Origin of the sequence: Providencia sp. NPDC089933, assembly GCF_049545585.1 — a bacterium.
Lineage (GTDB): Bacteria > Pseudomonadota > Gammaproteobacteria > Enterobacterales > Enterobacteriaceae > Providencia > Providencia huashanensis.
Map to the genome: position 1 here is coordinate 115,344 of NZ_JBMWDT010000009.1, position 57,671 is coordinate 173,014.

At 39.5% G+C, this 57,671-nt stretch carries 51 protein-coding genes and 1 other annotated feature (2 of these 52 cut by a window edge); of the genes, 24 read left to right on the top strand and 27 right to left on the bottom strand.

Annotated elements, in window-relative coordinates; all coding sequences use genetic code 11:
* The 3 genes in view from oppC to oppF are tightly spaced (at most 10 nt apart) and all read left to right on the top strand, a layout consistent with a single transcriptional unit that may run on beyond the window.
* Positions 1–395, top strand: the 3' portion of a protein-coding gene (gene oppC, locus ACPEH5_RS14000; RefSeq protein WP_042843645.1) for an oligopeptide ABC transporter permease OppC. It extends 514 nt beyond the left edge of the window; 395 of the gene's 909 nt are visible here — the last part of the coding sequence; its start codon lies off the left edge, out of view; its stop codon occupies positions 393–395.
* A gap of 10 nt (positions 396–405) precedes the next feature.
* Positions 406–1,395 (top strand): ABC transporter ATP-binding protein, encoded by a 990-nt coding sequence (locus tag ACPEH5_RS14005; protein WP_187550279.1) that lies wholly within the window; start codon positions 406–408, stop codon positions 1,393–1,395.
* Positions 1,392–2,393 carry a murein tripeptide/oligopeptide ABC transporter ATP binding protein OppF gene (oppF, locus tag ACPEH5_RS14010; protein ID WP_042843647.1) on the top strand — a complete coding sequence of 334 codons (1,002 nt, stop codon included), beginning with the start codon at positions 1,392–1,394 and terminating at the stop codon, positions 2,391–2,393. Before ACPEH5_RS14005 ends, oppF begins: the two co-directional genes overlap by 4 nt.
* A gap of 77 nt (positions 2,394–2,470) precedes the next feature.
* Here the strand turns inward: oppF and ACPEH5_RS14015 are convergent, their stop codons facing one another.
* Both ACPEH5_RS14015 and cls read right to left on the bottom strand, forming a co-directional pair.
* Positions 2,471–2,803 (bottom strand): HI1450 family dsDNA-mimic protein, encoded by a 333-nt coding sequence (locus ACPEH5_RS14015; protein WP_129465959.1) that lies wholly within the window; start codon positions 2,801–2,803, stop codon positions 2,471–2,473.
* 22 nt (positions 2,804–2,825) lie between these two features.
* On the bottom strand, positions 2,826–4,286 hold the full coding sequence (gene cls, locus ACPEH5_RS14020) for a cardiolipin synthase (RefSeq protein WP_048607274.1): 1,461 nt from the start codon (positions 4,284–4,286) through the stop codon (positions 2,826–2,828).
* Positions 4,287–4,573: 287 nt separating this feature from the next.
* On the opposite strand from cls, the gene ACPEH5_RS14025 reads away from it, so the two are divergent.
* The gene (locus ACPEH5_RS14025) at positions 4,574–4,747 is read left to right on the top strand and encodes a YciY family protein (protein ID WP_129465958.1); all 174 of its coding nucleotides are present in this window, start codon (positions 4,574–4,576) and stop codon (positions 4,745–4,747) included.
* 125 nt (positions 4,748–4,872) lie between these two features.
* On the top strand, positions 4,873–5,601 hold the full coding sequence (locus ACPEH5_RS14030; protein WP_129465957.1) for a TonB family protein: 729 nt from the start codon (positions 4,873–4,875) through the stop codon (positions 5,599–5,601).
* 71 nt (positions 5,602–5,672) lie between these two features.
* Here ACPEH5_RS14030 and yciA read toward each other — a convergent pair whose 3' ends face one another.
* Positions 5,673–6,101, bottom strand: coding sequence for an acyl-CoA thioester hydrolase YciA (gene yciA / locus ACPEH5_RS14035; RefSeq protein ID WP_042843651.1), 429 nt, complete (start codon positions 6,099–6,101; stop codon positions 5,673–5,675).
* Positions 6,102–6,380: 279 nt separating this feature from the next.
* Here yciA and ACPEH5_RS14040 point away from each other — a divergent pair, with 279 nt between their 5' ends.
* Positions 6,381–6,578 carry a YqaE/Pmp3 family membrane protein gene (locus tag ACPEH5_RS14040; RefSeq protein ID WP_042843652.1) on the top strand — a complete coding sequence of 66 codons (198 nt, stop codon included), beginning with the start codon at positions 6,381–6,383 and terminating at the stop codon, positions 6,576–6,578.
* Between the two features lie 68 nt (positions 6,579–6,646).
* On the opposite strand, the gene ACPEH5_RS14045 is transcribed toward ACPEH5_RS14040, so the two are convergent.
* Positions 6,647–7,204 carry a septation protein A gene (locus tag ACPEH5_RS14045; RefSeq protein WP_042843653.1) on the bottom strand — a complete coding sequence of 186 codons (558 nt, stop codon included), beginning with the start codon at positions 7,202–7,204 and terminating at the stop codon, positions 6,647–6,649.
* A gap of 225 nt (positions 7,205–7,429) precedes the next feature.
* Between ACPEH5_RS14045 and ACPEH5_RS14050 the strand changes: the two genes are divergently transcribed.
* Positions 7,430–9,244 (top strand): SulP family inorganic anion transporter, encoded by a 1,815-nt coding sequence (locus tag ACPEH5_RS14050; RefSeq protein WP_080750848.1) that lies wholly within the window; start codon positions 7,430–7,432, stop codon positions 9,242–9,244.
* 109 nt (positions 9,245–9,353) lie between these two features.
* On the opposite strand, the gene ACPEH5_RS14055 is transcribed toward ACPEH5_RS14050, so the two are convergent.
* The gene (locus tag ACPEH5_RS14055; RefSeq protein ID WP_281111171.1) at positions 9,354–10,106 is read right to left on the bottom strand and encodes a YciC family protein; all 753 of its coding nucleotides are present in this window, start codon (positions 10,104–10,106) and stop codon (positions 9,354–9,356) included.
* A gap of 416 nt (positions 10,107–10,522) precedes the next feature.
* Here ACPEH5_RS14055 and ompW point away from each other — a divergent pair, with 416 nt between their 5' ends.
* Positions 10,523–11,173 (top strand): outer membrane protein OmpW, encoded by a 651-nt coding sequence (gene ompW, locus ACPEH5_RS14060; RefSeq protein WP_042843655.1) that lies wholly within the window; start codon positions 10,523–10,525, stop codon positions 11,171–11,173.
* Positions 11,174–11,529: 356 nt separating this feature from the next.
* Here ompW and ACPEH5_RS14065 read toward each other — a convergent pair whose 3' ends face one another.
* The 8 genes from ACPEH5_RS14065 to ACPEH5_RS14100 all read right to left on the bottom strand — a co-directional run bounded on the left by ACPEH5_RS14065 (position 11,530) and on the right by ACPEH5_RS14100 (position 23,085).
* Positions 11,530–13,212, bottom strand: coding sequence for a ShlB/FhaC/HecB family hemolysin secretion/activation protein (locus tag ACPEH5_RS14065; RefSeq protein ID WP_272656473.1), 1,683 nt, complete (start codon positions 13,210–13,212; stop codon positions 11,530–11,532).
* A gap of 563 nt (positions 13,213–13,775) precedes the next feature.
* The gene (locus ACPEH5_RS14070) at positions 13,776–15,935 is read right to left on the bottom strand and encodes a filamentous hemagglutinin N-terminal domain-containing protein (protein WP_423727048.1); all 2,160 of its coding nucleotides are present in this window, start codon (positions 15,933–15,935) and stop codon (positions 13,776–13,778) included.
* Positions 15,936–16,425: 490 nt separating this feature from the next.
* Complete coding sequence (gene trpA, locus ACPEH5_RS14075; protein ID WP_042843658.1) at positions 16,426–17,232, bottom strand: tryptophan synthase subunit alpha; 807 nt, start codon at positions 17,230–17,232, stop codon at positions 16,426–16,428.
* Complete coding sequence (trpB, locus tag ACPEH5_RS14080) at positions 17,232–18,422, bottom strand: tryptophan synthase subunit beta (protein WP_042843659.1); 1,191 nt, start codon at positions 18,420–18,422, stop codon at positions 17,232–17,234. The genes trpA and trpB overlap by 1 nt, the downstream gene beginning before the upstream one ends.
* 76 nt (positions 18,423–18,498) lie before the next feature.
* Entirely contained in the window at positions 18,499–19,875 is a 1,377-nt protein-coding gene (gene trpCF, locus ACPEH5_RS14085; RefSeq protein WP_048607264.1) for a bifunctional indole-3-glycerol-phosphate synthase TrpC/phosphoribosylanthranilate isomerase TrpF, read from the bottom strand.
* Between the two features lies 1 nt (position 19,876).
* Entirely contained in the window at positions 19,877–20,878 is a 1,002-nt protein-coding gene (trpD, locus tag ACPEH5_RS14090) for an anthranilate phosphoribosyltransferase (RefSeq protein ID WP_042843661.1), read from the bottom strand.
* Between the two features lie 21 nt (positions 20,879–20,899).
* Positions 20,900–21,511, bottom strand: coding sequence for a glutamine amidotransferase-related protein (locus ACPEH5_RS14095; protein ID WP_042843662.1), 612 nt, complete (start codon positions 21,509–21,511; stop codon positions 20,900–20,902).
* Positions 21,511–23,085 (bottom strand): anthranilate synthase component 1, encoded by a 1,575-nt coding sequence (locus ACPEH5_RS14100; protein ID WP_131680775.1) that lies wholly within the window; start codon positions 23,083–23,085, stop codon positions 21,511–21,513. Before ACPEH5_RS14100 ends, ACPEH5_RS14095 begins: the two co-directional genes overlap by 1 nt.
* Before the next feature lie 26 nt (positions 23,086–23,111).
* Positions 23,112–23,213 (bottom strand) — a sequence feature (Trp leader region).
* Between the two features lie 164 nt (positions 23,214–23,377).
* Between ACPEH5_RS14100 and rnm the strand changes: the two genes are divergently transcribed.
* The 4 genes from rnm (at position 23,378) to aphA (ending at position 27,290) form a co-directional block, all read left to right on the top strand.
* Positions 23,378–24,250 carry an RNase RNM gene (gene rnm, locus ACPEH5_RS14105; protein ID WP_048607286.1) on the top strand — a complete coding sequence of 291 codons (873 nt, stop codon included), beginning with the start codon at positions 23,378–23,380 and terminating at the stop codon, positions 24,248–24,250.
* Between the two features lie 149 nt (positions 24,251–24,399).
* Entirely contained in the window at positions 24,400–25,020 is a 621-nt protein-coding gene (locus ACPEH5_RS14110; protein ID WP_042843664.1) for an L-threonylcarbamoyladenylate synthase, read from the top strand.
* A 201-nt stretch (positions 25,021–25,221) separates the two neighbouring features.
* Positions 25,222–26,139 carry a 23S rRNA pseudouridine(2605) synthase RluB gene (rluB, locus tag ACPEH5_RS14115; RefSeq protein WP_042843665.1) on the top strand — a complete coding sequence of 306 codons (918 nt, stop codon included), beginning with the start codon at positions 25,222–25,224 and terminating at the stop codon, positions 26,137–26,139.
* A gap of 437 nt (positions 26,140–26,576) precedes the next feature.
* On the top strand, positions 26,577–27,290 hold the full coding sequence (gene aphA, locus ACPEH5_RS14120; RefSeq protein ID WP_042843666.1) for an acid phosphatase AphA: 714 nt from the start codon (positions 26,577–26,579) through the stop codon (positions 27,288–27,290).
* Between the two features lie 63 nt (positions 27,291–27,353).
* Here aphA and ACPEH5_RS14125 read toward each other — a convergent pair whose 3' ends face one another.
* The 3 genes from ACPEH5_RS14125 to ACPEH5_RS14135 all read right to left on the bottom strand — a co-directional run bounded on the left by ACPEH5_RS14125 (position 27,354) and on the right by ACPEH5_RS14135 (position 31,388).
* Complete coding sequence (locus ACPEH5_RS14125; RefSeq protein ID WP_423727049.1) at positions 27,354–29,504, bottom strand: filamentous hemagglutinin N-terminal domain-containing protein; 2,151 nt, start codon at positions 29,502–29,504, stop codon at positions 27,354–27,356.
* 522 nt (positions 29,505–30,026) lie between these two features.
* A complete protein-coding gene (gene cobO, locus ACPEH5_RS14130; RefSeq protein WP_042843668.1) occupies positions 30,027–30,617 on the bottom strand; it encodes a cob(I)yrinic acid a,c-diamide adenosyltransferase in 591 nt (196 codons plus the stop codon).
* A 6-nt stretch (positions 30,618–30,623) separates the two neighbouring features.
* On the bottom strand, positions 30,624–31,388 hold the full coding sequence (locus ACPEH5_RS14135) for a YciK family oxidoreductase (protein WP_042843669.1): 765 nt from the start codon (positions 31,386–31,388) through the stop codon (positions 30,624–30,626).
* Positions 31,389–31,567: 179 nt separating this feature from the next.
* On the opposite strand from ACPEH5_RS14135, the gene sohB reads away from it, so the two are divergent.
* The gene (sohB, locus tag ACPEH5_RS14140) at positions 31,568–32,614 is read left to right on the top strand and encodes a protease SohB (RefSeq protein ID WP_042843670.1); all 1,047 of its coding nucleotides are present in this window, start codon (positions 31,568–31,570) and stop codon (positions 32,612–32,614) included.
* Between the two features lie 95 nt (positions 32,615–32,709).
* Here the strand turns inward: sohB and ACPEH5_RS14145 are convergent, their stop codons facing one another.
* The gene (locus ACPEH5_RS14145; protein WP_042843671.1) at positions 32,710–32,967 is read right to left on the bottom strand and encodes a DUF2498 family protein; all 258 of its coding nucleotides are present in this window, start codon (positions 32,965–32,967) and stop codon (positions 32,710–32,712) included.
* A gap of 289 nt (positions 32,968–33,256) precedes the next feature.
* On the opposite strand from ACPEH5_RS14145, the gene topA reads away from it, so the two are divergent.
* Both topA and sodC read left to right on the top strand, forming a co-directional pair.
* Positions 33,257–35,863 (top strand): type I DNA topoisomerase, encoded by a 2,607-nt coding sequence (gene topA, locus ACPEH5_RS14150; protein WP_042843673.1) that lies wholly within the window; start codon positions 33,257–33,259, stop codon positions 35,861–35,863.
* 277 nt (positions 35,864–36,140) lie between these two features.
* Positions 36,141–36,665: a superoxide dismutase family protein gene (gene sodC, locus ACPEH5_RS14155; RefSeq protein ID WP_042843675.1), complete on the top strand. Its 525-nt coding sequence runs from the start codon at positions 36,141–36,143 to the stop codon at positions 36,663–36,665.
* A 213-nt stretch (positions 36,666–36,878) separates the two neighbouring features.
* On the opposite strand, the gene ACPEH5_RS14160 is transcribed toward sodC, so the two are convergent.
* On the bottom strand, positions 36,879–38,912 hold the full coding sequence (locus tag ACPEH5_RS14160) for a M13 family metallopeptidase (protein ID WP_281111244.1): 2,034 nt from the start codon (positions 38,910–38,912) through the stop codon (positions 36,879–36,881).
* A 314-nt stretch (positions 38,913–39,226) separates the two neighbouring features.
* Here ACPEH5_RS14160 and cysB point away from each other — a divergent pair, with 314 nt between their 5' ends.
* From cysB to ACPEH5_RS14180, 4 genes are all read left to right on the top strand, one after another.
* Complete coding sequence (gene cysB, locus ACPEH5_RS14165) at positions 39,227–40,201, top strand: HTH-type transcriptional regulator CysB (RefSeq protein WP_042843677.1); 975 nt, start codon at positions 39,227–39,229, stop codon at positions 40,199–40,201.
* A 298-nt stretch (positions 40,202–40,499) separates the two neighbouring features.
* Entirely contained in the window at positions 40,500–43,172 is a 2,673-nt protein-coding gene (gene acnA / locus ACPEH5_RS14170; RefSeq protein ID WP_129465951.1) for an aconitate hydratase AcnA, read from the top strand.
* 284 nt (positions 43,173–43,456) lie between these two features.
* Entirely contained in the window at positions 43,457–43,900 is a 444-nt protein-coding gene (locus ACPEH5_RS14175) for a hypothetical protein (protein ID WP_129465950.1), read from the top strand.
* A gap of 253 nt (positions 43,901–44,153) precedes the next feature.
* Positions 44,154–45,248 carry a hypothetical protein gene (locus ACPEH5_RS14180; protein WP_206227124.1) on the top strand — a complete coding sequence of 365 codons (1,095 nt, stop codon included), beginning with the start codon at positions 44,154–44,156 and terminating at the stop codon, positions 45,246–45,248.
* Between the two features lie 118 nt (positions 45,249–45,366).
* Here the strand turns inward: ACPEH5_RS14180 and hemB are convergent, their stop codons facing one another.
* Positions 45,367–46,344: a porphobilinogen synthase gene (gene hemB, locus ACPEH5_RS14185; protein WP_129465948.1), complete on the bottom strand. Its 978-nt coding sequence runs from the start codon at positions 46,342–46,344 to the stop codon at positions 45,367–45,369.
* A gap of 198 nt (positions 46,345–46,542) precedes the next feature.
* Positions 46,543–47,139, bottom strand: coding sequence for a GTP cyclohydrolase II (gene ribA, locus ACPEH5_RS14190; protein ID WP_042844326.1), 597 nt, complete (start codon positions 47,137–47,139; stop codon positions 46,543–46,545).
* 216 nt (positions 47,140–47,355) lie between these two features.
* Here ribA and ACPEH5_RS14195 point away from each other — a divergent pair, with 216 nt between their 5' ends.
* The 5 genes from ACPEH5_RS14195 to yciH all read left to right on the top strand — a co-directional run bounded on the left by ACPEH5_RS14195 (position 47,356) and on the right by yciH (position 50,816).
* Positions 47,356–48,078 (top strand): phosphatase PAP2 family protein, encoded by a 723-nt coding sequence (locus ACPEH5_RS14195; RefSeq protein ID WP_131680779.1) that lies wholly within the window; start codon positions 47,356–47,358, stop codon positions 48,076–48,078.
* Between the two features lie 145 nt (positions 48,079–48,223).
* Positions 48,224–48,541: a LapA family protein gene (locus ACPEH5_RS14200; protein ID WP_042843684.1), complete on the top strand. Its 318-nt coding sequence runs from the start codon at positions 48,224–48,226 to the stop codon at positions 48,539–48,541.
* 6 nt (positions 48,542–48,547) lie between these two features.
* Positions 48,548–49,720, top strand: a complete 1,173-nt coding sequence (gene lapB / locus ACPEH5_RS14205; protein ID WP_042843685.1) for a lipopolysaccharide assembly protein LapB — start codon at positions 48,548–48,550, stop codon at positions 49,718–49,720.
* Positions 49,721–49,767: 47 nt separating this feature from the next.
* Entirely contained in the window at positions 49,768–50,493 is a 726-nt protein-coding gene (gene pyrF, locus ACPEH5_RS14210) for an orotidine-5'-phosphate decarboxylase (RefSeq protein WP_048607244.1), read from the top strand.
* Positions 50,490–50,816 carry a stress response translation initiation inhibitor YciH gene (gene yciH / locus ACPEH5_RS14215; RefSeq protein ID WP_042843687.1) on the top strand — a complete coding sequence of 109 codons (327 nt, stop codon included), beginning with the start codon at positions 50,490–50,492 and terminating at the stop codon, positions 50,814–50,816. Before pyrF ends, yciH begins: the two co-directional genes overlap by 4 nt.
* An 86-nt stretch (positions 50,817–50,902) precedes the next feature.
* On the opposite strand, the gene osmB is transcribed toward yciH, so the two are convergent.
* The 7 genes from osmB to rsxC all read right to left on the bottom strand — a co-directional run.
* Positions 50,903–51,121: an osmotically-inducible lipoprotein OsmB gene (osmB, locus tag ACPEH5_RS14220; protein ID WP_042843689.1), complete on the bottom strand. Its 219-nt coding sequence runs from the start codon at positions 51,119–51,121 to the stop codon at positions 50,903–50,905.
* Positions 51,122–51,322: 201 nt separating this feature from the next.
* A complete protein-coding gene (locus ACPEH5_RS14225; RefSeq protein WP_071548123.1) occupies positions 51,323–53,266 on the bottom strand; it encodes an exoribonuclease II in 1,944 nt (647 codons plus the stop codon).
* A 138-nt stretch (positions 53,267–53,404) separates the two neighbouring features.
* Positions 53,405–54,046 carry an endonuclease III gene (nth, locus tag ACPEH5_RS14230; protein ID WP_042843692.1) on the bottom strand — a complete coding sequence of 214 codons (642 nt, stop codon included), beginning with the start codon at positions 54,044–54,046 and terminating at the stop codon, positions 53,405–53,407.
* A 20-nt stretch (positions 54,047–54,066) separates the two neighbouring features.
* Positions 54,067–54,780, bottom strand: a complete 714-nt coding sequence (locus ACPEH5_RS14235) for an electron transport complex subunit E (protein ID WP_048607238.1) — start codon at positions 54,778–54,780, stop codon at positions 54,067–54,069.
* A complete protein-coding gene (rsxG, locus tag ACPEH5_RS14240; protein WP_042843694.1) occupies positions 54,780–55,409 on the bottom strand; it encodes an electron transport complex subunit RsxG in 630 nt (209 codons plus the stop codon). Before rsxG ends, ACPEH5_RS14235 begins: the two co-directional genes overlap by 1 nt.
* A gap of 9 nt (positions 55,410–55,418) precedes the next feature.
* Entirely contained in the window at positions 55,419–56,504 is a 1,086-nt protein-coding gene (gene rsxD, locus ACPEH5_RS14245; protein WP_042843695.1) for an electron transport complex subunit RsxD, read from the bottom strand.
* An 11-nt stretch (positions 56,505–56,515) separates the two neighbouring features.
* A protein-coding gene (rsxC, locus tag ACPEH5_RS14250; protein ID WP_423727050.1) for an electron transport complex subunit RsxC crosses the window boundary here: on the bottom strand, positions 56,516–57,671 show its 3' end. It continues 1,190 nt past the right edge of the window; only the last 1,156 of its 2,346 coding nucleotides appear in the window; its start codon lies off the right edge, out of view; it ends in the stop codon at positions 56,516–56,518.

The following is a 57,671-nucleotide window of genomic DNA, read 5'->3' on the forward strand; positions in this document are numbered from 1 at the left end:
GTATGGTCTCATGGCTCGATATGGCACGTATTGTGCGTGGGCAAACACTGGGATTAAAACGTAAAGAGTTTATCGAGGCAGCCCTTGTTTGTGGTGTCAGTACGCGGCAGATTATTTTACGCCATATTGTCCCTAATGTTTTGGGGGTTGTTGTGGTATATGCCTCATTATTAGTACCAAGTATGATTTTATTTGAATCTTTCTTAAGCTTTTTGGGGTTAGGAACGCAAGAACCACTAAGTAGTTGGGGGGCTTTGCTCAGTGATGGGGCTAATTCTATGGAGGTTACTCCATGGTTATTGCTGATCCCAGCGGGTTTCTTGGTCATTACACTATTTTGTTTTAACTTTATCGGGGATGGGCTGCGCGATGCTCTTGACCCGAAAGATCGCTAGAGGGAAACACATGTCAAATAATGTAATAAAAACCCCTCTGTTATCAGTAAAAGATCTCAGCGTTAATTTTGCCACTCAAGATGGCAGTGTAACGGCGGTTAATAAATTAAATTTTGAGTTAAGTGCAGGGGAAACACTCGGCATTGTCGGTGAATCGGGTTCTGGTAAATCACAAACTGCTTTTGCATTAATGGGTCTATTAGCTAAAAATGGCCGGATCAATGGGTCAGCGGTATTTAATGGACGTGAAATACTGAATTTAAGGGAGAAAGAATTAAACCGGATGCGGGCCGAAGAAATTTCAATGATATTTCAAGACCCAATGACATCGCTCAATCCTTATTTAAAAATTGGCACTCAATTATCTGAAGTTTTAATGCTTCACAAGGGTATGAGTAAAAATGAGGCTTTTGAAGAGTCTATTAGGATGCTTGATGCAGTTAAAATGCCTGAAGCGCGTAAACGGATGAATATGTATCCTCATGAATTTTCAGGGGGAATGCGCCAGCGAGTGATGATTGCTATGGCATTATTATGTCAGCCTAAGTTGTTAATAGCAGATGAGCCTACAACGGCGCTTGATGTTACTGTGCAAGCACAAATCATGACGTTGCTTAATGAATTAAAACAAGAATTTGATACTGCGATTATTCTGATCACGCATGACCTTGGGGTAGTAGCTGGCGTTTGCGATAAAGTTCTTGTGATGTATGCTGGGCGAACGATGGAATATGGTACCGCTCGAGATATATTTTATCATCCTTCTCATCCGTATTCTCTTGGTTTATTAGCTGCGGTTCCCCGTCTTGACGGTGATGATGAGAGCCTAGCAACAATACCGGGTAATCCACCAAACTTATTAAGGTTACCCAAGGGTTGCCCATTTTCACCGCGTTGCCAATATGCCACACAGCAGTGTGTGGATAATGAACCCGTATTAACAACCTTTGAACAAACACGTTTACGCGCCTGCTTTAAGCCTATGGAGGAACTTGTATGAGCACTCATGAGAATAGGCCGGTCTTATTAGAGGTGAACGACTTAAAAGTCCATTTTGAGATTAGGGATAAAAAACAATGGTTTTGGCAACCTAATAAAAGTTTAAAGGCCGTTGATGGGGTAACATTGCGGCTGTATGAAGGCGAAACCTTAGGTGTTGTGGGTGAGTCGGGATGTGGTAAATCGACATTTGCTCGGGCATTGATTGGCTTAGTCAAAGCCACAGATGGCACGGTGAGTTGGCTAGGGCAAAACTTATTAGGTAAAAGCGATAAAGAATGGCGGCGTGTACGCAGTGATATCCAAATGATTTTTCAAGATCCATTAGCGTCGTTAAACCCGCGTATGACGATTGGGGATATTATTGCTGAGCCGTTGAAAACGTATCATCCTAAAATGTCACAGCTTGAAGTCACCGAAAAAGTGAAAAAAATGATGATGCGTGTAGGGCTGTTGCCAAATTTGATTAACCGCTATCCTCATGAATTTTCAGGTGGGCAATGTCAACGAATAGGTATTGCTAGGGCACTGATCTTAGAGCCTAAATTAGTGATTTGTGATGAACCCGTATCTGCATTGGATGTTTCCATTCAAGCACAAGTGGTTAATTTGTTGCAAGAATTACAACGGGAAATGAAGTTATCATTAATATTCATTGCTCACGATTTAGCTGTCGTTAAGCATATTTCTGACCGTGTATTGGTTATGTATCTGGGGCACGCGGTAGAGCTTGGTACATATGATGAGGTGTATAATAACCCCTTGCATCCTTATACTCGGGCTCTCATGTCTGCGGTGCCAGTTCCTGACCCCGATAAAGAAAAAAACAAAGAAATTGAGCTACTTGAAGGGGAGTTGCCATCCCCCATAAACCCACCTTCCGGGTGTGTGTTTAGAACCCGTTGCCCATTAGCAGATGAAGAGTGCGCAAAAACACGACCCTTGCTAGAAGGGAGCTTTAAACATGCGGTATCTTGTTTGAAAATTGACCCGCTTTAAGGGATAACATTAATTTTGTTGTAAATAAAACAGAGCGTTTTGCTCTGTTTTATTTGTTAGCCATAGCGGTTATTGCGCTATTTTTTCCATAAAATGTGATGAAATGGTTTAGAAGGGTGACGGCTAATTAAAATACGGGCAAAAATATCATTCAGTTCTGCATCAGGGGTTTCAGCCAGCCCAATAACCACTTCACTTAATGCATTTAAATCAACTTGTTCCGTGATGATATTTTGCCAATTATCACTCAAAGGGGCTATTTCTGCCGCCCCTAATTCTTCAAACTGTAACGCAAAAATGAGTTGATCTGCGGGTTCTAAATGGGTCATTGCACCTTCAAGAAACAGGTCATAAGCAATTTCAATGATGTCATCCTCATCGATTAACTGGGTAAATTGTTTTTCTGTCATGACCTTTCCTAATTAATTCAATTTATAACAATGGACTAAAGAAGTAACAAATACGTTCAACGACACGATTCCAGAAAGGGCGCTGTTCCCATTCTTCAATTTCTAACCGTGTTGAACGAGCGATGTAATCATACTGTACTAGTGTCAGATCGCTACCAAAACTTTTATCATCAATGACCACGGTAATTTCGAAGTTTAACCATAAACTACGCATATCTAAGTTAACCGAACCAACTAGACTGAGCTCCCCATCCACAAGGACGCTTTTAGTGTGCAGCAAACCATCTTCAAACTGGTAAATTTTAACACCTGCTTCTAATAATTCACTATAAAATGAACGGCTTGCCCAGCGTACAAGAAAAGAATCATTTTGACGCGGCATAATGATACTAACATCTACACCGCGCATTGCTGCAGTGCAAATCGCGTGGAGTAAATCATCACTTGGCACAAAATAAGGGGTCGTCATGATCAGTTGTTTCCGAGCGGAAAACATTGCTGTCATTAAGGACTGTTGGATCAGTTCATCGGGGAAACCAGGGCCTGATGCGATAATTTGGGTAGTATGACCGTTTGCTTGCTCAAATGGCATTATATTGCTGTCTGGTGGCGGTGGGAGAACACGTTGGCCTGTTTCCATTTCCCAGTCAAAGGCATAGACAATGCCGAGGGTTGTACTGACAGGACCTTCCATGCGAACGAGAATATCAACCCACTCACCGACGCCCGAATCTTGTTTAAAATAACGAGGATCAACCATATTCATACTTCCAGTATATGAAATATAGTTATCAATAACGATTATTTTACGATGCTGACGTAAGTCCATGCGGCGTAAGAAAAAACGCATTAAATTGACTTTAAGAGATTCAACAAACTCAATGCCAGCAGCTCGCATTTTTGCTGGGTAGTCGCTCCGGAAAAAATGCCAACTTCCTGCTGAGTCGACCATAATACGGCATTTAACGCCACGCTTTGCCGCATTCAATAAAGCTTCGGTAACACCATCGACTAAGCCACCCGGCTGCCAAATATAAAACACCATTTCGATAGAGTGCTGGGCGTTGTTGATATCATTGACAATCGCTTTCAGTGAATCTTCGCATGTAGTTAATAACTGGATTCGGTTGCCTTTAACACCAGCAACTCCTTGACGTTTTTCCACTAATTGAAAAAGTGGCTCAGCGACACGGCTATTTTCGGTTGCAAAGATGTGTTTTGAACTGCGTAAATTTTCCAGCCATGTAGCAACAGAAGGCCACATATGATGCGCTTTATCAACACGGCGTTTTCCGAGGTGGAGTTCACCAAAAGCCACATAAGCAATGATACCGACTAAAGGGAGAATATAGATAATCAGAAGCCATGTCATGGCAGAGGTGACAGGCCTTCTTTTGACTAAAATGCGGACAGTGACTGCTGCAATGATTAGCCAATAAAGGAAAAATAAAAGCCAACTCATAAGTGTATAGACGGTTGCCATAGTGGATCACATGCCTCACTGATAAGGGAATCGGGTTAAAGAAAGACGACCTAGTTAAAAAAACCGTTAGTAAAATATCAACTTAATAGAATTTAGCAAAATTTTGCAGTAAAAGCTTTGTGAAATAGGCAAAATCATTAGGAAATAATGATTGCATATATTGATAATATCAATGAGATATTAAATTGTAAGAGAAACTGTCTCAAAAAGTTCCCCTTGGTTCTTTTTTACAAAAGAATATAATATTTTTTTGACGTTATTTTTTGATGATAAAAGGACAAAATAAAATGAGACGTAGTAGGCATGAAGTGGGGCGCTGGCGGATGTTAAGGCAGACCCTTCGTCGCCGTAGACGCTGGCTGGAAGGGCATTCTAGACGGAATATGCACATTTATACAATGCGCAAAATCGATGTGTACCGTCGTCGCCATTCGCTACTTTTTACTCAATGGATTGAATAAGGTTATTAAAGCGCACATTCACATTTTTCACTTTGTATGACAAAGCTTATTGAATATGATTGCTATTTGCATTTAAACTATTGGGCATATTATTATAGTTAGACTGGTGTAGGTAGAAATTGCATATGCGTTGGATCCGTTGGACTTTAATTATCGTCATTTCATTATCTATTCATGCAGGCCTTGCGATGGCATGGATTTTTAATCAACCTAATTTGGCCAGAGATCCTGAACCAATGACGATAGCAATGATTAGTTTTGCTGCCCCTGAACCTGCATCTGAGCCTGCTCAACCTGTTGAGACGCCAGTAGAGCCAGAGCCGGTTGTTGAACCAGAACCTGTTGTTGAGCCCGAACCGGAGCCTGTTGTTGAGCCAGTCATTGCATTACCAAAGAAAAAACCTGAGGTGAAAAAGAAACCTAAACCTAAACAGGAAGAAAAGAAAAAAATTAAAGAAGAGGTCAAGCCAGTAGAAAAACAACTGGCGATGAGCAACTTAAAGTCTGATGCAGATGCGCCTAAAACTAATAATAATGCGGTTACTACAGCAAAAAATGCAGGAACAAGCAGCAAAACCTCGAATAAAAGTGGGCCAAAAGCATTACATAAACAGCCACCAATGTATCCGGACCGCGCCCGTCGTTTAGGTAAAGAAGGGTATGTTAAAGTACGTTATGATATCGACGACTCAGGCCGGGTTACCAATATTGAGTTTGTTGAAGTTTCACCGAAAGGTTTATTTGAACGCGAAGTTAAACGTGCCATGAACCGCTGGGCTTATGAAAAACAACCTGCTAAAGGGTATGTAACGGAGATTTACTTCAAATTGGATGGAACTGTGAGCCAAGTTTAGGCACTCGTTTTTCATAAAAAAAGCACCTTATGCCATTACTGCACAAGGTGCTTTTTTATAAATAATATCAATTAATCAAACTGTTGTTCTGAACTTGCTAACTGAAAATGTTGTTTTTCTATGGGGAGTGCCCTAGTTGTATTGTCGTCATTGACAGCAACATAGGTGAATACCGCATCAGTGGCTTGATATCGTTGACCAACAGGTGCTGTAGCCACTTTTTTTACCCACACTTCGATATTAATAGTGATTGAGCTTTTGCCTGTTTTTAAGCAACGGGCGTAACAGCAAACGACATCCCCTACCGCAACAGGCTTTTGGAATTTAATACCATTTACAGCGACGGTGACCACACGGCCAAGTGCAATTTCTTTAGCTAAAATAGCACCACCAATATCCATTTGCGACATTAACCAGCCACCAAAAATATCACCATTTGCGTTAGTGTCTGCGGGCATGGCTAACGTTCGTAAAACCAATTCACCGTTTGGTAATTGCATATTTGACTCTTATTAAAAAGGATAAACATATTGATTTGGCATTTATAGCAAATTACATATGTGGTCGTAAACAATAACCATTAAGTTATCCATTGTTTACGCACCTATAATTGATTTAATGTAAAAATAAGGGGGGAAACCCGCCATGTTGCTTCTAAATTCACCAAAAAGATATAGTTATGCAAAGAATAAACAAGAAGTGTGTTTTACGTTTAGTCAACTGATTAGATTGTTTATACTATAATAAATTAATATTGGTAACTCACTGTGGGAGATAACATGAGACTGTTATTAGCAATATTATTACCTTGGTTACAGTTTTTCACGATAGGCCGTCCTTTTGCTGGCATTATTTGCTTGGTTCTTCAAATAACACTTATTGGCTGGCTACCGGCTGCAATTTGGTCAGTATATGCGTTATCGCAATACAATACAGATAAAAAAATTGAAAAAGCATTTGGTGAGAAGCGATATTAATATTTAACGAGTAAAAAAAAACCTGCGAAATAATATTTGCAGGTTTTTTTTGTGTTTTATCACCAGTATTACTCTTCGTGTTTTTCTATCGGCTCTTTAGTCATATTTTTAAAAATATAGACAACGCTCAGTACAGTAAATATCAACGTACCAGCAGTAAGACCAAACACTTTAAAGTTTACCCAAATATCTTGTGCCATCCAAAATGCAACATAGATATTGAGAAGAGCACAGAAAATAAAGAAAATAGCCCAAGCGCTATTTAGTTTAGTCCAATAGCTGTCAGCAAGTTTAATTTCTTGATTACTACCTAACATTCTTTGAATTAATGGTTTTTCAGTAAACCATTGGCTAAACAATAATGCCCCTGCAAAGGCTGCATAAATGATGGTGACTTTCCACTTAATAAAGGCATCACTATGAAATATAAGGGTTAAAGCTGCAAACCCCATTACGATTGCACAGGTGATTTTCGCCACCTTTTCAACTTTTTTATAAATAAGGTATGTCGCTAACAAAGCAAGAGGTGTTGCTACCATTAGTGCGCCACTTGCGTAGAAAATGTCATATCTTTTATAGACGATGAAAAATATGATTAAAGGGATAAAATCAATAAGTTGTTTCATAACAGTGAATAAAGCGCCTCAACGTAAAGATAATGGAGTAGTTTAACTGATTTTGACCATAATTGTTAAAAGTTTGCACCTTTTTACCAATAAATACGCTTTGTTACCAAAGATATTTGCACTATTTTACTATTATTTGACTTACTTCTAGATAAACTTTATTAGTTCAGCTATATATAGTGTTAAAGCTAATTTAACTTACTAATTTATAGGTATTTTTCATCAATGATAAAGGCGAAGCTGTTTGCTTGGATGCCAGGGTTAGAAACGCTGTTTAATTACCAACTTTCAGATCTTGGCCCTGATGTAAAAGCAGGCTTGTCTGTTGCTGCTGTTGCTTTGCCTGTCGCAATTGCTTATGCCGAATTAATGGGGATGAATGCAATCGTTGGGCTTTACTCCTGTATTTTACCCATGTTTTTTTATGCATTATTTGGGACATCCAAACAATTGATTATCGGCCCCGATGCAGCAACCTGTGCGGTGATTGCAGCAGCAGTTGCACCACTTGCGATGGGGGATGATGATGTCCGTTGGCAATTGGTCATGGTAATGAGCTTCATGACAGGGATTTGGTGTTTGATTGCAGCTAAATTTCGCTTGGGAACATTCGCTGACTTTTTGTCTCGCCCCATATTGCAAGGGTTATTAAATGGGGTTGCATTAACTATTATCGTTAGTCAAATTAGCAAGGTTTTTGGTATCAGTACATTACCAGCCGGTTTTATTGAACGTTTAGTCGCTTTACCTTTAGCATTAAAAGAGACACATATTCCGACATTATTAGTTGCGGTGACGACGTTAGCGATTACGCTTGCGATTAAGCGTGTTCGCAGTAAATGGCCTTCTTTACTCATTGCAATGATTTTAGCCACCGCGGCTAGTGTTGCATTTAATCTTGAGCAATATGGCGTGAGTACTGTTGGTGATTTAGGTGATGGGCTTCCGTATGTTCCGCTGCCTGATTTCCCTCCGGGGCTAATTCGTGATTTGGTTATCCCATCTTTAAACTTAGCGGTGATTAGCTTTGTGAGTTTTATGATGACTGCCCGCAGTTTTGCCAGTAAAAATGGCTACACGGTTGATGCAGACCAAGAACTTAGGGCATTAGGCGTAGCGAATATTGCATCCGCTTTGGCCCAAGGCTTTGCGGTAAGCGCAGCAAGCAGCCGTACTGCAGTGAATGATATGATGGGGGGGAAAACTCAGTTAGTCTCTATTGTCGCGGCTTTAACTATTTTAGCTGTCTTACTTTTTTCAATAAACTTATTAGAATATATTCCGATGCCTGCATTGGGTATGGTACTGATTATTTCGACATTTTCCTTATTGAGCTTCCGTAGTATTTTTTCGATGCGTAAACGCAATCGACAGGCATTTTTCTTATGCGTGTTTACGCTGTGCGCTGTACTTGTTGTCGGGTTAATTAGTGGTGTGGGGTTGGCGGTATTATTGGGGTTGTTGCAGTTTATTCGGATAATATTTAGGCCTACAGACCAGTTATTAGGTGTCGATGAACAGGGAATGCTGCATTCTATGGCGCCTGAGAATGGTATTCAACAAATTGATGGGGTTTTAATTTATCGGTTTAATTCACCATTAACTTATTTTAACGTGAATTATTTTAAAGAACGATTAAACAAGCATATAGATAATCAATTAAAAAGGCCTGCTTGGGTAATTGTGGATGCGGCAGTTAGCTTCACGCATAATGATGTGAGCGTATTTTCAGCGCTAAATGATATTGTTACCTCATTGAAAGCAAAAGGGGTAACTCTTGTACTTGCAGGTCGTAGGACTTCGGTAAAACGGTGGTTGGAACAAAATAAAATCAGTCGCTCTGATGATGATTTATTGGTTGTGCCTGATATTTATTTTGCTATTCGACTTATTCAGAGTAAACAGCAAGTACAAATAAAAACAGTTGAAGATAGAAAGTCTGAAGCAGACAGAAAATCGTTAGAGACATTCGATGGTGAAAAAACTGAACCACTGAATTCAAAAATTGACCTAGAGCCAGAACAGCCCAAAGAAGTATGATTAATGTGTTGGTAGGGTGTTTTTAGGAATAAAATACTTGATGGGCCTTATTCGGTGTTTAATAACGCGAAGATAAATGGGGGATTAGATCCCCCATTTACCCTTTAGATCAATTCTTAGCGACTAACATGTATAGGCGATAAAAATAAATTAAAGCAAAGGCTGCAACGAAATTATTAAGTAAGAAGGAAACCCCGTTAACAGCAATATGATTCATATTTAAGCTACCCAAGAGAACGCTAACCAGCATTTGTGCAGCCATCCAAATTAATACCATTGGCAATGCAATGCGCCAGTTTGCATAAGCCATTTTCCAACTTTTACCCATAGCACTAAACGGGTTTGTACGCTCACTCATTAAGATAGCAGGGGCTAAAGAGAAGCCAATAGCTAATACAATTCCAGGTAGCACCATGATGGTGATACCTAATTGGATAAGTAAAGAGCAAACAACTAATAGAAGAAACATTGATGGTGCTTTGTTTAAAGATGCGGTGAGCGCCTGAATACCCGATAGGTGTTCACCACGAGACAGACCAGCAATATAAGATAGAGTGCCGCAAATAAGGACTAAACTGCCCAGAGTAACCGAGAGAATTAACCCAAAAGAAACGCGTAAGATACTACTTTTATCTTCTTCTGAAAGGCCTAGTATCCAGTTTTGTAAGCCGGAGTTACCAGACTCAATCATTTTAGTCTGTGCTTGCGCTAGCACGCCTATCATTTGCTCGCTAGGGATCATCATTGCGTAAATCGCAAGGCTTACTACGGTTGCTGACAACACAATAGTAAACAGGCCACTCAATTGGTTTTTAAAAAAATTGACGCTATCACTGATGAGTGAGTTGGCCGAAATGGACATTTAACTGCTCCTATCTACAAACGGGTCAAGAGTTTCAGCCAATTGTAACCGAGTATCAGGGCTAGAGGTAGAGAAAGATAAGAAAATTCGGAATGTTAACAACTCTAATCAGTAAGATATTTGGAGCAATATAAGTAAGTTAATGCGCGAAATCTAAAGATAATTACTTATGTTGTATATTTAATGCATGTTTAAAATGCAGGATTAATATAAATAAATTATAATCAATTTTATATTTTATTGGTTATTTCCTAAAAATTGATTTAAATCAAAATTAAAAAAAATATAAATGAAATAATAAACTCATATTTATCGGGTTGCCTATAAATAAGCAAAAGATGTGATCTTGATTTGAACATCAATTTAAATAATACGGTATATTTTCCTAAAATAAAAACACAGGAATGGGATTGATAATGAAAAAACTCACTGCGCTTGTATTAGCAGCTGCAACTTTAGCTCCAGCAGTTTCTATTGCACATGAAGCTGGCGATTTTCTTTTCCGCGCTGGTACTGCAACAGTCAGACCAAATGTTGGAGGAGATGATGTAAAAATTAATGGTCTAGGTAACCTAGGTACATTTGGTGCTAATAATAATACTCAATTAGGTTTAACTTTTGGGTATATGATCACCGATAATATTGGTGTGGAATTATTAGCTGCAACTCCATTTGAACATAAAGTAGGAACCGGCCCAACGGGTAATATTGCAACAGTAAAACATTTACCACCAACTTTAATGGCTCAATATTATTTTGGTAGTAAAGAAGATAAATTACGTCCTTATTTAGGTGCAGGTGTTAACTATACCTTTTTCTTTGATGAGAAATTCAATTCTACCGGAAAAAATGCAGGTTTATCTGATCTAGACATGTCAAGCTCTTGGGGCTTTGCAGCACAAGCTGGTATGGATTATATGCTGACTGACAACTGGATGTTAAACGCATCACTGTGGTGGATGAATATTGAATCAGACGTGAAATTTAAAGCGGGTGGTGAGAAGTATAAAGTTGACACTCGTTTAGACCCATTTGTATTTATGTTCGGAGCAGGTTATCGCTTCTAAGTTTTTGATAGGATGCAATGCAGGGTAGTACCTGAATTCTAATGGATTAGATTGCAGTAGGAAATCCGAGAATATTTATATTCTCGGATTTTTTGTTTTTAATGACGTCTTATATTTAATAAAATTACATGAAAGCAAAAATAAAAAATAATTAACACGTAGATGAAGGAGGCTAAGTTATAATCAGTATAATATTTTTAGTGATAGCAAAGGGGGACTTTTTCGATATGTGATTATTTTGGTGCTGTTGAATTTTTTAAAATACAAGATGAAAACGAATAAATTAAATAGTAGGGCATAAAATAAAAAAGGCTGAAAGTAGTGATTTACAGTCAACCTTAAATATTAAATTAATTTTACCAGAACCATTGAACATTTAAACCAGCATTGACACTATTGGTTTCATATTCATCAGGTTTATACAGTGGGACGCCTAAAAATAGGTCATAACTGAATATCTTGATATTTCCTCTAACCCCTAAAGCCGTCCCTAATAGTTGGTCATCAGAGTATAAGCCTAAAGGATAAACACCGCCCAATATACGGCCATAATCAATCGCATAATAAGGGTAGAAAGAAAAACCAGGTACGTAGAAATTAAACTCATTACGCAAATAGAAGCCTTTATCACCAATTAATGAGAATTCTTCATCAAACCCACGTACAGTCCAGCGGTTACCTAATGAAAACTGGTCTTGAATAGTTAGGCGATCCGGTGAATATTGTACAAATAATTGCGGGTTATAGCTCATAATGAAATCATCAAAAACAATAGGGATCATACCTGAAATATCAGCGGATAAGACACGTCCCATTGTACTTACATCACCATAACGCATATCCCAGCTTTCTTCCGCACCAAACCAAGGAACATTGCGTTGATAATATATTGAAGCATCAACAGTCGCATTATCAATATTTTGTCTATGGTTAACACCGAGTTTAATACTAGTTAGATCCCGTTGTTGTGAGAGTAGGCTAACATCTTCTAATTTATATTTAGACTTACGCTTTATAAGCTGAAGTGATGCGGTATCTTTAAAAGTTTGCCCCCTAAGAAATACATTACTTGCTGTAGCATTAAAGTATTTGCTATCACCATAATATTTATAGCTGGCCATAGTATCATTAATTGTCTGTTTATACTCACTTTTACTTGCATAAAGTGAGTATAGCCAATAATTGTAAGGGATAGCATAATAGATAGCCGCGTTACTTGTGCTATTGCGAGCTTGGTTTTTTAGGTTTTTACCCGCGCTGACATAGAGGGTATCGTTTAAACTGGTTAAGTTATTGCCATATACCGTTACACCAACCTGATCTTTACCAGTTTGGCGGCTTCCTGAGTTATTATAATAACCACCGACATTGATGTGGGGTGATTTTTCTCGTTGGATAACAATATCCGTTGTGGAAAACTCTTTGCCTGGTCTTAGTTCAATATTAGCTTTGGCGCCAGGGATCCGCTCAAGGTTTTCTAGTCCTTGTTCTATATCGCGAATATTGAGAAGGTCACCTTCTTTTGCGGGCATAATAGCACCTAAGGTAATATAGCTATCACTGTCTTTCGCCAGTTGTACGTTTGAGACTTTACCCGGAATTATTTGTAAGGTTAAAGTCCCATTACTAATATTTTGTTCAGGAATAGTCACACGGGTAGTGACATAACCTGATCTTATAATCTTATCTTGTAAGCCTTTAGCTAAGGTTTCGACACCATTGATACCTAGACAAATTCCTACCACTTGATTAGCATAAGTTTCTAAAGGTCGCATGGAAGGGAGTTTAGGTTCAGAAAGCAAAATGACCTGCTTCATGTCAAAGCAATCTTTTTCATCGTCAAAAACTAGAATATTATTATCTCGTTCTCTTGTTTTGCTTAATGCGTCTTTTGTTTCTAGTTGAACTTGTTGTTGCCGAGACCTATCTTGGCTATTTTGATTATTGATTTGTTGGTCTAACACCTGAGAGGCATTTCCTGATGCGTATAAAGGAAAAGACAACAAGGTTGCCGATAAAAAAAGAAATCGAAAATTCATGAGCACCACATTTTTTAAATTGAAACAATAAAATTGTTCTTATGATTAAATATTGTTAATTAGAAAGGTATGAAAAGTATTTCATTATTTCATATCGGAGTAATCTTGTATTTTTTTATTTTTAATATTATTTCCATATATATATCCCTATAATAAATTTATTGTTGAGTATTAATCGAATTTACGTATGGTTTCATTTGCTATAAATTATGCGATAAAATTTTAATAATTAATAATTAATTATACTAACTGAGAACGGAGGAAATAAAAAAGTAGTTAGTTCCGATATTTCACTCAATATGCAATAAATCTATTGTGAAACTCATTAATTTTAAATGAATCAATCGGTTGCATTTACACTAAATCAGCTTAAATAAGTTTTTTTACTTAATGTAAGAGAGGGGGGTATTTAGTTGGAATAATATTAATTATCAGATTGCCTTAAGATTATTGTGTTGGTATAAGAAATAATGACTAGATGGTCAACTAGGTATTTTTAATTTAAACTACACTCTAATTTGGAGTTAATATTAGGGGGGCTTATGCCCCCCTTGTTAATTTAATTAATAATAGTTATAAGTGTTTAAAACAACCATTGAACCTAAGATTGTTCCATTAGAGCTATTACTAATAACTGGACTAGTGATAGTCGTTGTACCCAATGAAGTTAAACGACCACCGGAGTAATTATCAACACGAGAAAATGCATCAATAGTAAGGTCTTTACCCGCTTGAACTAGACCTGAATTAGAATTGTCTAATTTATTCACGTCTAATTTAATAGTATTTGCACCTTGAATTGTACCATAACGGTTATCAAGATCGTTTCTTAAGGTAATATTAACATCACCACCATTTGATAGAGCATCTTTATTGTGAGCTACGATAATACCGCTATAGTTATTTGCGCTATTAGCTTTGATAGTGACAGAGCCATCTTTAGCATAGATTCCGCCAGAATGTCCTGCTACTCCAAACTTGCTTGCATAACTATTAAATCCGGTAGATCTAGAGTTATTTAAGCTAGTAGTATTAATAACAACATTAGAGTCCGCAGCAATTAATCCTTCATTATTTGATAAGTTTGTAGTTTTAATATCTAAATTATTTCCTTTAATATATCCATTTTGGTTATTTAGGGGATAAGCATTAAATTTAGATTTTCCAGCACTAGCAGATAGAGAACCTTTGTTATTAATGATATTAGCATCAATATTTAAAGCTCTACCACTCGAAATTGCAGCATAGCTATCATTTGTCAAAGTGTCAGAAAGGTTAATATTAGTTAGACCATTCGTTGATTTGATCAGAGAATTGTAATTTTGCAGCGAAGCTGCATCAAGGGTAACTTTTCTTTTAGCAATGATCTGGCTATCACTAGAATTATAGATAGAATCGCGAGCATTAATGGTGACATCGCGACCAGATACAGTAGAGTTATTATTATAGAGTTTCGAGGTGTTTATTGTTAAATCATTACCTGCTCTAATTCCACGCTCATCAACATTTATGACGTTGTTGCGTAGATTATAGATATTATCTATTGTACCAGAAGCCTTAATATTAAGATCGCCGCTATTCGTTCTAATTGAACCATTACTATTGTTGATATTACCTGATGTTACAATACTCATTGCTTGTCGTGCGTTGATAATACCACTTCTATTATCTACTCTTGAAGCAGTTAATTTAATATTTCCTGCATTTGATTTGATTTGGCCATTAACATTATTCAGATCTGAATTATTAGTAATAATGTCAATATCCCCATTAGCAAGGATAGTCGATGAGTTAGACAAACCATTTGCTTTAATATTAATACCACCAGATGAATTCATTCTAGAACTTTGGTTGTATACTAAACCAGTAGAATCAATATTAACTCCGCCAGCGCCTGCAACTAAACTACCTTTATTAGAAACACCTGTACCACTTTCAGTTGAAACTAAGGTAATTTTATTTGCGTACATACCACCCATAGCGGCAATATCAACACCTACGCTAGTTGGGTAACCAACACCTTGTACTTTAGTGACTTGTTTGCCACTCGCATCTACAAAGTTATTACCAGCAACAACATTAACTTCTTCAGCGTGGATATCTCCACGGATTACTGCTGAACGGGCAATAATGTCAGTTGGTGAATCAGATTGTAGACGGCTATTAATAATGATTTGGCCTTTTTCTACGTTATAACCGAGGAGATCACCACCTGCAACGATTGGCTTACCTGTTGTTAAAGTCACACGGTCAGTATTAATAAAGCCGCAATTATCACATGTGATACCTGATGCATTAGCAACGATGACTTGTGCTTTATTAGTTCCAGCCACTTCAATTACACCGCCAAGTACACTGGCTTTATTTGAATTGACTTCATTTAAGATAACTTTAGCAGGTCCATTACCATTATTTAAGTTTAGGTTACCATTGATTTGACCACCTAGAGTGGTATTTGTATTGGCAGCACTGTTATTTAGAATTACACCTTTTTGGTCAACATCGAATTGACTATAAATGTTATGGGAAACGCCTTTATCACTTGCTCCTTTAATATGAACAATTGTTGGGCCGTTAACTTGGTTTAATACACCTGCGCCATTAGTATTTACAACAGCAGCTTGAGCAACGGAAATAGAGCCTAAAATAACAGATACACTTAAAAAGAGTGGTTTGATTTTTAGTATCGGATGTCCGATTGATTTATCAGAATGTTTTTTCATAAAATATTCCTAAATATAGACTATAGATAAAATAAAATAGCTAAAATTATTGCTATTAAAGCGTGAAAATTATGCGTTATATTGGTTTTTATTAAAATTTAATTGTGCTTAAGTCTAATTGTTCAGGAGGTGGGAGATTTAAATGCCATAATGAAAGAAAGTGTAGTCTTTTATAACAAATAAAACATAATAACAAATAAAAACAACAAATAACGTTTACTCTGCTACAGATTATTAAGTGAATATACTAAAGTGGTAATACCTAGCTTTAAATTTCCGTAACTAATTGATTGGTGAAAGTTATTTATGCGTATTAAAACGAGGTTAATATTTAATCTAATCATTCCTAATTTTAAAGAAATATATTTTTAATTGGGGTGGGGGGATTTATAAATAGTAGATATGTATTATAAGTATCATTAAAGTTAATTTTCATTTTTAAATAAGAGACCGTTATTTTTAATAACGGTCTCTTAAAAGATAGTTAAAGTTATTTCTGTGTTGCCGATTTCATTTTAAATACAAATTCTGTTAATGTTTTTAGAAGAACATCAGGTTTATTTAGGTTATTTTCAATGATTTTTACTATAGCTGAGCCAGAAATAGCGCCGGCCGCACCATTTTTAATCGCTTCTCTAACTTGTTCCGGTTCTGAAATACCGAAGCCTTGTAATGCAGGCGCTGCTTGATACTGATTTAACTTATCAATCAAGTGAGTTAACGGCATTTCCGCACGTTTCTCTGTACCTGTTACACCTGCACGAGATAATAAATAAGTGTATCCACGGCTATATTGCCCAATTTGTTGTAACAATGCATCATCACCATTTGGCGGGCAAATAAAAATTGGGGCGATATTGTGCGCTAAAGCTGCTTCACGGAAAGCCTTTGACTCATTCATTGGAACATCTGCAACTAATACGGAATCAACACCTGCTTTCTCACAACGGATATAAAAGTTTTCAATCCCATTAGTAAACACCAAATTCGCATATACCAATAAGCCGATTGGTATAGTAGGGTGCTTTTCCCTTATACGGCCCAATAACTCAAAACAGATAGTCGGAGTAATTTCGCTTTTAAATGCGCGTAAATTTGCATTTTGGATCGTAGGGCCATCAGCGAGAGGATCAGAAAAAGGAATACCTATTTCTAAAGCATCTGCGCCACCTGAAATTAATGCATCGATAATTTTTAACGATAACTCAGCATCAGGGTCGCCTAATGTAACAAATGGAACAAATGCACCTTGATTGTTATGGCTTAAACGCTCAAAAAGTTGGGTATAACGTTCCATTAAATTTCTCCTTTGCTGGCCAGAATATCATGCACTGTAAAAATGTCCTTATCTCCACGGCCTGATAAATTTACGATGAGTAATTGTTCTTTATTTGGTTGTTGCTCTGCCATTTTTAATGCATAAGCGAGTGCATGTGATGATTCTAATGCAGGAATAATACCTTCTTTACGAGATAATAACTTGAAGGCATTAAGTGCTTCATCATCGGTAATGGAAACATACTCTGCTCGACCAATACTATTTAAGTGTGCGTGTTGAGGGCCAACAGAAGGAAAGTCTAACCCCGCCGAAATGGAGTAGGACTCTTCAATCTGCCCTTCGTTGGTTTGCATCATTGGGGACTTCATACCAAAATATATACCTACACGACCGTGTTTTAATGGTGCCCCGTGTTGGCCTGATTCAATTCCCAACCCTGCGGGTTCCACACCAATTAATTTGACGTTTTCTTCTGGTATAAATGAGGCAAATAAACCAATCGCATTGGAGCCACCACCAATACAGGCAATAACGGCATCAGGTAAACGACCTTCTTTTTCAAGAACTTGTTGTTTTGCTTCGTCGCCTATCATGCGTTGAAATTCACGTACAATGGTTGGGTAAGGGTGAGGCCCTGCGGCTGTCCCTAATAGATAATGGGCATTATCATAGCTACCAGACCAGTCCCTCAATGCTTCATTACATGCATCTTTGAGTGTGGCGGAACCACTGTACACAGGGATAACTTCAGCTCCCATTAATTTCATACGAAATACGTTAGGCGATTGGCGTTCAACGTCTTTAGCCCCCATATAAATACGGCATTTCATATTTAATAATGCGCAAGCTAAAGCAGTTGCCACGCCGTGCTGTCCTGCGCCTGTTTCCGCAATAATTTCAGTTTTGCCCATTCGTTTGGCGAGTAAAGCTTGGCCTAATACTTGGTTGGTTTTGTGGGCACCACCATGTAATAAGTCCTCACGCTTTAAGTATAATTTGGTCTTTGTACCAGCGGTTAAGTTTTGACAAAGTGTCAGGGCCGTAGGGCGACCTGCGTAGTTTTTAAGAAGGTCGTGAAACTCTTGCAAAAAACTAGCATCATTTTGCGCTTCAATAAAAGCATCTTCTAATTGGTTTAAAGCGGGAATAAGAATTTCTGGGACATATTGTCCACCAAACTCGCCGAAATACGGATCTAATTTGCTCATTGTTTGTTATCCATCTCGTCAATTAAATTGGGTCTAAATATTGTTTATTACTAATAAGGCTATCGTTATCTAGTGGTTAGCTATGTGTTGATTCCGCGAATAAAGTTGATAGCACTAAGTTTATTTTTTGTTCACTTTTAATTCCGGGCTCAATTTCCACCCCTGAATTAAAATCAAGTCCATTACAAAGTAATTTCGACGCTTCAAGGCAATTTTGGGCATTTAGCCCGCCTGCGATCATAAAACGTTGATTAACAGATTGCGGGATGGTGCTCCAGTCGAAAGTTTTCCCTGTACCGCCATGGCCATTATCTAGCAACAAAACATCGACACCTTGGGTGTCATAGTGAGACAAATCCACTTGTGACATATCGACTGCTTTCCAGATTTCACAATAACTGGGGAGCAGGTTTCTCAGCGTTGCTATATACTCTTGATTTTCTTGTCCATGTAATTGAACCGCGGATAACGCAAGGCGCTGAGCAATATGAGCAACAAAATCAGCTGACTGATTGCGAAAAACCCCAACGTATTTTAAGGGGGCAGCATGAATAATGTTTTGTGCTTGTGACAGTGTCACTTTACGTGGGGAACCTTCAGCAAAAATTAATCCCCCAAAGCAAGCTCCCGCATCTAATACTGCTTTTGCGTCTTGTTCACGAGTTAAACCACAAACTTTATGTTCACCAACTAATAAACGTTGTAGCGCTTTATCAAGATCAGTTTGTTCCATCAACGCACTGCCAATTAAAAAACCATTAGCAAATTGGTTAAGCGATTGAATATGTTGGTGTTGATGAATGCCTGATTCGCTGATAACAATTGTGCCTTGCGCTAATCGAGGGGCAAGCTCACGTGTCCGGTTTAAATCAATGGAAAGGTCACGTAAATCACGGTTATTGATACCCACGACTTTAGATTTTAAAGCAATCGCTCTTTCTAATTCTTCTTCATTACTGACTTCTGTTAACACGCCCATATTGAGTTGATGAGCAACTTGAGCTAAAGCGATATATTCATCATCACTTAGGACTGATAACATCAATAAGATAGCGTCTGCTTGGTAATATCTAGCTAGATAAATTTGATATGAATCAATGATAAAGTCTTTACATAATACAGGTTGCTTTACTGCCTGACTAACAATAGTCAGGTAATCCATATTACCTTGAAAATATTTTTCATCAGTAAGTACGGAAATCGCAGATGCATAAGGTGCATAGGTTTTGGCGATCACTTCTGGGTCAAAATCTTCTCTGATTAGGCCTTTAGATGGAGACGCTTTTTTGCACTCCAAGATAAAAACAGGGCGTTTTGCACTGAGCGCATTATAGAAGCTACGTTGACTAGGCTGAACTTCATCGATAAAGGCACTTAAAGGTTGTTTCGCTTTACGTTCAATGAGGTAGCTGGCTTTATCATCAACAATTTTTTGTAATACGGTTGCTTTCATGTTATTGGTTCCTTGCCGCTAGTGCAGTGACGCGGTCAAATGCTTTACCGCTACGGATAATTGCGAGTGCATGTTCACTATTTTGTTTTAGATTTTCATGGCCATTAATGCGCATTAACATCGCGACATTAGCCGCAACAGCGGCTTCATGAGCAGCTTTACCGTGCCCCTGAAGCAAGTTGCTTAGCAATACGCGGTTCTCATCTGGGGTTCCCCCTTCTAAATCAGTTAACGCATAGGGCGTTAAGCCAAAATCCTCAGCGGTTAACTGATAATAGTGTAAAGCACCATCTTTTAATTCAGCCACTTGTGTGGGCGCGTGTAGTGATACTTCATCCATCCCTCCACTGTGTACCACAGCTGCGCGTGTAAAACCAAGCATCTGTAATGTTTCAGCAACAGGTTTGACTAGTGTTTCTTGATAGACGCCAATAAGTGCGATTGGTGGGCGAGCTGGGTTAATCAACGGACCGAGTACATTAAATAAAGTGCGTGTTTTAAGTTGTGTACGTACCGGGGCCGCATGGCGAAAACCGCTGTGATATTGTGGTGCAAATAAAAAACAGACGCCAAGCTCATCTAGTGCATCGCGCGCACTTTGAGCACTTAGATCAAGAGCAATACCAAATGCGGCGAGTAGGTCAGAAGAACCGGAGCGGCTTGATACGCTACGATTACCATGCTTAGCGACTTTAATACCACATTCTGCGGCGACAAAGGCACTGGCCGTCGAAATATTGATACTATTAGCCCCATCACCACCAGTACCAACAATATCACTGAATGTATAATTAGGGCGAGGGAATGGCTGTGCATTTTCTAAGCAAGCCAGTGCAGCACCTGCAATTTCTTGGGGCTGCTCACCACGCATTTTCATACTGATCAACACCGCAGCTAATTGGGGCTCAGTTAACTCACCTTGGATAATAGCGTTAAATAAAAACTGGCTTTCTTGTTGAGTCAGTGGTTGTGCTTTAAATAATTTGTCATAAATATTTTGCATAATTGGCTCTTTAGTATCCCGTTAGTGCGAATGAGTGGTGGTATTTTCATTGGGTGTAGAAAGAGCCCATGCCACGGTATTTTCTAACAACTGTTTGCCTGTAGTTGTTAAAATAGATTCAGGGTGGAATTGGAACCCACAGACTCGGTCACTATCATTGCGGACTGCCATAACCATGCCATTTGATTGCGCACAAATTGTCAGGCTGCTAGGGATTTGGCTACCAACTAATGAATGGTAACGGGCTACAGAAATTGGGTTTTCAAGATTAGCAAACATGGCGAGTTCATCGTGAGTTGCGATAGAGGATTTACCATGTAATATTTCACCAGCAGCAGAAACAGTCCCACCATAAGCTTCAACAATAGCTTGGTGTCCTAAACAAATACCAATAACTGGAATTTTGCCTTTTACCTGCTGTAAGACTTCTGGCATTGAGCCCGCCGCGCTTGGTTTCCCAGGCCCAGGAGACAGAACTAAAATAGGGGAATCCATATTGTTTAATACTGACAGAATATGCGATGCGCTGACGGTATTACGGTAAATAACCACTTGATGTCCGCCAGAGCGTAGCTGGTCTACCAAGTTATAAGTAAAGGAATCTACATTATCGAGCAGTAAAATATTCGCCATTAAAATAACTCCTTTACTTGGTGTGCTTGGGCAATTGCGCGGATCACCGCTCGTGCTTTATTACGGGTTTCATCTGCTTCAGCTTGTGGTGAAGAATCCAATACGACGCCTCCGCCAGCTTGTACCGTTGCAATTCCATTTTCGACATAGGCGGAGCGAATAACAATGCAAGTATCAAAATCCCCATTTCCTTGGAAATAACCAACGGCACCGCCGTATGAGCCGCGTCGTTCCTGTTCATTTTGGGCAATTAACTGCATGGCTTTTACTTTTGGTGCCCCAGTAAGGGTGCCCATATTCATACAAGCTTGATAAGCATGAAAAATATCTAAGTCTTGGCGTAATGTTCCTACAACGTGAGAAACCAAATGCATAACAAAGGAATAGCGGTCAACTTTAGTTAAATTAGCTACATAACGGCTGCCAGCTTCACAAATACGCGCTAAATCGTTACGAGCAAGGTCTACTAGCATGATGTGCTCTGCTAATTCTTTTTCATCTGAGCGCATTGAGAGTTCAATACGGCTATCTAAATCGAGGTCTAAATCTCCCTGCGCATTACGCCCACGAGGACGCGTTCCAGCGATTGGGTAAATTTCCACTTTGCGGGTTTGGGTGGCATATTTCAGTGCGCTTTCTGGTGAAGCACCAAATAGGGTGAAATCTTGATCTTGCATGTAAAACATATATGGGCTTGGGTTTTGCAACTTCAGTTTTTGATATGAAATCAATGGGTGTGCACAAGGCATGGTAAATTTACGTGAGGGGACAACCTGGAAAATATCACCACGGTAAATAGCTTCTTTTAAAGACGTAACGATTGCACCATACTCTTGGTCGCTTTTATTTACTGTCACGGTAAAATTGGGCGCCGACTCAAGGGGAAGCTCAGGTAAAAAAGGGCGGCATGAAACGATAATTTGTTCATGTCTTTGTTTTACGGTTTCTATATTCTGTTGATTATCAGAAAAAATACAGCTTTTGATCCGTGCAGCCTGATTTTGATGGTCGATCACTAAATAATGTTCGGCGACAAAAAAACAATAGTCGGGGCATTGATTAACGCTCTTAACCTCAGGTAAATCTTCAAATCCTGCAACTAAATCGTATGCGAACAGACCACCAACAAATAGTGTTTCAGGTTTAGTCGAATAAGTTTGAGCAATTGTCGGTAGCGCTCTTAAAACATCCAAGCTAGAAGGGGCTTTAAGGCGATTATCTTCATCCAGATCTTGTTTCGGTTGGTTAAATGATACCGTTAATAGATTGTCACTAAGGTCGTGATGAGCTATTCGTCCATTAAGCTCAGTTAATAGCTTTGGTAATAGGGATTGACCATTAGGAGTTAAAGCTTCTATTTCAACACGCTGAGCAAATGCGCGTATACGTAGCGCACTATTAACAATCAGCAAACTTTGTAAATTCGCTTTGTTATTAACCTCGGCAGATTCCAATAACATCGTGGATGGAACCTGCTGACACAGGTGATTAAATAATAATGTTGGGTCTGGCTGATAGTTAATTGGGCTATCCAGATACTTAAAATGTGCTAATGTGGTGTTTTGTTTGTTCATTTTGTTGCCTTACGCTAATTTTAGACATTAAAAAACCCGCCGTAGAAAGGCGGGTTCGGCACTGAGACATACAATAACTATGCGCGTGCGGCTTCCGCCCAATTTGGGAAGTCACGCCACCAACGATTTGTTAGGTTAAATAAAGTCATGATATGCCTCACTGGATAAACTGATTAATTATTGGCGCCAAGCCATCTTGCGTACTAGTTAACTGGATCGTGTCTTTAGTGTCAAGCACTTTGTTAATTTATTAGGAAAATAGTTGTTAATGGAAATTGGAGAAGATACCACCATGCCGCAAGCAGCAACGTCATTATTGACTCGTTATGATTTACATAGTCATACGATTGCTTCGGATGGGGAGCTGACCCCTGAAGCGTTAATTGAACGTGCGATAACCATGGGCGTAAATATTTTGGCTATCACAGACCATGATACTTGCGATGGTGTATTGCAAGCGAGACGTTATTTGGCTGAAAATGATCGGCCAATTGAACTTATCAACGGCGTAGAAATATCCACTCTTTGGGAAAATATAGAAATACATATTGTGGGGCTAAACTTTTCTACGGAGCATCCCGCAATGATTAAATTGCTGGAAGAACAATCAGCTCGTCGATTAGAACGTGGAATAGAGATGGGGCGTCGTTTGCAAAAAGCTGGCATTGACGATGCATGGGAAAATGCACGAAATATTTCTGCCGGTGGGCAAGTGACTCGTGCGCATTTTGCACAATATATTGTTAAAATTGGTAAAGAAAAAACGATTAACAATGTATTTAAACGTTATTTATCAAAAGGCAAAACAGGGTATGTTCCTGCAAAGTGGTGCTCTATTCACGAATCTATCGAAGCCATTCACGCCGCAGGTGGGGTCGCTGTTTTAGCGCACCCATCTAAATATCAACTATCAAATAAGTGGTTGAAACGCCTTATTGCTTATTTTAAGCAATGTAATGGTGATGCTATGGAAGTTTCCCATTGCCAACAACCTCCAAATGAAAAGCAGTATTTAGCTGAGCTTGCAAAAGTTGCTGAGCTACGAACCTCAGTTGGTTCCGATTTTCATCGACCATGTTCTTGGATAGAACTGGGGCGCAATTTATGGTTACCTGATGATGAACAGGCCGTTTGGGCGCAGTGGGCTGAAGTAAAAAACACCTAATACTTTGATGTATTAACAATGCGGTGTAAAATAACCAGTATGGATAATGATTTATTTCACATAAATCATTTAATTGAATAAATAGATAGTACCATTTATAGGTATTTTGCCGGGTGATGCTGTCGATACTACGAAAAGTAGAGGTATGTATGAGCCAGTTTTTTTATATCCATCCGGACAACCCTCAGACGCGGTTAATTAGCCAAAGCGTTGAAATCCTAAATAAAGGTGGTGTTGTTGTTTATCCGACAGACTCAGGTTATGCAATAGGTTGTCGTTTAGAAGAAAAAGATGCATTGCAACGCATTTGCCGTATCCGCCAACTCGATACCAATCATAATTTCACACTAATGTGCCGTGACCTTTCTGAATTATCCAATTATGCCCATGTTGATAATACGGTATTTCGTTTAATTAAAAATAATACACCCGGTAATTATACGTTTATTTTACGTGCAACCAAAGAAGTCCCGCGCCGTTTAATGAATGAAAAACGTAAAACAATTGGTTTACGAGTGCCTTCTAATCCTATTGCAAGGGATCTACTTGAAGCGGTGGGAGAGCCGTTAATGTCGACCAGTTTAATCATGCCTGGTGATGATTTTACTCAATCTGATCCTGAGGAAATTAGGGATTTATTGGATAAACAGGTCGATTTAGTGATCCACGGTGGTTACATCGGGCAAAAACCAACAACAGTCATTGATTTTACGGATGACACGCCAGTAGTTGCTCGGGTCGGTACTGGAGACCCATCGCCTTTTGAGTAATGTTTAGCTAATAAAACACTGTGTTTATATAGCTAATTATATGAAAATGTATTGAAAGTGCGATATTCTGATAAGTAATAGGGCTTCAAGATAAACCTGTGTATAATACGCGGGTTTACAAATTCAATACTTTTTGGAGAGGGTAAACATATCACTCCCAAAAGTCATTTGACGCCTGTGAAGGCGACAGTAGAGGGTTACATGAGCGCTAAACCGCAAAAAACTGAAAAATTACAAAAAATCCTTGCCCGTTCTGGGCATGGTTCCCGTCGTGAAATCGAAACATTCCTGCAGGCAGGTCGTATTAGTGTTGATGGTAAAATTGCAACATTAGGTGACCGAGTAGAAGTTACAGCAGCAACAAAAATCCGTTTAGATGGCCGTTTATTAGCGATTAAAGAGCCTGAGAAAGAGATTTGCCGTGTTATGGCGTATTATAAGCCAGAAGGTGAATTATGTACTCGCCATGATCCTGAAGGCCGTCCTACTGTTTTTAATCGTTTACCGAAGTTAACAGGGGCTAGGTGGATTGCCGTTGGCCGTTTGGACGTCAATACGAGTGGGTTATTATTGTTTACGACAGATGGTGAATTAGCGAATCGGTTAATGCACCCAAGCCGTGAAGTCGAACGTGAGTACGCGGTACGTGTTTTTGGTGAAATTAACGATGCTAAAATTCGCCAATTAACCACTGGCGTGCAATTAGAAGATGGTCCTGCTTCTTTTAAAACGGTTTCATATCGCGGTGGTGAAGGGATGAACCAATGGTATAACGTGACGTTAACAGAAGGGCGTAACCGTGAAGTTCGACGTCTTTGGGAATCAGTCGGTGTTCAAGTTAGCCGATTGATCCGTGTTCGTTATGGCGACATTGATTTACCAAAAGGGCTTCCTCGTGGCGGGTGGACAGAGCTTGGTTTACAACAAACCAATTATCTTCGCGAATTGGTTGAACTAGCACCTGAAACAGAAAGTAAGGTTGCTGTTGAACGAGACCAACGCCGAATTAAAGCGAACCAAATTCGTCGTGCGGTGAAACGCCATACACAAGTTACAGCACGCCCTGCAGCTAAGCGTCAATCATCAAGGCCGACAGCGAAGCGTCGTACACGTATCTAATTTCGTAATAATCATTATTTCATTATTAAAGGAAAGCGCTAAGGGATACCGATGCGCTTTTTTATTCGCAAAAATAATTATGTTAAGTGTGTAGAAGGTTACAGTTAGCACTACTTTAAAGAAATATTAAGTTTTATCACTTATTGAACTAACTTCGTCATAAGACCATCAATTATTAAATTAATGGTCTAGCTCACATTATTATTAAACCCATCAAGAATAGATAACATTTATGAGATATGTGTCTCATTTTAATGTAACTAAAAAACTTAGTATTACCTCCCATGTGAGATGTCCCTCACATAATTTCTGCATTATTTATTGATAGTAATAGAAAAATAAGCAGTTAAACATTTTACTTACACGTTAGCTAGACAGTTTATCCAGATGAATAAAGAATGGTTTTTAAGCGGATAAACCTTGAATAAGGATAAGAAATGAAAAAAATAACACTAACTCTGAGCGCGGTTGCTTTGGCATTAAGTTTTACTGCAACTTCTCAGGCAAAAATACCAATGCCAGAAACAGTCAGCCCTGGTGTGACAGTCGTTGAATTAGCGCAACAGCAGCCTATTCATTGGGTTTCCATTGAGCAAATCAAACAAAGCTTAGAAGGCAAAGCCCCAATGGCGGTTGGTTTTGATATTGATGATACAGTGTTATTTTCGAGCCCTGGTTTTTATCGTGGTAAATTAGAGTTTTCACCAAATGATTTTAGCTATCTAAAAAACCAACAGTTTTGGGAAAAAATGAACAATGAATGGGATAAGTTTAGTATGCCAAAACAGGTGGGTATTGACTTAGTCAAAATGCACTTAGACCGTGGAGATACTGTTTATTTCATTACTGGCCGTACTAAAACAAAAACTGAAACCGTCACTCAATATGTTCAAGAAGGTTTAGCTATTCCTGAAGATAAAATGCAGAAAGTTATTTTTGCAGGTGATGAACCTGGTCAAAATAATAAAGTAAGCTGGATGCATGACCATAAGCTGACTATTTATTATGGTGATGCAGATGCAGATATTGCAGCAGCTCATGAATTAGGTATTCGTGGTATCCGTATTTTAAGAGCGGCAAATTCCTCTTATCAGCCATTGCCGAAAGCAGGGCGTTTTGGTGAGGAAGTGGTGATTAACTCAGAATATTAATTCTGAACGACAATTAATGAAAAAGGAGACGTTTATCGTCTCCTTTCTTATAACTTAAGTAAATTAGTTGGTTACAATAGAATCGATAATGACTCGATTGCCTGTGATGGTACCTGTTGTGCTATTAGTAACGATAGGGCTTGTGACCTTAGTTGTATTTGAAGAACGCAAAGTACCATATTGATTGTTGACCCGATTTTTTGAATCAATTGTCAGGTTTCTACCTGCATCAATGCTTCCTGAGTAATTTTCTAATAAACCCACATCAAGTTTTTGGTTATTAGCGCCTAAGATCTTCCCATAATTATTGTTAAGTGTTGATTTAAGCTTAACATCAACATCATTACGTGAAGCTGAAATATTATTCACGTTTGCAGCAATAGAACCATTAATATTGTAGAGAGTATCCCCTTGAATTTTTACAGTACCATTATTGGTTTGCAGACCACCGTTCTGATCCACCAAGCCAAACTTAGCATTAGCCTGTTTAAAGTCAGCACTATTGTTATTATTCAGATGACTGGTTTCGATGTTTAAATTGTTTTCTGAATGAATTAATCCAGCTTGGTTATCAATATTAAATGCCTTAATGGCTAGATTATTTCCTTTAATATAACCTGAGCGATTATTTAATATATTCGAATTGATAGCCATTTGACCATTATTTGAAATAATAGTGCCAGAGTTATTGATTTGGTTAGCATTGATATTCATTAACCGACCACTGTCTATTTTTGATGATGCATCATTGTTTAATGATACCGATGCATCAATATCCATACGACCATTAGCTGTCTTTATCACAGAGTTAGTTTGAGTCAAAGACATGGTACTGATCTCCGCACGGCGTTGGGCGATGATTTTGCTATCTGCTAAGTTTTCAATTGATGATTGTGAACTGATAACGGCATCTCTACCTGCAGTGATATTGGAGTTTTGATTTACAACATGCACTGCACTGATATTGATATCACGAGCAGAATTGAACCCTTTAGATGGGTCATTAGGGTTACCTTGATTATCTCGATTATAGATAATATTCATGGAATGGATATTCATATCGCCTTTTGAGGTATTGAATGAGCCATTATCGTTAATCAAAGTATCAGACGTTGAATTTATATTTTGTAATGCGGTGATTGTTCCTCCATTATTGTTTAATTGCCCCAATGTCGTTAAATTAATATCATTGTTGTAAGATGTGATTTCACCCTGATCATTATTGATGGTACCCGTACCTGCAACGGTGATATTGACGTTTTTATTACCAACCAGATGGCCGTTATTCGTTACAGCTGTTGCTTTAATGTTTAAATCTTTAGCGGCATTGACCCTTGCGTTAGTATTATTGACGCTACCTGCGCTATCAATCGTGATGGCACCATTATGAGTAATGATATCCCCCGCATTAGCAACACCCACTCCGCTTTCAGTGGCAATTAATGAGATTTTATTTGCATACATGCCACCCATAGCAGAAATATCGATGCCGACACTAGGTTTAGTGCCAATAGCTGTCGTTGAACCAATAACTTCACCAGAGGCATTGACTTGATTATTACCAGCAACAACGTTGAGACGCTGGGCATCAACAATACCATTAATCGCTACGGAACGAGCAATGATATCAGTTGGAGAATTAGCGTTAAAACTGCCGTTAATTGCGATTTTTCCTTGCTGTACATTATAGTTAGCAATAGAACCATCATTGGCTAGGTTGACTTTGCCTGTCGTCAGAGTCGCGTGATTGGTATTGATAAAGCCACAGTTATTGCAGGTGATACCTGAAGCGTTAGCAACGATAACTTGTGCTTTCCCTCCGGCTACTTCAATCATTCCGTTTAGGGTGGTTGCTGTATTAGAATTTACTTCATTTAAAATCACTTTAGCTCTATTACCACCAGCAACATTACCATTACTACCGATTTTGCCACCAAGAATGGTATTAGAGTTTCCTCCATTGTTATTTAAAATAACGCCTTTTTGGTCAACATCAAATTTACTATACACATTATGAGAGACCCCGCCTTGACTTGGTTTATTAATATAAACAACGGTAGGGCCATTACCTTGATTTAATATACCTGCACCATTCGTTGAGACAATCTCAGCTTGGGCTACTGTTGTTGAACCGACGATCATGGAAACGCATAAAAAGAGTGGCTTAAATTTCAATGTGGGAATATTGAAATTATGGTTTAAAATATTCTGCATATATATCCCTTAAAATAGGTAAGTTTTAATTAAACTAATAATCCTTTCTGGCTGTTTAATTATGCAGGTATATTGATTTTAATAAAATTAATAATATTAACGTGAATATATTGTTTATTGTTTTTCAATAAATAACTAAAACCGCATAAATATAGATGATGATCTATTAACTTCAACCAAAAATCTTAATTTTCAATTTGTTATAATTACTCTATTTCTGTAATGCATGGTATTTTTACTCAGGCAATTATACTTAATGAATTGGAATTGATAGGTTAAATTAAGTCGGCTGCATTAATAATTTTTATATTCTTAGCTTATGCTATAAAATATCATTATTTAATGATAAGTCTGAAATGTAATTATTTGAGGGAAAACAACAATACAAGTTAACAATAAATGAAAAACTTTATAAGTTTATTATTATTTTGCACTCTTATTTTGAGTGTTAATAAGGGGGGCTAGATTGCAGAGGGCATAGCCCAAAAAATGATTGGACTATGACCATTTAAATATTACAAATTACCAGTCAATTCCTTTTTGTGCTTTAATCCCTGCATCAAACGCATGTTTGATAGGCCGCATTTCAGTTACTGTATCAGCCAATTCTAACAAAAAGCGATGACAAGCCCTGCCAGTGATAATAACTGACTGGTTTTCTGGGCGGCTTTGTAGTGCTTGGGTGACTTCATTTAGATCAAGGTAGTGGTAGCTCACCATATAAGTTAGCTCGTCTAGAACCACCAAATCGTATTGTGGGTCACTGAGTAATTGTTTGGCATGTTGCCATGTCTCAAGGCAGGCAAGGGTGTCTGTTTCTTTATTTTGGGTTTCCCATGTAAACCCAGTGGACATCACGTAAAAAGGTACGCCTTGTGGTTCTAATAGCTCGCGTTCGCCATTATCCCAACTACCTTTGATAAATTGTATGACACCCGCTTTTTTACCATGCCCAATTGCGCGGCAAACAGTACCAAAAGCAGCGGTCGTTTTACCTTTACCGTTCCCTGTGAAAATAATTAATATTCCACGTTCAATTTGCGCCGCTTCAATGCGCGCATCCACCTTGTCTTTCAAACGTTGTTGACGTTCTTCGTGTCGGCTTTGAGACATAAATTATTACTCCGCTGCACCAGCCTTACGACCTGGTTGTGCATCATAACTTTCCCCTGTTTTACGGAGGCTATCATCACCCATTAAATAAATATAAATAGGCATAATATCAGCAGGGGTTTTCAGTTTAAGAGGGTTTTCTTCTGGGAAAGCACTTGCACGCATGCTAGTTCTTGTTCCTCCAGGATTAATACAGTTTACACGAAGATTACTTTGTTTATATTCTTCTGCTAAAACTTGCATTAAACCTTCAGTCGCAAATTTTGATACGGCATAAGCACCCCAGCCAGCACGCCCTTGTTTACCAACACTTGAGCTAGTAAAGACTAATGAGGCATTAGGTGCGCGAAGTAGCAGAGGAAGTAATGCTTGGGTTAACATAAAGGTAGCATTGACATTAATTTGCATGACATCATGCCAAAGGTCAGTCGGCTGCTCAGTGATTGGGGCAACCACACCGAGCATCCCTGCGTTATGTAAAACACCATCTAAATAGGGTTTTGTATCAGAAATTTTTGCAGCCAATGCATGGCAGTCATCGATAGTAGCAGTGAGTAAATCTAATACATAGCAAGGGGATTTCTTCCCAGATAAAGCGGCGATTTCGTCGCTAACGGTTTCTAACTTGTGCTGTGTTCTACCAACTAGGATTAAGGATGCACCAAAACGTGCGTAAGTGAGAGCGGCTTCGCGACCAATACCATCACCGGCACCGGTTACGAGTATGGTTTTTCCTTTCAGTAGGTCTTGTCGAGGTTGATATAGGAGCATATTCTTTCCTATCATTATGTTTAACATGTATTCTTATCATCGCATTGATTACGATTATTGGCTAATCTAACACAGATATCTACTAATTATATTGTGTTAATGACTGTTTTTTTCTGGTTGTTTACTGACAATCGTGAGATTATTTTTGTATTGAAGATAAATATCAGAAGGATCAAGTTGTGGAGTATTTCTCTTTGTATGGGTTATTTTTAGCAAAAGTCATAACAATCCTTGTGGCTGTTGTTTTGCTAGCTGTTTTTGTGTTTGGTGTTGGTATGCGCCGTCAAGGTACAAAAGGGGCATTAAAAATCACTGATTTAGGTGAAAGCTATCGTGAACGCCAGCGCCAAATGCAGCAAGTAAAAATGAATGAATCAGAACATAAGGTCTGGCTGAAAGCATTTAAAAAACAGCAGAAAGTTAAATCAAAAAGTGAGAAAACTGGGGCAAAACTGGGGCAAACCGGTGTTAAAAAACCGTGTTTATATGTCTTAGACTTTAAAGGTAGTATGGATGCGAGAGAAGTTTCTTCTTTACGAGAAGAAATCAGTGCAATCCTTGCCGTTGCTGACCAGCAAGATGAAGTTTTGTTAAGGTTAGAAAGCCCTGGTGGGATGGTGCATGGTTATGGTTTAGCTGCCTCGCAATTATTAAGGCTAAAAGAAAAAAATATTTCACTGACCATTGCTGTTGATAAGGTTGCTGCAAGTGGTGGCTATATGATGGCCTGTATTGCTGATAAAATTATTGCTGCACCATTTTCTATCATTGGGTCAATTGGTGTTGTTGCACAAATACCTAATATTCACCGTTTACTCAAAAAACACGATGTAGATGTTGAGTTGCACACTGCTGGTGAATATAAACGAACGCTAACCATGCTTGGTGAAAATACGGAGCAGGGGCGTAAGAAATTTGTGGAAGACTTAAATTCAACTCATGAATTATTTAAGCAGTTTGTACATCAAAATCGACCTACCTTAGACATAGCATCTGTGGCTACTGGTGAGTATTGGTATGGTTCACAAGCCATAGATAAGGGATTGGTTGATAAAATTGGCGTGAGTGATGATGTCATTATTAACGCTATAGACACCAAAGAAGTGGTGAGTATTCGTTATGTATTAAACAAAAAAATGATGGATAAATTTATGGGGAGTGCGGCAAATAGTGTTGATAAATTGTTACTCCGCTGGTGGCAACGAGGCCAAAAGCCATTATTATAATTTTAACTGTAACCTCGTAAATAAATCATTTTAGTCCTAAAATTAATTACCGGCCTTAATCGCCGGTAATTTTTATTAAATAGCTTAATAGTTAACTAATTGTTATTACTTAGTTGGTATTGTTCAGATAGAACATGAGCTAGGTGTTTGTACATATTAAAAGCAGCCGTACTTTTTAATGTGGGAATATTATTTTCATCTAGAAAAAATTCCCCTTTAAACACAAAAGTACCCCGATGTTGCTCAACAGCGTTGACAAACATGCCATGAATATAGTCATCATGTTTCTTTATGATATCATTAGCTTTTTCAAGTAACTCTTCTTTTGTAATGATTGGTAGATTATCTTGCATAACATGGCTTCCTTGAAAAAATAATTGGTTGCTTCTAGCATTTTATCAGGTAGAGTGTGTGTTTTTCAATGACAGCTAAACACATTTATTTGGTTAAAATCAGTGAACTAGAAGACTTTGTGTTCTTTTAGAATAACGTGACTGAGTTTATAAGTTTTGTTTCAGCACAAATAATTGTTTAAAAAATTATTGATATATTGTGATTGTGTCGCAATATAAAAAAGAGATTCTCATTTTGCGCATTTTAATGTAGAAATGCGCCATTGTTGATATTTAGGTAAAGGTAAATATGGGTAAAGCTCTTGTTATAGTGGAGTCCCCGGCAAAGGCCAAAACGATCAATAAGTATCTTGGCAGTGGCTACGTTGTGAAAAGCAGCGTTGGCCACATTCGTGATCTGCCGAAAAGCGGCTCTGGTTCACAAACCGGCTCACAAAAGAGTACAGGCTCATCTACCGACAAAACAAAGAAAGTTAAAAAAGATCCTCGTGATGCGTTAGTCAAGCGTATGGGGATTGATCCTTACCATGGTTGGGAAGCGAATTATCAAATTCTGCCAGGCAAGGAAAAAGTTGTTTCTGAACTGAAATCACTGGCAGAAGATGCTGATCATATCTACCTAGCAACGGACTTGGACCGTGAAGGGGAAGCTATCGCATGGCATCTGCGTGAGGTGATAGGTGGTGATGAATCTCGTTTTAGTCGAGTTGTGTTTAATGAAATTACAAAGAATGCCATCACACAAGCTTTTGATAGCCCTGGTGAATTAAATATTGATAGGGTTAATGCGCAGCAGGCTCGTCGTTTCATGGACCGTGTTGTGGGTTATATGGTCTCACCACTTTTGTGGAAAAAAGTGGCTCGTGGCTTATCTGCCGGTCGTGTTCAATCAGTCGCAGTGAAACTGATTGTTGAGCGTGAAAGGGAAATTAAAGCGTTTGTTCCTGAAGAATATTGGGAATTACACGCTGATTTAGCGGATAAAGACATTGCAAATTTACGCATGGAAGTTACGTCGCAATCTGGTAAATCGTTCAAGCCTGTTAATAAAGCGCAAACTACAGCAGCGGTAAAATTGCTTGAAAAAGCACGCTTTGAGGTTATTGACCGCGAAGACCGTCCAACCTCGAGTAAACCGAGTGCGCCTTATATTACTTCAACCTTGCAGCAAGCAGCGAGTACGCGCTTAGGCTTTGGGGTGAAGAAAACCATGATGATGGCACAGCGCCTGTATGAAGCTGGTTACATCACCTATATGCGTACCGACTCAACTAACTTGAGTCAAGATGCATTAGATATGGTTCGTGGCTATATTAATGACAACTTTGGCGCGAAATACCTGCCTAAAGATGCCAACGTATATAGCAGCAAAGATAATTCTCAAGAAGCGCACGAAGCTATCCGTCCTTCTAGTGTTGATGTGTTACCTGATTCACTAAAAGATATGGAAAATGACGCCAAAAGATTGTACCAATTAATTTGGAACCAATTTGTTGCATGTCAAATGACGCCTGCGAAATATGACTCTACGACCTTAACAGTGAAAGCGGGAGAGTTTGAACTGAAAGCCAAAGGGCGTACGTTACGTTTTGATGGTTGGACGAAAGTGATGCCTGCGCTGCGCAAAAACGATGAAGATAAAACGTTGCCACCTATCCAAGTAGGCACGGAACTATCATTAATCGAATTATTGCCTAGCCAGCACTTCACCAAGCCACCAGCGCGTTTTAGTGAGGCATCATTAGTTAAAGAATTAGAAAAACGGGGAATTGGTCGTCCTTCTACCTATGCAGCCATAATCTCGACTATTCAAGATAGGGGTTATGTTAAAGTAGAAAATCGCCGTTTTTACGCGGAAAAAATGGGTGAAATTGTTACTGATCGTTTAGAAGAAAACTTCAACGATTTGATGAACTACGATTTTACCGCACGTATGGAAAATCAGCTCGACCATGTTGCTAATCATGAGGCGGAATGGAAAGCGGTTCTCGATGAGTTTTTCTCTGACTTTAGTACGCAACTCGATGTTGCTGAAAAAGATCCAGAAGAAGGGGGAATGCGCACTAATCCGATGGTTATTACATCAATAACCTGTCCTGATTGTGAGCGGCATATGGGCATCCGCACAGCGTCAACAGGGGTATTCCTTGGTTGTAGCGGTTATGCATTACCACCGAAAGAGCGTTGTAAGAAAACGATCAATTTAATCCCTGAAGATGAAGTTCTTAACGTGCTTGAAGGGGATGATGCGGAAACTAACGCGCTAAGAGCTAAGCGTCGTTGCCCGAAATGTGGCACTGCGATGGATAGCTATTTGATTGATAACCAGCGTAAATTACATGTGTGCGGTAATAACCCTGCGTGTGAAGGTTATGAAATCGAAGAAGGTGAGTTCCGTATTAAAGGCTATGATGGCCCAGTTATTGAGTGTGACAAATGTGGTTCTGAAATGCACCTGAAAATGGGGCGTTTTGGTAAATACATGGGCTGCACCAATGAAGAGTGTAAAAACACACGTAAAATTTTAAGGAGTGGTGAAGTTGCACCGCCGAAAGAAGATCCAGTGCCACTACCGGAATTGCCGTGTGAAAAATCAGATGCTTACTTTGTATTGCGTGATGGCGCAGCTGGGGTATTCCTTGCCGCGAATACTTTCCCTAAATCTAGGGAAACTCGTGCGCCTCTAGTGGCTGAGCTACAACGCTTTAAAGACCGTCTGCCTGAAAAATTAGCCTATTTAGCAGAAGCGCCTGCTGAAGATGGTGAAGGTAATCCAACTGTTGTGCGTTTTAGTCGTAAGACTAAACAGCAGTATGTTTCTTCCGAAAAGAACGGAAAAGCAACGGGTTGGAGTGCTTTTTATGTTGATGGTAAATGGGTCGTCAAAGAAAAGTAACAGGTTACTTTTACGTTAAAAAATCAAAGCCAGTCAGAAATGACTGGCTTTGTTATTTAGAGGTGAATACCGATCTTTGGCCTTATTGAATGGCACTATTGTGATATAACCACCAATTATTAACTAAACTCAAATACAGCACCAAAGCGATAACAGATTTGTGCTAACTTAGATATTGTCATTAATAATGATGATTAAAACAGTACAATTCTTATCTTATGAATGTATTAAGGTAAGTCGATGGAATGATAGATAAACGTTATCCACCGGAGGCAAAATGAAGTTAAAAATGTGTTTACTGGCTGCATTATTTACTGCGGGCACTGCGTATGCGGCTCAATCTACCGTAGTATTAAAAGAGGCAACGCCGACTGGCGATGGTAAAGCAATAGGTGAGGTTGTTATCACAGAAACAGAATACGGATTACTGTTTACTCCTAAATTAGCTGGCTTGCAAGCGGGAGTTCATGGCTTCCACGTCCATGAAAACCCAAGTTGTGAACCCGCAGACAAAGATGGCAAATCTGTCCCTGCATTAAAAGCTGGTGGTCATCTAGACCCTGCAAAAACCGGGGTTCATAAAGGCCCATACGATAATAGCGGTCACTTAGGTGACTTACCCGGTTTAGTTGCTGATAGCCAAGGCAATGCAAACTATGCGGTATTAGCACCACGCTTAAAATCACTGAAAGATGTCCAAGAAAGAGCTCTCATGGTGCATGTTGGTGGTGATAACTATTCTGACAACCCTGAAGCTTTAGGTGGCGGCGGGGCGAGGATGGCTTGCGGCGTTATTAAATAATATTCGTTATATTTCGAGCTGTGGCGTTGTTGGCTACGGTTGTTAACCCTAATCACATACTTTTTGTTATGCTCTTAGGGCTTACAGCATTTGCTCGCTAGTCACAACTCGAATTATTTAGCGTATTTTAGTGAAAAGATAGAACCTTGTTTTCGGTTTAGATGAAGGTTAGAAAAATAAGGCTCGGGTAGTATCCCGAACCTTATTTTTGTATTACCAAATACGAATACGTTGTTCTGGCGCTAAATACAGCGCACTATCTTTATCAACACCGAAAGTTTGGTACCAATCATCAATATTTCGTACCACGCCATTTGCACGGAACTGGTTAGGGCTATGTGGGTCGGTCATAATTTTGTTACGTTCAGACTCTTTATTTGACAGTTCTTGCCATGTGCGCGCCCAAGCAATAAAGAAACGTTGTAACCCTGTTGTTCCATCAATAATAGGGGCTTCTCCATTCGGGTAATTTTCTTTAACGAATTGTTTATAAGCACTTAAGGCAATATTGAGCCCGCCAAGGTCGCCAATATTTTCGCCTAATGTGAGTTGCCCATTAACATTCAAATCGTCAACAGCAAAACCATTATATTGTTCAACAAGCTTCTCAGTTTTTTGTTTAAAATGCTCTTTTGCGCTATCGCTCCACCAATTGCGTAACTGGCCAGTACCATCATATAAGCTGCCTTGGTCATCAAAGCCATGGCCCATCTCATGACCAATAACTGCCCCGATGGCACCATAGTTATAAGCAGGGTCAACATTTGGGTCAAAGAATGGCGCTTGTAAAATTGCAGCAGGGAACACTATCTCATTTTGTACAGGGTTAAAATAGGCATTAACCGTTTGCGGTGTCATGCCCCATTCCCATTTACGCACTGGTTGGCCAATTTTGCTGATCATATCATCGTATGACCATGCTAGAACCTGTTTGTAATTCTCTAAGAGGGTATTTGGGTTTAAGTTGATTGTACTAAAGTCATTCCATTGGTCAGGGTAGCCGACTTTTACTGTGAATTGTTCTAGTTTTTTTAATGCTTCTTGGCGAGTGGTGTCATCCATCCAGTCATTATCCTTCAGGCGCTCATTAAATGTTCCCCTGACATAACTGACGAGATCTTTAATTTTTTCTTTGGACTGTGGATCAAAGTATTTTTCGACATAAATTTGACCCAATGGCTCACCTTGTAGGGAATTAACTGTTTGTAGTGCGCGTTCTTGGCGAGTTCTTTGTTTCTCTACGCCATTGAGTTTTTTTGAGTAAAAATCAAACTGGGCATCAGCAACGGTTTTATTTAAATAGCGAGCATGCTCACTAATATATTGAAAAGTTAAATAGTCTTTTAATGTTGAAATAGGCGTATCTGCGAAAATTTTTGCTGTTTGTTCAACAGCGCTGTCTGTTTCCACAATGACTTTTTCAAGTTGTTTATCCGTTAATTTTCTACTGCTAATAAATGCACCCCAATCAAAACCTTGGGTATATTTTTTCATTTCATCAAGGGACATCGCATGGTAATTTTTTAGAGTATCACGGCGTGCCTCAGGGCTCCAATGAACGGTGGCAAGAGACTTTTCTAAGTCAAAAATCTTCTGTGCTTTTTGCTCAACACCTGTTTCACCTGCTAACTTCAACATTGTCCCGATATAAGCAATATAACTTTGGCGAATATCTTTCATTTGAGGGGTATCCTCAAGGTAATAATTTCGATTAGGCAACCCTAACCCGCCTTGACCAAGATATAACACGTAAGTATCAGGAGCCTTTGCATCTAAATCGACCCAATAGGAAATCAGTGATTTATAGTCAGGCTGAGTCATTAACGCACTTATTTCATTATGATCTTTAGCTTTTTTGATGGCGTCTAAGTCATGTTGTATTGGGCTGAGACCTGATTTTTCGATGGCTTCCTCATTAAGGTAGCTGAGATATAAATTACGAATATTACGTTGATTATGACTCAATGAGTTTTCTGGTATTTTTTGTAACTCATCAATAATAGATTGGGTCTGTTTTTCGGTGTTCAAATACAAGTCAACAAAAGAGTTTATACGTGGCATACCTGTTGGAATTTTGGCTTTGCTTATCCAATCCTCATTTACATAGCGGTAAAAGTCATTCCCTGGGTTGATTGAATCAGATAGGACAATTTTTTGTTGCCCATAAGAGACTTCTTTTGCCAGCAATTGGGGGGCAAAAGAAGTAGTAGACATACCAATAATTAAAGCCAAAATATTTATACGCATGTAGCAACCTCTCTTCGTTGAGAATATTGATTTTCACTATTACTCATTAATATTGGTAATGCAGTGGAAATCTTTCCAGTTTGATTTTATCTATTGAATCACATTATGAAATTAAATTAACCCGTCTTTGCAATTTCTTACGACCCTAATGATAGAAGTAAGGTATAGATGAAATTTTATCATCATACTGTTTATTCTTGTTTGAATAATGTTATATTAGTTATATCAAATTGGTTATATATATCTTTTGGTTATAACTAATATTATTTAGCTATAGTGAAAGCCACATAATTAAGCAAGAGGTAGACTGAAATATGAAATTGCAGCAATTACGTTATATTGTTGAGGTCGTTAACCATGACTTAAATGTCTCCTCGACTGCGGAGGGGCTTTTTACTTCACAGCCAGGGATCAGTAAGCAAGTAAGGATGCTTGAAGATGAGTTAGGGATTCAAATTTTTGCCCGCAGTGGTAAACACTTAACTCACGTAACCCCAGCAGGGGAAGAAGTTATACGTATTTCTCGTGAGGTATTGTCTAAGATAGAGGCAATCCGGTCGGTGGCAGGGGAACATACCTATCCTGATAGAGGGAGTTTGAGTATTGCAACCACACATACTCAAGCACGTTATGCATTACCGCCGGTAATCAAAGGTTTTATAGAGCGTTATCCCCATGTTTCTTTGCATATGCAACAAGGCTCACCGACACAAATTGCAGAGGAAGTTTGTAAGGGGAATAGTGATTTTGCTATCGCGACGGAAGCATTGCATTTGTATAGTGACTTAATAATGTTGCCGTGTTACCACTGGAACCGTTGTGTTGTGGTACAAAAAGACCATCCATTAGCCGCGAAAAAAAATGTCACTATTGAGGATATAGCCCAATACCAAATTGTGACTTACACCCATGGCTTTACAGGGCGTTCAGAGCTCGATGTTGCATTTCAAAAAGTCGGCATAGAACCAAAAATTATTTTTACTGCTACGGATGCAGACGTTATTAAAACTTATGTAAGGTTAGGTCTAGGGATCGGAATTATTGCCAGTATGGCTGTTGACCCAATTAGTGACAGTGATTTAGTTGTTATTGATATGCGCGATAAATTTAGCTATAGCACAACAAAAATTGGTTTTAAACGAACCACATTTCTTCGTAGCTATATGTATGATTTTATTTGGCGTTTTGCACCTCACTTAACGCGTGATGTCGTCGATAAAGCAGTCGCATTAAGGCATAATGAGGATATCGAAGAATTCTTTAAAGATATGAAGTTGCCGATTATTTAATTCTTTGTTGTAGCTAGGGCGATGGTTACTAATAGCGCTATCTACCTAGCTACAATTTGCTATTCAAGAAGGCTAGTCACTTTATTTTACCTACGCAACTGTTCACTGACCACATATTTTCAATGTATCAATTTCCCTTCTTAACTTAAATTTCCTATGATAAATAGATAGGAATTCAAAATTTGGCACAAAATCTATAAATCAAATTTCTAAAGCAACTATGATTACAATTGGTTAACAAAAAATAAGGGCGGTAGCTAATACCTATCGTTATAGTTATAAAAACCAAGGAGGAGTTATGTCGTTGAGCCTAAAATCAGACAGTGCTTCCATGCTCACTGTTGGAAACAAGCAGTATCATTACTTCAGCTTAGCACGTGCTGCTAAAAAACTTGGTGACGGTTCTAAGTTACCTAAATCTTTAAAAGTCCTACTTGAGAATCTACTGCGTCATATTGATGGAACCTCGGTGGTAGAACAAGACTTACAAGCGATTATTGATTGGCAAAAAAAGGGGCACGCAGACAGGGAAATTGCTTACCGACCTGCTCGTGTACTCATGCAAGACTTTACGGGGGTTCCCGCAGTTGTTGACCTTGCGGCGATGCGTGAAGCCGTTAAGTCTCTTGGGGGGAATGTTGAACAAGTAAATCCATTATCTCCGGTAGATTTAGTCATTGACCACTCTGTTATGGTGGATGAATTTGCCACACAATCTGCATTTGGTGAAAACGTCGAAATTGAAATGAAACGTAATCATGAACGTTATCTATTTTTGCGTTGGGGCCAAAAGGCTTTTAATCGATTCCGAGTGGTTCCACCAGGTACGGGGATCTGCCACCAAGTTAACTTAGAATATTTAGGTAAAGCGGTTTGGTACGAACAAATTGACGGTCAGTTATACGCTTATCCTGATACCTTAGTAGGAACTGACTCCCATACTACGATGATCAACGGGCTAGGTGTACTTGGCTGGGGTGTGGGTGGGATTGAAGCAGAAGCTGCTATGTTAGGTCAGCCAGTTTCGATGCTGATCCCTGATGTCGTGGGCTTTAAATTAACAGGGAAATTATCCGAAGGGATCACCGCGACAGACCTAGTGCTGACGGTAACACAAATGCTACGTAAACATGGTGTTGTCGGTAAATTTGTTGAATTTTATGGTGATGGGTTAGCCGATTTGCCGTTAGCGGATAGAGCGACCATTGCGAATATGTCACCGGAGTACGGGGCAACATGTGGTTTTTTCCCTATTGATGACATTACATTGTCATATATGCGGTTAACCGGCCGTAGCGATGATGAAGTCGCGCTGGTGGAAGCATATAGTAAAGAGCAAGGCTTATGGCGTCACGTTGGTGATGAACCAATTTTCACCAGTACGCTAGAACTTGATATGTCGACAGTTGAATCTAGCCTTGCTGGGCCTAAACGTCCACAAGACAGAGTTGAGCTAAGCCAAGTCCCTAAAGCTTTTCGCGGTGCAGTTGAATTAGAAGTTAATAAGAAAGAAAAAAATGCACAACCGACAGTGAAATATCAAAATAAGACTTTTGAACTCACAGATGGGGCGGTTGTGATTGCCGCAATCACATCATGTACTAATACATCTAATCCAAGCGTATTAATGGCCGCAGGGTTACTAGCGAAAAAAGCGGTTGAAAAAGGGTTAATGCGCCAGCCTTGGGTGAAAACCTCATTAGCACCAGGTTCTAAAGTTGTTACTGACTATCTGGCCGTCGCGGGCTTAACCCCTTATCTTGATAAATTAGGTTTTAACCTTGTCGGTTATGGTTGTACGACTTGTATTGGTAATTCAGGGCCATTACCAGAACCGATAGAAGATGCGATTAAGCAAACAGACTTAACTGTTGGGGCGGTGCTGTCAGGTAACCGTAACTTTGAGGGGCGTATTCATCCATTAGTGAAAACTAACTGGCTAGCATCACCGCCTTTGGTAGTCGCGTATGCATTAGCGGGGAATATGAATATTAACTTGAAGAATGAGCCACTAGGTGTAGATAAGCAGGGCAATGATGTCTATCTGAAAGATATTTGGCCTTCTAGTGTCGAAATTGCTCAGGCAGTGCAGCAAGTTAAAACGGATATGTTCCGTAAAGAATACAATGCGGTATTTGACGGTGATGAGGCTTGGCGTGCATTAGAAGTTGAAAGTTCATCAACCTACCATTGGCAGGCAGATTCAACCTATATTCGCCATCCACCCTTTTTTGAAGGGATGTCAGTTCAACCCGCACCAATCAAAGATATTCATGGTGCAAATATTTTAGCTATCCTTGGCGATTCAGTTACAACAGATCATATTTCACCTGCGGGTAACATCAAAAAAGAGAGCCCTGCAGGACGTTATTTGCAAGAGCATGGTGTTGCGGTTGCGGATTTTAACTCTTACGGGTCACGTCGTGGTAACCATGAGGTGATGATGAGAGGGACATTTGCAAACATTCGTATTCGTAATGAAATGGTGCCAGGGGTTGAGGGTGGCTACACATTGCATATCCCAACAGGGCAGCAAATGGCGATTTATGATGCAGCGATGTTATATCAACAAGACAAACGTCCATTGGCTATCATTGCGGGTAAAGAGTATGGTTCGGGTTCTAGCCGTGACTGGGCAGCTAAAGGGACCAATTTGTTAGGTGTTAGGGTTGTGATTGCTGAGTCGTATGAGCGTATTCATCGCTCTAACTTAATTGGAATGGGGGTTGTTCCTTTAGAGTTTAAAGATGGCGAGTCCCGTAAAACACTAGGGTTAAAAGGTGATGAGCGTATTGATGTTAATGGTCTACAGTCACTTGTGCCAGGGCAAGACATTGTCGTTAAAATTACTTACGGCAATGGTGAGGTAAAGGACGTTACCATGCGCTGTCGTATTGATACCTCGACAGAAATGGATTATTACCGTCATGGCGGTATTTTACATTATGTAATAAGACAAATGTTACACTAACTTTTACTGCAATAACGTCTGCATGGTTCGCCCAGCAGACGTTTTTTTTAAATATATTATCTTGTTTATTAATCTTGTTCTTTCTCAATTTTTTCGTTTCGATTCTGGGCTATGGTAATAAATAGATGACCAATTAAAGGGGAATACGATTATCATTATTGCTTAAGAATAGGGTGTAGTTCGCTATAAATCAGTTTCTTTGTTGAAAATAATATAAATGTAATCGCTTCTGCATCAACCATACAGTGATTGAACTTATCGAAAACACTATAAAGGAAATAAATATGGCAGATATCAATGAAACCGATTTCTATAAAGGGGCATTGTGGGCAGCAGACATTTTATTGACGACTTCTCATTTTGATGGGGCAAATGAAGAGGTTCGTGACATTTTAGAGCATATCCCTAATTTATATTCTATCGTTATGAGAACACCAGAAACGGAAGTGCATGACTTACGTTTGTACGCGGATAAAGAATTTCCACTCGGTTTAAATGCAGATTATACCGCTATCACCATTGCTCCATTAAAAGATTATTTTGATATTTTACCAATGCCTGATCAAGACCCTAAGAGTATTACCTTTGAGGTCGAGTATTGGGGAGTGGTCGCAGAAACGTCCTCAGGGAAACCGGATTTATTGATTGCGGGCTTGTTAACACCAGAAGAAGCGCAGAGATATGCACAAGGGTTATCGAAACAGCTAGAGTTACAGCTTGAAAAATAATCGATTGAAAGTGTTTTGGGCTTTTTCTGTTTATTTATTCTTCTAAAATGACCAAAAACGGCAATACTGTGTTTATATACAGTGTTGCTGTATGTGGCATTATAAGAGGCTTCCAGATTGTCATTCTGATATATTCCGAAGAAATAATAATTTTTCAAAATAAGTGAATTGTCTCATGTTTGTTAGGTAAATATTCTTGAGGGTGCAATGCATCTGTAAAAATATCATTTACTTAATAAAGGAACATAATATTATGGCAACGATAAGCCAACCCCAGCGTTTTATTAACGCACTCAATAAATTAGAGGTGTCAAGTAAGGTATCAAAAAAACCGCTCAATGAACTGAATAAGTTAGTCGGTAATATTGCAAAGATCACTAATAGTACTGATAGCTCCGAATTTAATAGACTGATGAGTGGCGGGACGGAGGTGTTTGAGTCCCGCATAGATAAACTTATCGAAAAACTTAAATCACAGAACTCAGGCATGTATCAAGAGAAGAGTACAAAATTAAATTTTGTCAAAACAACGCTTTTAGCATCAATAGGTGCAAAAGAGAAATGCACATTAGAAACAAAAAAATCGAATTTAATAGAAAAATATAATAATACAAAGAATGAACTTAACGGAATTAAAAATGACATTATCAAGACTGAAGAAAAAATAAATAAGAAAAAATTAGAAATTGAATTTCTTAAAACACCTGATGTTGTTTCTTTACTGGCTGAGGATCATCAAGGGCTAGTTACTGAAAAAATAGCAACGGCAATTGAAAACTATAATAAAGGCATTAAGCAACTTGATACGGCTATTGAAAATAACAAAAATAAATCACTAACTAAAAGAAACGAGCTGGTTAAAAAAATTCCAGATATAGGAGATTCATTAGATAAGGCGATAAAGGGAGAAATTTTTAAGGTAGAGAATAGTGGTTTTTTCGGGGAGATAAAGACTACATGGAAAAGCTATCTAACCAGTGATTCCTTTGCGATGAAAAAATTTGGTTTCGAGTTAAAGGACGGACACAAAGAGTTTTCAGGAAAAACCAAGGTTCCAAATCTCGAGGGTCGCAATTTTACGGAAAACGTACAACAATATTTTGTAGCATTAGATAAAATCCAAGAATTACAAAACAAAAAGAATGAACTCAGTACAGAACATGAAAATAAAATCCAGAATTATAGTAAAGAATTGAATGTTTCAGTGCAAAATTACGTACAGGAAAAAATGAATTCATGTACAACTAGCTTAAATAAATTGCAAACTGAGTTAGATAAGCAGAATAACACAAAAGATATGTATCAAAATCAGCTTGCTGGATTAGAAACAAGCATTACAAGTAATTAAGAGCAACAAAAGGGGCTACAACAGTATTTTTGTTAGTCATTAATTGGGTAGGACCTAAATATAAATAGGGTATAGATGGCAACAAATAACCTTGTTGCCATCTATAGACTGATGAAAATTATAACGCCTTGTCTTCGGCTAATTGCAGGGCGAAGTAACTAAAAATTAAGTCAGCTCCTGCACGTTTAATAGAACCTAACGTTTCGAGTGCCACGCGAGTTTCATCAATTGCTCCCGCTTGAGCTGCAAATTTAATTTGAGCGTATTCCCCACTTACTTGGTAAGCCCCAATCGGTAATTGGGTTTGTTCACGCAAGTCACGGATGATATCTAAATACGCTCCTGCAGGCTTAATCATTAATGCATCAGCACCTTCACGCTCATCAATTAATGACTCATGTAACGCTTCACGGCGATTCATTGGGTTCATTTGGTAGGTTTTTCTATCACCTTTTAAGCAAGAACCCGCGGCGTCACGAAAAGGGCCATATAATGCGGAAGCAAACTTTGTTGAGTAAGACATAATTGCTGTATCCGTAAAGCCGGCTGCATCAAGAGCTTGACGAATAGCGGCTACCTGACCATCCATTGCTGCGGATGGAGCTATAAAATCAGCACCAGCCCGTGCAGCTGCAACAGCTTGTAACCCTAAGTTATGGATAGTTGCATCATTATCAACAATATGGCCATGCATCACACCACAGTGACCATGTGAGGTATATTCACAGAAACAGGTGTCTGACATAACAATCATCTCAGGTACCGTTTCTTTACAAATTCGGGACATTCGCGCAACAAGGCCATTTTCTTGCCATGCATCGCTACCATTATCATCAAGGTGATGAGAAACACCAAAAGTCATCACAGATTTAATACCTGCATTGGCAATCCGCTCAATTTCATAAGCAAGACGTTTTTCAGGAATACGCATCACGCCGGGCATACTGGCAATCGGCATATAATCATCAAGTTCTTCTTCAACGAAAATAGGTAGACATAAGTCATTAATAGTTAACTGAGTTTCTTGGAATAAAGTGCGGAGCTTTTCTGTTTTACGCAGTCTTCTCATGCGTTGAATGGTTGGCAGGTTGTTCACAATATCTCCTTGTTGTTTGAAAAACAAACTTAAATGATTAAGCGTATTTATCAAGGTAATAATATTGCTAACAGTATAAACCTTATAGAAAGAAAGTGAATATAGCAGTTAATAAATGCAACCATCAGGGTTGTTATATTTGGTTAAAATTTAAAAAGGTATTATAAGGAAGAGCATGACGCTCTTCCTGTGAGGGGGCTATTGGTGCTTAAACAACATATGACCCATTTTTTGTGCTTTTACATCCAAGTAATGCTCATTACTAGGGTTGCGCCCAACAATAAGTGGTACACGTTCAATAACGTTAATACCCGCGTCACGCATCTTTTCGATTTTTTGTGGGTTGTTGGTCAATAAACGGACTTCGTTAATACCGAGTAATTTATACATATCAGAACATAAGGTAAAATCACGTTCGTCAGCTTTAAAGCCTAATTTGATATTTGCCTCAACGGTATCAAGACCTTGATCTTGTAAAGCATAAGCACGGATTTTATTTAGTAAGCCAATATTTCGTCCTTCTTGACGATGGTAAAGTAATACCCCTCGGCCTTCTTTACTAATCTGAGAAAGCGCGGCTTCTAATTGAAAACCACAATCGCAGCGTAGACTAAATAGCGCATCTCCTGTTAAACATTCGGAATGGATCCGGCTAAGTACCGGCTCATTTCCAGAGATATCGCCAAAAATTAACGCTACATGATCACGACCAGTTGCTATTTCTTCAAAACCTACCATTAAGAATTCACCGAAAGGTGTGGGTAGCTTTGCCTCGGCAACACGTTTTAGCTGCATATTTTCATTCATTAGTTAAAGTAACTCTTGCTTAATTAATAACGTTTATCGATATAAAGTACAGTGAGTATAATGTATCGACGATATATGACGTTTAGCATATAGAGGTTGGTTTTCTTTGCACACTACCAATGGTGTATTACTATAACAGAGTTAATAATGGGTGAATGTAATATTTATTGATTTAGTTAGATTTATATTTATGGAATGCATTAAATGAGAAAAACTATTTTGGTCGTTTGTGCTTTTGCGCTGTTGTTGATTATTCCACCCATGTTAATGATTATGGCGGGCTGGCATTGGTCACCAGAAAACCAATCAGGCGTCGGTAAATGGTTACTATGGTTAACTAATTCTGCTGGCGCTCCATACAGCATTTTGACTTCTTTATTATTTATCGGGGCTGTCATTTTCGCGTTTCGTACAGAGAAAACGCATCTGCTAAAAGTTTTACTGGTTGTTATTAGTGTGATCTTACTTCAACAAGGGGTAAAAACCCTGCTAAAAAATTCGTTTAAAGAGCCACGGCCTTATGTGGCCTGGTTAGCAACTGAACATCATATTCCAACAGCCGAATTTTATGATTTAAAAAGATCTGAGCGGGCAGCATTAGTTAAAAATACTGTTAAGCAGGATAACACTGTTGCTAAATGGCAACGTAAGCATTGGCAAGCTGAAACAGGGTATTCATTTCCATCAGGGCACATGTTATTTGCTGCTGGTTGGGCTTTATTGCTGATTGCTCTTTTTTGGCAGCAACGTCTGTATATATTAGCGATAGGCCTCGCTGTTTGGGCGGAAGGTATCGCATTTAGTCGTATGCTATTAGGAATGCACTGGCCAATTGACATTATTGCTTCAGTAGTCATCAGCGCTAGCTTTGCAATATTAGGGTACGGGGTATTGCAATTTCGTTGGTTTAGAAGCAAAGCAGACTAATCTTTCAGCAAGCAGTGATAGATAGGGTATTTTTAGGTTGAATTAAGCGTTGTATAAAATAAATTACTTTGTCTGAATGCGCTGGAAATGCTACCTTATCAGGTAGATATTATTGAATGAATAAGAACTGATAACGGGAAAAAATGTGAAATACTTTCTGATTTTATTACTAGCTGTCGCATTTTTTATTATTTCGATTACGCTAGGTTCAAGCAATGATCAGGTTATTACATTTAACTACCTGATTGCAAAAGGGGATTTCTCATTATCGACCCTGCTTGCATCACTTTTTGGTGTCGGTTTTGTGCTAGGCTGGTTGGTGTGTGCGGTATTCTATCTGCGCATGGTAGTTAGTCTAAAAAATGCACGTCGTAAAATTAGACGTTTAGAATCACAATTAGGTGCTGGAGAAAGTAATATTTCTGACTCAACCTCATTAGTGACGGCTCAGAACAAGGAATAATCCTGTATGTTCGAGTTGCTGTTTCTGCTGCTACCAGTCGCTGCTGCTTATGGTTGGTACATGGGGCGCAGAAGTGCTCAACAAGATAAGCAACAACATGCGAATCGCTTGTCACGTGATTATGTGACAGGCGTGAACTTTCTATTATCTAATCAACAAGATAAAGCTGTCGATTTATTCCTCGATATGCTAAAAAATGAAGATAGCTCCGCTTTTGAAGCCCACCTTACTCTCGGTAATTTATTTCGTTCACGCGGGGAAGTTGAACGCGCCATTCGTATTCACCAATCGCTGGTGGAAAGTGCGGCGTTATCTTTTGAACAGCGTCTTTTGGCAACTCAGCAACTTGGTCGTGATTATATGGCGGCGGGGGTTTATGACCGTGCTGAAAGCATGTTCCAACAACTCACTGATGAGGTGGATTTCAAACTCAGTGCATTACAATCGCTTTTAAATATTTATCAATTAACGAGTGATTGGACAAATGCCATTGAGGCCGCCGGTAAATTGGTAAAGTTAGGTCATAATGAATTACGTGAACAGATTGCACATTTTTACTGTGAGTTAGCGACTCAACAATTAGCCAGTGATGACCTTGACGATGCCCTTACATTATTAAATAAAGCAGAACAAGCGGATAAAAACTGTGCTCGTGTCTCAATAATGAAAGGGCGGTTATTTATTGAGCAAGGTAATTATGATAAAGCAATTAATGTGCTAAAACAGGTCTATGAACAAGATAGAGAACTTGTTGCAGATACTCTTCCTTTACTTTATGACTGTTATCAACATACAGGGCAATCTAATGAATGGGAGAATTACCTTCGTCAATGTGTTGCGGGTAATTCAGGTGCAATTGCCGAACTCTATCTTGCAGATATTATCGTTGAACAACAAAATCATGAAGCTGCGGCGAGTTACATTAATGACCAAATTCAACGTCACCCAACCATGCGCTTATTCTATCGCTTAATGGACTACCATTTACAAGAAGCTGAAGAAGGTCGAGCAAAAGAAAGCTTGATCTTATTACGTAAAATGGTCGGGGAACAAATTCGCACAAAACCGGATTATCGCTGCCATAAATGCGGTTTCACTTCGCACTCATTATATTGGCATTGCCCATCTTGTCGCTCTTGGGACACAATAAAACCAATTCGCGGGTTAGATGGGCAGTGACAGCGTCACTTTTTTTCAAATAAATATGACTTTTTAAAGGCTAAGAAATGATTTCGTCAACTGAGAACCAGACATATTCGCCAATCATTGTGGCACTTGATTATGAAGATGCTAACGCAGCTTTGGCGTTTGTTGAGCGCTTAGATCCTCGTGATTGCCGCTTAAAAGTAGGCAAAGAAATGTTCACTTTTAATGGTCCTCAATTTGTTAAATCGCTCCATGAGCGTGGTTTTGATGTTTTTTTAGATTTAAAATTCCATGATATTCCGAATACCGTTGCTCGTGCTGTAGCTGCTGCTGCAGAAATGGGGGTATGGATGGTAAATGTTCATGCTGGTGGCGGTGCTCGAATGATGGAAGCTGCCCGCCAAGCACTTGAGGTCTATGGGAAAGAGGCACCGTTGTTGACGGCTGTGACCGTGTTAACCAGTATGGATGAGTCTGACTTAGTGGGTGTGGGTATTAACGTATCTCCTGCTATACATGCAGAACGATTGGCTTTGCTCACTAAAGAATGTGGTCTTGATGGTGTGGTTTGTTCCGCCCATGAAGCACAACGACTGAAAACATTATGCGGCTCTGACTTTAAATTAGTCACCCCAGGTATCCGTCCTGCTGGGAGTGAGGTTGGTGATCAGCGTCGTATTATGACGCCACAAGATGCAATAAAAGCAGGGGTAGATTATATGGTTATTGGCCGGCCTATAACGCGTAGTGAAAACCCCGCATTGACCTTACAGCAAATCAATCAATCTATTAAAGGTTTAGTATGAGTGAACACAACAGCCGATTGGTCTACAGTACAGATGTAGGGCGTATAGCAGAAGAAAAACCACAAATCGAAAGGCCCAAAGGTGATGGAGTGGTAAGGATACGCCGTGAGACTTCTGGACGTAAAGGGAAAGGGGTTTGTGTGATCACTGGAACTGATCTTGACGATACTGAACTAAATAAACTGGCTGCAGAACTTAAAAAAAAATGCGGCTGTGGTGGTGCAGTAAAAGAGGGTAATATCGAAATTCAAGGTGATAAGCGCGATGTGATAAAACAACACCTCGAAGCCAAAGGTTTTCAAGTTAAATTAGCGGGTGGCTAAAGCCATAAAATAGCGCTCGTAAAGAGCGCTATTTAAAAACTAAGGAGCGTGAATGAAAGCGCGGGCAAAGTGTAGTTAGTAGTGCCTTATTTGCCAACCTGATGACCGATAATCCCACCAATAGCAGCACCACCTACGGTACCTAATGAACTTCCTCCCGTTAGGACAGCACCACCAACAGCACCTACACCTGCACCAATTGCTGTGTTTTTATCACGCTTAGACATGTTGGAACACGCACTGACACTAATAGCGACAGTGGCGATCACCATGAATGATAAAATACGTTTGCTGACTATTTTCATTTTTATAACCCTTAGTGCGTATTAGACAAATCATAAAATACCATGACACGTACAATTACGAATAAGAATAATCAGGAAAATGTTTTGCAAGGACAGCGAAATTTAACGTTTAATGCGAACTTTAACCAAATGACGGATTGTTAGACAAAGAAAAGACCATAAGCATTAACTTATGGTCTTTAAATATTAGCACAAGAATAGTTATTCTGCTGGGCGTGCAACAATATTACGTGTTTCCATACGAACTTCTGCGATAGTAACGTTAATAATATCGTTCAATTGATAGGCTTGTTCACCTTTAATGAGTACAGCCCCGGTTTCTTGGCTACATTGGATTTCATCACGTACACTATGAATAAACGGTGCAGGAACAAATGCGACTGCGCCATTATCCACTAACCGAACTCGTATACCGCCACGGGTGATATCAATGATTTCTGCTGGGAACTTTGTGTCAGTCCCTGCAAATGGTTTTAAGTATCGAGAATATAACCAGTCCCCAACATCACGTTCCGCCATGCGGTTGGCACGACGGCGTTCGGCTAGTTTTATTGATAGTTCCTCTGAGGGTTTATCAGGTGAAGGTTTGCCTGCAATGATGGACTTTAATAGCCGATGGTTAACAATATCGGTATATTTCCGGATTGGGGAAGTCCATGTGGCATATGCATCAAAACCTAAACCAAAGTGTGGACCGGGGTCCGCTTTAACCTCTGCAAAGGTTTGGTAACGACGGATGCGGCTATCAAGGAATTGGGTTGGTTGTGCATCTAACTGACGACGTAGTTGGCGGAAACCTTCTAGGGATAGCAAAGACTCAGCAGTTGTTTCAATACCATGGTCTTTGAGTGTTTGGACAACCTGTTCAATTTGCAGAGGTTCAAACCCCATATGCACGTTGAATACGCCAAAACCTAATTTTTCTTTTAATACAGCAGCTGCGCAGAGGTTAGCGGTGATCATTGCTTCTTCAACAATACGATTTGAGCTGCGACGACGTTCAGAAACGATATCTACTACATTTCCTTTATCATCTAGCACGAAACGATAATCTGGGCGGTCTTTAAAGACTAAAGCATTATTTTCACGCCATTGTAACCGTTTATCAGCCATTTCTTTGAGTAGTTCGATTTGCTGTTTATCTGTATCATTTGCTGGTTGCCAAGTACCTACATTTTCAAGCCAATCAGAGACTTCCTCATAAACCAGTTTTGTTTTTGATTCAACCCAAGCACTGAAAAACTCAATATTATTATCGATACTACCATCTGATTTAATTAACGTTGTACAAACTAAAGCAGGGCGACGTAAATTTGGGCGTAAGGAGCACAGGTCATCAGATAATTTACGCGGCAGCATCGGGATATTGAAACCGGGCAAATAGTTGGTATAAGAGCGCGCTAATGCCAGTTTATCAAGTTCACTCCCTTCGTGGATATAGCTTGTAGGGTCGGCAATGGCGATGAAAAGTTTTAAATCGCCATCTGCTGTTTTTTCAACATACAGGGCGTCATCCATATCCTCAGTGCTTGCGCTATCAATAGTAACGAAATGCAAATGGGTTAAGTCAGTCCGTTCAATGCCTTGATCGTCACGTTCACTATCAACCATTTGCGGTTCGTCACGGTCTAATTGGTGACGCCGTAACGTTACCCACCAAGGTGCAAAATGGTCATCACCCTCAGTAATGTATTCGGTAATTTCTGCATAAAAGCCTTTATCACCTTTTAAAGGGTGACGACGCATGTGGGCAACAACCCAATCATCTTGCTTAAATTCGTGGGTAAGGCCGTTAATGGGACGGCAGGAAATCATATCTTTGAGTGAAGGATGGTCGGGAATGACAAATAAGCGATTATCATTTTCTTTTTTCTGAATTTTCCCAACAAACCTATCTAAAAAAGGCTCAACAAGCTCTTCCGGTTCAGCAAATTCACGGTCTTTATCTGTATGAACACTGGCAATTACACGGTCACCGTGCATTACTTTTTTCATTTGTGGAGGTGGAATAAAGTAACTTTTTTGGCCATCAACTTCGAGAAAGCCAAAACCTTTTTCTGTGCTTTTTACCAGCCCTTCAACGCGTGGGGTCTGGGCATGTAACGTCTGTTTAAGTTGCGCGAGCAGTGGGTTGTTTTGAAACATACTTACCGTTTAATTGAGGTTGAGTTTGGCTCTATTGTTACGTAAGACAAAGTCTTAGAGCAAGGAAAAAATGCGTTACAAACAAGATTAGTCGCTAACAGACTGTTTTTCCTATAACCAAATAGAGCCATAACTAAGTTAATCTTCAGGGTATATTTTTTCTTTAAATTCACATAAATCTTCAATAATACAGGAGCCGCAACGAGGTTTGCGTGCAATACAGGTATAACGGCCATGTAAAATAAACCAATGATGGCAATCGACTTTAAACTCTGCAGGAACAACCTTGAGTAGTTTCTCTTCGACTTCAACGACATTTTTCCCCGGTGCAAAATTAGTGCGATTACATACCCGAAAAATATGAGTATCAACCGCAATAGTTGGCCAACCGAACGCGGTGTTAAGCACAACATTTGCTGTTTTACGGCCTACGCCGGGCAAGGCTTCGAGTGCATCTCTATCTTCGGGTACTTGGCTGTGGTGCTTTTCGACTAAAATCTTACAGGTTTTATATACGCTTTCTGCTTTGGTATTAAATAACCCGATAGTTTTAATATATTCTTTAATACCATCGACGCCGAGAGCCATTATGGCTTCGGGGGTATTTGCGACGGGGTATAGTTTTGCCGTTGCTTTATTGACGCTCACATCAGTCGCTTGAGCGGAAAGCAAAACAGCTATCAGTAACTCAAACGGGGAGTTAAATTGTAACTCTGTCGTAGGATGTGGGTTGTTATCGCGTAGACGAGTTAGTATTTCAATACGTTTTGATTTATTCATTGCTCACAATAATATCATTATTAAGAAATATGGCTGCCACAACCTTGTTGTTTTTCATACTCACGAGTGGGTTGTTGGCCCAATTGTAAAGCAGCTCTTTTCTTCATTTTTTCATCAATTAGGTATTTTGCCGCTAATAGCAAGGCTAGGCCAATAAAGGCGCCCGGAGGTAGCATAGCGAGTAAAAAAGGAGAATCAAGGTGTAATACCTCAATACGAAGAGATGTTGCCCAAGAACCTAATAAAAGGTCAGCGCCATCAAATAAAGTTCCATTGCCTAAAATTTCACGAATAGAGCCAAGCACAAATAAGGTCGCTGTTGCTCCTAATCCCATGGCGAACCCATCTAACGCTGATAATGGAACAGGGTTACGCGATGCATATGCCTCTGCACGGCCAATGACAATACAGTTAGTGACGATCAGCGGGATAAAAATACCAAGAGACTCATATAGCCCAAATGCATACGCATTAATTAACATTTGTACTGCACTCACCACCGAAGCAATAATCATGACATAGATTGGAATACGGATCTCTGATGGTACCCAACGTCGCAGCGCAGACACCGCAATATTAGTGCAAACTAAAACTAATGTAGTCGCTAAACCGAGGCCTAGGGCATTTGTTGCTGTTGATGAAACAGCAAGGAGAGGGCAAAGCCCTAATAATTGGACCAAAGCTGAGTTATTTTTCCATAACCCTTGCAGTAACAGGTCTTTAGTTTCACTCATTATTCTTCTCCACAGCTCGGATAATTCGACAGTTGTTGCGGAACATGTTGCATAAAAACGGCGGTGCGTTTAGTGGCGTTGACCACCGCACGAGGGGTTATGGTTGCCCCTGTAAATTGGTCAAACTCGCCGCCGTCTTTTTTAACTGCCCATTTGGGGTCATTATCTGAATTAATCTTTTTACCACTAAAATAGGTGATCCAATCTGAAATGCGTGTCTCAATTTTATCACCTAGACCAGGCGTTTCATGGTGTTCAGTGACTCGAACACCAAGGACTGTCCCGTTGAAATCGGTACCTACTAATAGATGAATTGCACCTGAATAACCATCTAAAGCCGTTGTTTCTAAAGCAGCAGCAACAGGTTCACCATTTTTACGGGCAATATAGAGGTGCCTTGGTTGCGTATTGCCCAGTATGGCTTCATTTTTGACTAAATAACATTCTTTGGTTAAATCATTATCATATAAATTGCTAGGTATAACTTGGTCGAGTAACTTTTTCTGCATAATAGCAGCTTGTTTAGCAATGGTATCTTTAGTTAACGTATAGACAACTGCACTCAGAGCGGTAGTTCCTGCTGCAAAGATAGCTAAGATGACACCATGGCGTCGCATTGTATTTAACATCGGTGGCCCTTATTTATGTCCATGACCGTACGCACGTGGCTGCGTATAGTAATCAATTAACGGTACGGTTATATTCGCCAATAACACTGCAAATGCGACAGCATCTGGATAGCCGCCAAATACACGGATCACCCAAACCAAGAAACCAATTATTACACCAAAAATAATTCGACCTTTAGGGGTTGTTGAGGCAGTCACTGGGTCTGTCGCAATGAAAAATGCGCCTAACATCGTGGCACCTGAAAGTAATTGAACCAGTGGTGGTGCAAAGCGGCTGTCATCAATTAAATAGCTAACTACGGATAAAATTGCCAATGTCCCTAAGAACGAAAGCGGTATGTGCCAGCTAATTATCCGGCGGTTGATCATAATTAAACCACCAATCAGGTAAGCAACGTTGACCCATTGCCAACCAATCCCTGCTAGTGACCCTTGTAAAATAGGTTGCTGTAGTACTTCGGTGACTGAATGGGTCAGCAAACCGGTTTTAAAACTGTCCAGAGGGGTTGCTTGGCTCATTCCGTCAACTCCTGTTCGAAGCTGTTCAAGAGAGATACCCGTTAAGGTATGACCATTAAAAATGACGGACAAACTATCTAAGGGTGAGATAGAAAGGTTCTGTAACTCATGTGGTGGAAGCCAATTTGTCATGTGGACAGGGAAAGAGATTAATAACACCACATAACCCACCATCGCTGGGTTAAAAGGGTTCTGACCTAAACCACCGTAACATTGTTTAGCAATAGTAATCGCAAAGAAAGTCCCTAAGACGATAAGCCACCAAGGGGCTAAAGGGGGAAGACTAACCCCTAATAATAAGGCAGTGACAATCGCTGAATTATCTTTCAATACAGGAACAATGGGCTTTTCACGTAGCCTAATAGAAACAGCTTCCGTTAGTACGGCTGTTAACATGGCTAACAATATTTGGAACAGAGTGCCAACCCCAAAAAAATAAATTTGAACTGCGATACCAGGTATTGCAGCTAAAAGTACCCAAAGCATGACTAAACTCGTGCTTTGTTTGTTATGAGTAAATGGTGCACTCGCAATTTTTAAACGGCGATTTTTTGCGTCAATAGGCCTAAATTTCATCTGGTTATCACTTACTCTGTCGTCATTTGTTCATTTTGTTTTTGAGCCTGCTTCGCTTTTACTCGAGCTATAGCAGCAGCAACCGCAATTTTCCGCGGGTCAGTTTCTTCTTCAATAGGTTGTTTTGCGGCTGGAGTTAACTCTTCTTGGGCAACTTGCTCTGCTTGAGCCGCTTTCTTGGCCTTAGCGCGGGCAATAGCAGCCGCTACCGCCGCTTTGCGTGGGTCGACATCTGTATCGGGGGTTGTGTCTGCCACCGGTTCAGTCGCAGTAGGTTGCTGAGCCGCTTTCTTGGCCTTAGCGCGGGCAATGGCAGCCGCTACCGCCGCTTTGCGCGGGTCGACATCTGTATTGGGAGTTGTGTCTGCCACCGGTTCAGCCGCAGTAGGTTGCTGAGCCGCTTTTTTCGCCTTAGCACGGGCAATAGCAGCCGCTACCGCCGCTTTGCGCGGGTCGACATCTGTATCGGGAGTTGTATCTGTCACCGGTTCAGCCGCAGTAGGTTGCTGAGCCGCTTTCTTGGCCTTAGCGCGGGCAATAGCAGCCGCTACCGCTGCTTTGCGTGGGTCAACATCTGTATCGGGGGTTGTTTCTGCCACCGGTTCAGCGGCAGTAGGTTGCTGAGCCGCTTTCTTGGCCTTAGCGCGGGCAATGGCAGCCGCTACCGCTGCTTTGCGTGGGTCATCGTGAGTGTCTGGATTGTTCTGCTCAACTTGAGCCGCTGCTAATTTCTCAGCTTGTTTAGCTCGAGCTTGTGCTTTACGTGCTTCACGGGCTGCAATGACAGCACTATTATCTGGTAATTCGCCTGAAATGATTTTAACCGGATCAGAGGCGGTACTTTGTTTTGCTTTGACCCGAGCTAAAGCCGCATTAACAGCGTCTTTACCAGCGCTATCAACTTGTACGGCGGCTTTCTTATGCCGCTCTTCACGTGCTTTCTTATCTCGTTCCATCCGTAATTGCTTAGCTTCAAAACGAAGTTTTGCTTCTGCGGCTCGGCGTTCCTCTTGGGCAATTTCACGAATTTCTGCTTTTTCTTGGCGGTAATATTGAACTAGCGGAATATTACTAGGACAAACATAGGCGCATGCTCCACACTCAATACAGTCGAACAGATTGTGCTTTTGTGCTTTTTCATGTTCTTCGCCTTTGCTAAACCAATAA

What these genes read in the sequence shown, in the direction of transcription:
- ACPEH5_RS14005 (WP_187550279.1), top strand. Translation starts at nt 406, where the DNA reads ATGTCAAATAATGTAATAAAAACCCCTCTGTTATCAGTAAAAGATCTC.
- oppF (WP_042843647.1), top strand. Translation starts at nt 1,392, where the DNA reads ATGAGCACTCATGAGAATAGGCCGGTCTTATTAGAGGTGAACGACTTA.
- ACPEH5_RS14015 (WP_129465959.1), bottom strand. Translation starts at nt 2,803, where the DNA reads ATGACAGAAAAACAATTTACCCAGTTAATCGATGAGGATGACATCATT.
- cls (WP_048607274.1), bottom strand. Translation starts at nt 4,286, where the DNA reads ATGGCAACCGTCTATACACTTATGAGTTGGCTTTTATTTTTCCTTTAT.
- ACPEH5_RS14025 (WP_129465958.1), top strand. Translation starts at nt 4,574, where the DNA reads ATGAGACGTAGTAGGCATGAAGTGGGGCGCTGGCGGATGTTAAGGCAG.
- ACPEH5_RS14030 (WP_129465957.1), top strand. Translation starts at nt 4,873, where the DNA reads ATGCGTTGGATCCGTTGGACTTTAATTATCGTCATTTCATTATCTATT.
- yciA (WP_042843651.1), bottom strand. Translation starts at nt 6,101, where the DNA reads ATGCAATTACCAAACGGTGAATTGGTTTTACGAACGTTAGCCATGCCC.
- ACPEH5_RS14040 (WP_042843652.1), top strand. Translation starts at nt 6,381, where the DNA reads ATGAGACTGTTATTAGCAATATTATTACCTTGGTTACAGTTTTTCACG.
- ACPEH5_RS14045 (WP_042843653.1), bottom strand. Translation starts at nt 7,204, where the DNA reads ATGAAACAACTTATTGATTTTATCCCTTTAATCATATTTTTCATCGTC.
- ACPEH5_RS14050 (WP_080750848.1), top strand. Translation starts at nt 7,430, where the DNA reads ATGATAAAGGCGAAGCTGTTTGCTTGGATGCCAGGGTTAGAAACGCTG.
- ACPEH5_RS14055 (WP_281111171.1), bottom strand. Translation starts at nt 10,106, where the DNA reads ATGTCCATTTCGGCCAACTCACTCATCAGTGATAGCGTCAATTTTTTT.
- ompW (WP_042843655.1), top strand. Translation starts at nt 10,523, where the DNA reads ATGAAAAAACTCACTGCGCTTGTATTAGCAGCTGCAACTTTAGCTCCA.
- ACPEH5_RS14065 (WP_272656473.1), bottom strand. Translation starts at nt 13,212, where the DNA reads ATGAATTTTCGATTTCTTTTTTTATCGGCAACCTTGTTGTCTTTTCCT.
- ACPEH5_RS14070 (WP_423727048.1), bottom strand. Translation starts at nt 15,935, where the DNA reads ATGAAAAAACATTCTGATAAATCAATCGGACATCCGATACTAAAAATC.
- trpA (WP_042843658.1), bottom strand. Translation starts at nt 17,232, where the DNA reads ATGGAACGTTATACCCAACTTTTTGAGCGTTTAAGCCATAACAATCAA.
- trpB (WP_042843659.1), bottom strand. Translation starts at nt 18,422, where the DNA reads ATGAGCAAATTAGATCCGTATTTCGGCGAGTTTGGTGGACAATATGTC.
- trpCF (WP_048607264.1), bottom strand. Translation starts at nt 19,875, where the DNA reads ATGAAAGCAACCGTATTACAAAAAATTGTTGATGATAAAGCCAGCTAC.
- trpD (WP_042843661.1), bottom strand. Translation starts at nt 20,878, where the DNA reads ATGCAAAATATTTATGACAAATTATTTAAAGCACAACCACTGACTCAA.
- ACPEH5_RS14095 (WP_042843662.1), bottom strand. Translation starts at nt 21,511, where the DNA reads ATGGCGAATATTTTACTGCTCGATAATGTAGATTCCTTTACTTATAAC.
- ACPEH5_RS14100 (WP_131680775.1), bottom strand. Translation starts at nt 23,085, where the DNA reads ATGAACAAACAAAACACCACATTAGCACATTTTAAGTATCTGGATAGC.
- rnm (WP_048607286.1), top strand. Translation starts at nt 23,378, where the DNA reads ATGCCGCAAGCAGCAACGTCATTATTGACTCGTTATGATTTACATAGT.
- ACPEH5_RS14110 (WP_042843664.1), top strand. Translation starts at nt 24,400, where the DNA reads ATGAGCCAGTTTTTTTATATCCATCCGGACAACCCTCAGACGCGGTTA.
- rluB (WP_042843665.1), top strand. Translation starts at nt 25,222, where the DNA reads ATGAGCGCTAAACCGCAAAAAACTGAAAAATTACAAAAAATCCTTGCC.
- aphA (WP_042843666.1), top strand. Translation starts at nt 26,577, where the DNA reads ATGAAAAAAATAACACTAACTCTGAGCGCGGTTGCTTTGGCATTAAGT.
- ACPEH5_RS14125 (WP_423727049.1), bottom strand. Translation starts at nt 29,504, where the DNA reads ATGCAGAATATTTTAAACCATAATTTCAATATTCCCACATTGAAATTT.
- cobO (WP_042843668.1), bottom strand. Translation starts at nt 30,617, where the DNA reads ATGTCTCAAAGCCGACACGAAGAACGTCAACAACGTTTGAAAGACAAG.
- ACPEH5_RS14135 (WP_042843669.1), bottom strand. Translation starts at nt 31,388, where the DNA reads ATGCTCCTATATCAACCTCGACAAGACCTACTGAAAGGAAAAACCATA.
- ACPEH5_RS14145 (WP_042843671.1), bottom strand. Translation starts at nt 32,967, where the DNA reads ATGCAAGATAATCTACCAATCATTACAAAAGAAGAGTTACTTGAAAAA.
- topA (WP_042843673.1), top strand. Translation starts at nt 33,257, where the DNA reads ATGGGTAAAGCTCTTGTTATAGTGGAGTCCCCGGCAAAGGCCAAAACG.
- sodC (WP_042843675.1), top strand. Translation starts at nt 36,141, where the DNA reads ATGAAGTTAAAAATGTGTTTACTGGCTGCATTATTTACTGCGGGCACT.
- ACPEH5_RS14160 (WP_281111244.1), bottom strand. Translation starts at nt 38,912, where the DNA reads ATGCGTATAAATATTTTGGCTTTAATTATTGGTATGTCTACTACTTCT.
- cysB (WP_042843677.1), top strand. Translation starts at nt 39,227, where the DNA reads ATGAAATTGCAGCAATTACGTTATATTGTTGAGGTCGTTAACCATGAC.
- acnA (WP_129465951.1), top strand. Translation starts at nt 40,500, where the DNA reads ATGTCGTTGAGCCTAAAATCAGACAGTGCTTCCATGCTCACTGTTGGA.
- ACPEH5_RS14175 (WP_129465950.1), top strand. Translation starts at nt 43,457, where the DNA reads ATGGCAGATATCAATGAAACCGATTTCTATAAAGGGGCATTGTGGGCA.
- ACPEH5_RS14180 (WP_206227124.1), top strand. Translation starts at nt 44,154, where the DNA reads ATGGCAACGATAAGCCAACCCCAGCGTTTTATTAACGCACTCAATAAA.
- ribA (WP_042844326.1), bottom strand. Translation starts at nt 47,139, where the DNA reads ATGCAGCTAAAACGTGTTGCCGAGGCAAAGCTACCCACACCTTTCGGT.
- ACPEH5_RS14195 (WP_131680779.1), top strand. Translation starts at nt 47,356, where the DNA reads ATGAGAAAAACTATTTTGGTCGTTTGTGCTTTTGCGCTGTTGTTGATT.
- lapB (WP_042843685.1), top strand. Translation starts at nt 48,548, where the DNA reads ATGTTCGAGTTGCTGTTTCTGCTGCTACCAGTCGCTGCTGCTTATGGT.
- pyrF (WP_048607244.1), top strand. Translation starts at nt 49,768, where the DNA reads ATGATTTCGTCAACTGAGAACCAGACATATTCGCCAATCATTGTGGCA.
- yciH (WP_042843687.1), top strand. Translation starts at nt 50,490, where the DNA reads ATGAGTGAACACAACAGCCGATTGGTCTACAGTACAGATGTAGGGCGT.
- osmB (WP_042843689.1), bottom strand. Translation starts at nt 51,121, where the DNA reads ATGAAAATAGTCAGCAAACGTATTTTATCATTCATGGTGATCGCCACT.
- ACPEH5_RS14225 (WP_071548123.1), bottom strand. Translation starts at nt 53,266, where the DNA reads ATGTTTCAAAACAACCCACTGCTCGCGCAACTTAAACAGACGTTACAT.
- nth (WP_042843692.1), bottom strand. Translation starts at nt 54,046, where the DNA reads ATGAATAAATCAAAACGTATTGAAATACTAACTCGTCTACGCGATAAC.
- ACPEH5_RS14235 (WP_048607238.1), bottom strand. Translation starts at nt 54,780, where the DNA reads ATGAGTGAAACTAAAGACCTGTTACTGCAAGGGTTATGGAAAAATAAC.
- rsxG (WP_042843694.1), bottom strand. Translation starts at nt 55,409, where the DNA reads ATGTTAAATACAATGCGACGCCATGGTGTCATCTTAGCTATCTTTGCA.
- rsxD (WP_042843695.1), bottom strand. Translation starts at nt 56,504, where the DNA reads ATGAAATTTAGGCCTATTGACGCAAAAAATCGCCGTTTAAAAATTGCG.